54 protein-coding genes, 2 pseudogenes, 1 riboswitch and 1 other annotated feature (2 of these 58 cut by a window edge) are annotated in these 57,671 nt (G+C 37.1%); of the genes and pseudogenes, 40 read left to right on the top strand and 16 right to left on the bottom strand.

Features of this window, described 5'->3' with window-relative positions:
- Together argB and argD are read left to right on the top strand one after the other, a co-directional pair.
- Window positions 1-224, top strand: partial view of an acetylglutamate kinase gene (gene argB, locus AC1RNS_RS10935; RefSeq protein WP_492992562.1) — the end only. It extends 565 nt beyond the left edge of the window; only the last 224 of its 789 coding nucleotides appear in the window; its start codon lies off the left edge, out of view; it ends in the stop codon at window positions 222-224.
- A 36-nt stretch (window positions 225-260) separates the two neighbouring features.
- Window positions 261-1,391 (top strand): acetylornithine transaminase, encoded by a 1,131-nt coding sequence (argD, locus tag AC1RNS_RS10930; protein ID WP_492992561.1) that lies wholly within the window; start codon window positions 261-263, stop codon window positions 1,389-1,391.
- Between the two features lie 69 nt (window positions 1,392-1,460).
- Here argD and AC1RNS_RS10925 read toward each other — a convergent pair whose 3' ends face one another.
- Both AC1RNS_RS10925 and AC1RNS_RS10920 read right to left on the bottom strand, forming a co-directional pair.
- Window positions 1,461-2,342 carry an NAD-dependent epimerase/dehydratase family protein gene (locus tag AC1RNS_RS10925; protein ID WP_492992559.1) on the bottom strand — a complete coding sequence of 294 codons (882 nt, stop codon included), beginning with the start codon at window positions 2,340-2,342 and terminating at the stop codon, window positions 1,461-1,463.
- Between the two features lie 172 nt (window positions 2,343-2,514).
- Window positions 2,515-5,538, bottom strand: coding sequence for a transglycosylase domain-containing protein (locus tag AC1RNS_RS10920; RefSeq protein WP_492992558.1), 3,024 nt, complete (start codon window positions 5,536-5,538; stop codon window positions 2,515-2,517).
- 102 nt (window positions 5,539-5,640) lie between these two features.
- Window positions 5,641-5,844, top strand: a binding site (T-box leader).
- A 73-nt stretch (window positions 5,845-5,917) separates the two neighbouring features.
- Here AC1RNS_RS10920 and tyrS point away from each other — a divergent pair.
- Complete coding sequence (tyrS, locus tag AC1RNS_RS10915; protein ID WP_492992556.1) at window positions 5,918-7,186, top strand: tyrosine--tRNA ligase; 1,269 nt, start codon at window positions 5,918-5,920, stop codon at window positions 7,184-7,186.
- Between the two features lie 243 nt (window positions 7,187-7,429).
- On the opposite strand, the gene AC1RNS_RS10910 is transcribed toward tyrS, so the two are convergent.
- From AC1RNS_RS10910 to AC1RNS_RS10900, 3 genes are all read right to left on the bottom strand, one after another.
- Window positions 7,430-8,239, bottom strand: a complete 810-nt coding sequence (locus AC1RNS_RS10910; protein WP_492992555.1) for a cobalamin-binding protein — start codon at window positions 8,237-8,239, stop codon at window positions 7,430-7,432.
- Between the two features lie 377 nt (window positions 8,240-8,616).
- Window positions 8,617-9,822, bottom strand: coding sequence for an iron-containing alcohol dehydrogenase (locus tag AC1RNS_RS10905; protein WP_492992554.1), 1,206 nt, complete (start codon window positions 9,820-9,822; stop codon window positions 8,617-8,619).
- 447 nt (window positions 9,823-10,269) lie between these two features.
- On the bottom strand, window positions 10,270-10,566 hold the full coding sequence (locus AC1RNS_RS10900; protein ID WP_492992552.1) for a hypothetical protein: 297 nt from the start codon (window positions 10,564-10,566) through the stop codon (window positions 10,270-10,272).
- Window positions 10,567-10,729: 163 nt separating this feature from the next.
- Between AC1RNS_RS10900 and AC1RNS_RS10895 the strand changes: the two genes are divergently transcribed.
- The 10 genes and pseudogenes from AC1RNS_RS10895 (at window position 10,730) to AC1RNS_RS10850 (ending at window position 15,273) form a co-directional block, all read left to right on the top strand.
- Window positions 10,730-11,317 carry a TetR/AcrR family transcriptional regulator gene (locus AC1RNS_RS10895; RefSeq protein WP_492992551.1) on the top strand — a complete coding sequence of 196 codons (588 nt, stop codon included), beginning with the start codon at window positions 10,730-10,732 and terminating at the stop codon, window positions 11,315-11,317.
- A 2-nt stretch (window positions 11,318-11,319) separates the two neighbouring features.
- Entirely contained in the window at window positions 11,320-12,144 is an 825-nt protein-coding gene (locus AC1RNS_RS10890) for a CPBP family glutamic-type intramembrane protease (RefSeq protein WP_492992550.1), read from the top strand.
- Between the two features lie 366 nt (window positions 12,145-12,510).
- Entirely contained in the window at window positions 12,511-12,642 is a 132-nt protein-coding gene (locus AC1RNS_RS10885; RefSeq protein WP_492992549.1) for a hypothetical protein, read from the top strand.
- Complete coding sequence (locus AC1RNS_RS10880; RefSeq protein ID WP_492992548.1) at window positions 12,642-12,827, top strand: XkdX family protein; 186 nt, start codon at window positions 12,642-12,644, stop codon at window positions 12,825-12,827. The genes AC1RNS_RS10885 and AC1RNS_RS10880 overlap by 1 nt, the downstream gene beginning before the upstream one ends.
- 43 nt (window positions 12,828-12,870) lie before the next feature.
- Window positions 12,871-12,993 carry a hypothetical protein gene (locus tag AC1RNS_RS10875; RefSeq protein WP_492992546.1) on the top strand — a complete coding sequence of 41 codons (123 nt, stop codon included), beginning with the start codon at window positions 12,871-12,873 and terminating at the stop codon, window positions 12,991-12,993.
- Window positions 12,994-13,130: 137 nt separating this feature from the next.
- The gene (locus tag AC1RNS_RS10870) at window positions 13,131-13,343 is read left to right on the top strand and encodes a phage holin (protein ID WP_492992545.1); all 213 of its coding nucleotides are present in this window, start codon (window positions 13,131-13,133) and stop codon (window positions 13,341-13,343) included.
- A 328-nt stretch (window positions 13,344-13,671) separates the two neighbouring features.
- A pseudogene (locus AC1RNS_RS10865) lies at window positions 13,672-13,731 on the top strand (hypothetical protein); the annotation flags it as partial.
- A gap of 126 nt (window positions 13,732-13,857) precedes the next feature.
- Window positions 13,858-14,037, top strand: coding sequence for a hypothetical protein (locus AC1RNS_RS10860; protein ID WP_492992544.1), 180 nt, complete (start codon window positions 13,858-13,860; stop codon window positions 14,035-14,037).
- Window positions 14,038-14,431: 394 nt separating this feature from the next.
- Window positions 14,432-15,070 (top strand): hypothetical protein, encoded by a 639-nt coding sequence (locus tag AC1RNS_RS10855; RefSeq protein WP_492992542.1) that lies wholly within the window; start codon window positions 14,432-14,434, stop codon window positions 15,068-15,070.
- 29 nt (window positions 15,071-15,099) lie between these two features.
- Window positions 15,100-15,273 (top strand): hypothetical protein, encoded by a 174-nt coding sequence (locus tag AC1RNS_RS10850; protein WP_492992541.1) that lies wholly within the window; start codon window positions 15,100-15,102, stop codon window positions 15,271-15,273.
- A 430-nt stretch (window positions 15,274-15,703) separates the two neighbouring features.
- Here the strand turns inward: AC1RNS_RS10850 and AC1RNS_RS10845 are convergent.
- Window positions 15,704-16,816 (bottom strand): annotated as a pseudogene (locus AC1RNS_RS10845) (IS4 family transposase).
- 296 nt (window positions 16,817-17,112) lie between these two features.
- Window positions 17,113-17,715 (bottom strand): 30S ribosomal protein S4, encoded by a 603-nt coding sequence (gene rpsD, locus AC1RNS_RS10840; protein WP_492992539.1) that lies wholly within the window; start codon window positions 17,713-17,715, stop codon window positions 17,113-17,115.
- Window positions 17,716-18,182: 467 nt separating this feature from the next.
- Here rpsD and AC1RNS_RS10835 point away from each other — a divergent pair, with 467 nt between their 5' ends.
- A complete protein-coding gene (locus tag AC1RNS_RS10835; RefSeq protein ID WP_492992537.1) occupies window positions 18,183-20,069 on the top strand; it encodes a sensor domain-containing diguanylate cyclase in 1,887 nt (628 codons plus the stop codon).
- Window positions 20,070-20,312: 243 nt separating this feature from the next.
- Here AC1RNS_RS10835 and AC1RNS_RS10830 read toward each other — a convergent pair whose 3' ends face one another.
- Entirely contained in the window at window positions 20,313-20,792 is a 480-nt protein-coding gene (locus tag AC1RNS_RS10830) for a GAF domain-containing protein (protein WP_492992536.1), read from the bottom strand.
- A 24-nt stretch (window positions 20,793-20,816) separates the two neighbouring features.
- Complete coding sequence (hisJ, locus tag AC1RNS_RS10825) at window positions 20,817-21,611, bottom strand: histidinol-phosphatase HisJ (RefSeq protein WP_492992534.1); 795 nt, start codon at window positions 21,609-21,611, stop codon at window positions 20,817-20,819.
- Window positions 21,612-21,865: 254 nt separating this feature from the next.
- On the opposite strand from hisJ, the gene ezrA reads away from it, so the two are divergent.
- The 4 genes from ezrA (at window position 21,866) to AC1RNS_RS10805 (ending at window position 26,667) form a co-directional block, all read left to right on the top strand.
- Window positions 21,866-23,566 (top strand): septation ring formation regulator EzrA, encoded by a 1,701-nt coding sequence (gene ezrA / locus AC1RNS_RS10820; protein WP_492992533.1) that lies wholly within the window; start codon window positions 21,866-21,868, stop codon window positions 23,564-23,566.
- Between the two features lie 245 nt (window positions 23,567-23,811).
- The gene (locus tag AC1RNS_RS10815) at window positions 23,812-24,972 is read left to right on the top strand and encodes a cysteine desulfurase family protein (protein WP_492992531.1); all 1,161 of its coding nucleotides are present in this window, start codon (window positions 23,812-23,814) and stop codon (window positions 24,970-24,972) included.
- Window positions 24,969-26,177 (top strand): tRNA uracil 4-sulfurtransferase ThiI, encoded by a 1,209-nt coding sequence (gene thiI, locus AC1RNS_RS10810; RefSeq protein WP_492992530.1) that lies wholly within the window; start codon window positions 24,969-24,971, stop codon window positions 26,175-26,177. Before AC1RNS_RS10815 ends, thiI begins: the two co-directional genes overlap by 4 nt.
- A 274-nt stretch (window positions 26,178-26,451) precedes the next feature.
- On the top strand, window positions 26,452-26,667 hold the full coding sequence (locus AC1RNS_RS10805; protein WP_036118875.1) for an alpha/beta-type small acid-soluble spore protein: 216 nt from the start codon (window positions 26,452-26,454) through the stop codon (window positions 26,665-26,667).
- Window positions 26,668-26,736: 69 nt separating this feature from the next.
- On the opposite strand, the gene thiE is transcribed toward AC1RNS_RS10805, so the two are convergent.
- From thiE to thiM, 3 genes are read right to left on the bottom strand one after another with little or no spacing between them, the layout of a single operon-like run.
- Complete coding sequence (gene thiE, locus AC1RNS_RS10800) at window positions 26,737-27,384, bottom strand: thiamine phosphate synthase (protein WP_492992528.1); 648 nt, start codon at window positions 27,382-27,384, stop codon at window positions 26,737-26,739.
- A complete protein-coding gene (thiD, locus tag AC1RNS_RS10795) occupies window positions 27,374-28,198 on the bottom strand; it encodes a bifunctional hydroxymethylpyrimidine kinase/phosphomethylpyrimidine kinase (RefSeq protein ID WP_492992527.1) in 825 nt (274 codons plus the stop codon). Before thiD ends, thiE begins: the two co-directional genes overlap by 11 nt.
- Window positions 28,198-28,953, bottom strand: coding sequence for a hydroxyethylthiazole kinase (gene thiM / locus AC1RNS_RS10790; RefSeq protein ID WP_492992526.1), 756 nt, complete (start codon window positions 28,951-28,953; stop codon window positions 28,198-28,200). The genes thiD and thiM overlap by 1 nt, the downstream gene beginning before the upstream one ends.
- Before the next feature lie 90 nt (window positions 28,954-29,043).
- Window positions 29,044-29,142, bottom strand: a riboswitch (TPP riboswitch).
- Between the two features lie 357 nt (window positions 29,143-29,499).
- Here thiM and mbcS point away from each other — a divergent pair.
- From mbcS to AC1RNS_RS10765, 5 genes are all read left to right on the top strand, one after another.
- Entirely contained in the window at window positions 29,500-31,086 is a 1,587-nt protein-coding gene (gene mbcS, locus AC1RNS_RS10785; RefSeq protein WP_492992524.1) for an acyl-CoA synthetase MbcS, read from the top strand.
- 201 nt (window positions 31,087-31,287) lie between these two features.
- Window positions 31,288-32,301 (top strand): signal peptide peptidase SppA, encoded by a 1,014-nt coding sequence (gene sppA, locus AC1RNS_RS10780; RefSeq protein ID WP_492992523.1) that lies wholly within the window; start codon window positions 31,288-31,290, stop codon window positions 32,299-32,301.
- A 12-nt stretch (window positions 32,302-32,313) separates the two neighbouring features.
- Window positions 32,314-32,934: an RDD family protein gene (locus AC1RNS_RS10775; protein WP_492992521.1), complete on the top strand. Its 621-nt coding sequence runs from the start codon at window positions 32,314-32,316 to the stop codon at window positions 32,932-32,934.
- A 136-nt stretch (window positions 32,935-33,070) separates the two neighbouring features.
- Complete coding sequence (tpx, locus tag AC1RNS_RS10770; protein ID WP_492992519.1) at window positions 33,071-33,574, top strand: thiol peroxidase; 504 nt, start codon at window positions 33,071-33,073, stop codon at window positions 33,572-33,574.
- 90 nt (window positions 33,575-33,664) lie between these two features.
- The gene (locus tag AC1RNS_RS10765) at window positions 33,665-34,594 is read left to right on the top strand and encodes a class I SAM-dependent methyltransferase (RefSeq protein WP_492992518.1); all 930 of its coding nucleotides are present in this window, start codon (window positions 33,665-33,667) and stop codon (window positions 34,592-34,594) included.
- A gap of 37 nt (window positions 34,595-34,631) precedes the next feature.
- Here the strand turns inward: AC1RNS_RS10765 and AC1RNS_RS10760 are convergent, their stop codons facing one another.
- Window positions 34,632-35,084 (bottom strand): universal stress protein, encoded by a 453-nt coding sequence (locus AC1RNS_RS10760; protein ID WP_427547448.1) that lies wholly within the window; start codon window positions 35,082-35,084, stop codon window positions 34,632-34,634.
- Window positions 35,085-35,528: 444 nt separating this feature from the next.
- On the opposite strand from AC1RNS_RS10760, the gene ald reads away from it, so the two are divergent.
- A complete protein-coding gene (gene ald / locus AC1RNS_RS10755; RefSeq protein WP_492992517.1) occupies window positions 35,529-36,644 on the top strand; it encodes an alanine dehydrogenase in 1,116 nt (371 codons plus the stop codon).
- 77 nt (window positions 36,645-36,721) lie between these two features.
- Here ald and AC1RNS_RS10750 read toward each other — a convergent pair whose 3' ends face one another.
- Window positions 36,722-37,810, bottom strand: coding sequence for a M24 family metallopeptidase (locus AC1RNS_RS10750; RefSeq protein WP_492992516.1), 1,089 nt, complete (start codon window positions 37,808-37,810; stop codon window positions 36,722-36,724).
- A 344-nt stretch (window positions 37,811-38,154) separates the two neighbouring features.
- Here AC1RNS_RS10750 and AC1RNS_RS10745 point away from each other — a divergent pair, with 344 nt between their 5' ends.
- Window positions 38,155-38,838, top strand: a complete 684-nt coding sequence (locus tag AC1RNS_RS10745) for a metal-dependent hydrolase (protein ID WP_492992514.1) — start codon at window positions 38,155-38,157, stop codon at window positions 38,836-38,838.
- A 152-nt stretch (window positions 38,839-38,990) separates the two neighbouring features.
- Window positions 38,991-40,298, top strand: coding sequence for a DRTGG domain-containing protein (locus tag AC1RNS_RS10740; protein ID WP_492992513.1), 1,308 nt, complete (start codon window positions 38,991-38,993; stop codon window positions 40,296-40,298).
- A 53-nt stretch (window positions 40,299-40,351) separates the two neighbouring features.
- On the opposite strand, the gene AC1RNS_RS10735 is transcribed toward AC1RNS_RS10740, so the two are convergent.
- Window positions 40,352-40,657 carry a YtpI family protein gene (locus AC1RNS_RS10735; RefSeq protein WP_492992511.1) on the bottom strand — a complete coding sequence of 102 codons (306 nt, stop codon included), beginning with the start codon at window positions 40,655-40,657 and terminating at the stop codon, window positions 40,352-40,354.
- A gap of 90 nt (window positions 40,658-40,747) precedes the next feature.
- Between AC1RNS_RS10735 and AC1RNS_RS10730 the strand changes: the two genes are divergently transcribed.
- The 8 genes from AC1RNS_RS10730 to AC1RNS_RS10695 all read left to right on the top strand — a co-directional run bounded on the left by AC1RNS_RS10730 (window position 40,748) and on the right by AC1RNS_RS10695 (window position 51,126).
- Window positions 40,748-41,701, top strand: a complete 954-nt coding sequence (locus AC1RNS_RS10730) for a DHH family phosphoesterase (RefSeq protein WP_492992509.1) — start codon at window positions 40,748-40,750, stop codon at window positions 41,699-41,701.
- Between the two features lie 63 nt (window positions 41,702-41,764).
- The gene (dnaE, locus tag AC1RNS_RS10725) at window positions 41,765-44,848 is read left to right on the top strand and encodes a DNA polymerase III subunit alpha (RefSeq protein WP_492992507.1); all 3,084 of its coding nucleotides are present in this window, start codon (window positions 41,765-41,767) and stop codon (window positions 44,846-44,848) included.
- Window positions 44,849-44,978: 130 nt separating this feature from the next.
- A complete protein-coding gene (locus tag AC1RNS_RS10720) occupies window positions 44,979-45,620 on the top strand; it encodes a FadR/GntR family transcriptional regulator (RefSeq protein ID WP_492992506.1) in 642 nt (213 codons plus the stop codon).
- Window positions 45,621-45,641: 21 nt separating this feature from the next.
- The gene (gene accD / locus AC1RNS_RS10715; RefSeq protein WP_492992505.1) at window positions 45,642-46,499 is read left to right on the top strand and encodes an acetyl-CoA carboxylase, carboxyltransferase subunit beta; all 858 of its coding nucleotides are present in this window, start codon (window positions 45,642-45,644) and stop codon (window positions 46,497-46,499) included.
- Window positions 46,492-47,454 carry an acetyl-CoA carboxylase carboxyltransferase subunit alpha gene (locus tag AC1RNS_RS10710; RefSeq protein ID WP_492992503.1) on the top strand — a complete coding sequence of 321 codons (963 nt, stop codon included), beginning with the start codon at window positions 46,492-46,494 and terminating at the stop codon, window positions 47,452-47,454. The genes accD and AC1RNS_RS10710 overlap by 8 nt, the downstream gene beginning before the upstream one ends.
- 313 nt (window positions 47,455-47,767) lie before the next feature.
- Window positions 47,768-48,727: a 6-phosphofructokinase gene (gene pfkA, locus AC1RNS_RS10705; protein WP_492992502.1), complete on the top strand. Its 960-nt coding sequence runs from the start codon at window positions 47,768-47,770 to the stop codon at window positions 48,725-48,727.
- Window positions 48,728-48,756: 29 nt separating this feature from the next.
- The gene (gene pyk, locus AC1RNS_RS10700; RefSeq protein ID WP_492992500.1) at window positions 48,757-50,517 is read left to right on the top strand and encodes a pyruvate kinase; all 1,761 of its coding nucleotides are present in this window, start codon (window positions 48,757-48,759) and stop codon (window positions 50,515-50,517) included.
- 219 nt (window positions 50,518-50,736) lie between these two features.
- Window positions 50,737-51,126, top strand: a complete 390-nt coding sequence (locus tag AC1RNS_RS10695; protein ID WP_369593500.1) for an FxsA family protein — start codon at window positions 50,737-50,739, stop codon at window positions 51,124-51,126.
- Here AC1RNS_RS10695 and AC1RNS_RS10690 read toward each other — a convergent pair.
- Window positions 51,110-52,075 (bottom strand): AI-2E family transporter, encoded by a 966-nt coding sequence (locus AC1RNS_RS10690; RefSeq protein WP_492992498.1) that lies wholly within the window; start codon window positions 52,073-52,075, stop codon window positions 51,110-51,112. The genes AC1RNS_RS10695 and AC1RNS_RS10690 overlap by 17 nt on opposite strands.
- Before the next feature lie 253 nt (window positions 52,076-52,328).
- Between AC1RNS_RS10690 and citZ the strand changes: the two genes are divergently transcribed.
- The 6 genes from citZ to pnpS form a co-directional block, all read left to right on the top strand.
- On the top strand, window positions 52,329-53,444 hold the full coding sequence (gene citZ / locus AC1RNS_RS10685; protein WP_492992497.1) for a citrate synthase: 1,116 nt from the start codon (window positions 52,329-52,331) through the stop codon (window positions 53,442-53,444).
- Window positions 53,445-53,524: 80 nt separating this feature from the next.
- Window positions 53,525-54,787: an NADP-dependent isocitrate dehydrogenase gene (icd, locus tag AC1RNS_RS10680; protein ID WP_427546450.1), complete on the top strand. Its 1,263-nt coding sequence runs from the start codon at window positions 53,525-53,527 to the stop codon at window positions 54,785-54,787.
- 296 nt (window positions 54,788-55,083) lie between these two features.
- The gene (mdh, locus tag AC1RNS_RS10675; protein ID WP_427546453.1) at window positions 55,084-56,022 is read left to right on the top strand and encodes a malate dehydrogenase; all 939 of its coding nucleotides are present in this window, start codon (window positions 55,084-55,086) and stop codon (window positions 56,020-56,022) included.
- 229 nt (window positions 56,023-56,251) lie between these two features.
- On the top strand, window positions 56,252-56,692 hold the full coding sequence (locus AC1RNS_RS10670; protein WP_492992496.1) for a MaoC/PaaZ C-terminal domain-containing protein: 441 nt from the start codon (window positions 56,252-56,254) through the stop codon (window positions 56,690-56,692).
- Between the two features lie 53 nt (window positions 56,693-56,745).
- Window positions 56,746-57,462: a response regulator transcription factor gene (locus AC1RNS_RS10665; RefSeq protein WP_492992494.1), complete on the top strand. Its 717-nt coding sequence runs from the start codon at window positions 56,746-56,748 to the stop codon at window positions 57,460-57,462.
- Window positions 57,459-57,671 carry the start of a two-component system histidine kinase PnpS gene (gene pnpS, locus AC1RNS_RS10660; protein WP_492992492.1) on the top strand. Its footprint extends 1,323 nt past the window's final position, so 213 of the gene's 1,536 nt are visible here — the first part of the coding sequence; it begins with the start codon at window positions 57,459-57,461; the stop codon falls past the right edge of the window. The genes AC1RNS_RS10665 and pnpS overlap by 4 nt, the downstream gene beginning before the upstream one ends.

Raw genomic sequence — 57,671 nt, 5'->3', positions numbered from 1 at the left:
CAGATGTAAGTGGTGTTCGAATTCATGATGAATATCAATCACAAGCAACACCAGCCTTAATCCACCAATGGATTGAAGAGGGACATATTTATGGGGGAATGATTCCTAAAGTTCAAGGAGCCTTAGAATGCTTAAATGCAGGTATCCCATCTGTCCAAATTGTTGGCGAATCTTTAGTAGGGACAACCATTTTAGACGGTAAAAGAGTTTCTACCTCATTGTAGGGATTATTAAATTTAGTAAAATAGGGGCTGATGAGAATGAGTGCTTTATTTGGTAACTATGGCAAACGCCGTGCCCAAATAGTCAAGGGGCAAGGAACAGTTGTAGAAGATACTACTGGAAAAAAATATTTAGATTTTACTAGTGGAATAGCTGTCGTAAGTCTAGGTCACGCACACCCTGCGATTGTGAAAGCAATCCAGGAGCAAAGTGAAAAGCTATGGCATATTTCTAATTTATTTGATATACCCGGTCAAGAGAAGGTTGCGCAAAAACTAATAGCAGATTCACATTTTTCCTATGCATTTTTCTGTAATAGTGGTGCCGAAGCGAATGAAGCGGCTATTAAACTGGCACGTAAGCACACAGGGAAACATCATATGATTTCTTTTGAAAAATCCTTCCATGGAAGAACTTTTGGTGCAATGTCTGCAACAGGTCAGGGCAAGGTACATAATGGCTTTGGACCACTTGTTGGAAAATTTACAATTCTACCTTTTAACGATGTGGACGCTCTTGAAGCAGCCATTGATGATTCTGTGGCAGCTATAATGCTGGAAATGATTCAGGGTGAGGGAGGCGTAAACAGTGTTTCTGCGGAATTTGCAGCAGCGATAGCAAAAATTTGTGAGGATAAAGGTATTCTACTAATTGTTGATGAGGTTCAAACGGGAATTGGAAGAACAGGAACAAGATTTGCCTTTGAACAAACGATTTTAAAACCAAATATCGTAACATTAGCCAAAGGGTTGGGTGGCGGTTTCCCTATCGGTGGTATGCTTGGAACAGCAGAGTTATATGACACATTTGGTCCTGGAACTCATGGCACAACATTTGGTGGCAACCCTCTGGCGATGAGTGTGGCAGAGACTGTACTAGATCATGTGTTTGATGCCACATTTTTACAAAATGTACAGGAGCTATCTGCCTATTTTATAAGTCAGTTAAAGGTAAATCTGCCATCTACGTATACGGTACAGGGCCAAGGTTTATTGCTTGGTATTGGTTGCGGTGATAACGAAGTAGCGCAGTACATTGTGGCGGCAGAGGAAAAGGGCTTATTACTAGTGGGAGCAGGACCAAACGTTATTCGTCTATTACCACCATTGACAGTGACTAAAGAGGAAATTGATGAAGCGATTACTATTTTAAAAACAATATTGCTTTAATTTTTTTAAGTTGTATCATTGAGGAATCTGCTAGTTTTAATCTAGCAGATTCTTTGCATTGGTCGTAGTTTATTGTTGCTGTTTTACCAAAGTATTCACTAAGTCAGGGAGCCAATGATGGAGTTGGCTAAATGTGAAGCCAGCAGCTTCTGCCTTTGCATTTGACATATACCAATCTGCTGGAACGCCATATGGTGATTGTGAATGCTCGTCGCCGCCAATTAGCGATATTCTAGCATGTTTTCCACTGGCTTCTTCAATTAGCCCAATTAAATCCTTTAAAGAAATAGCACCCGTTGCTGTAGCATTATAAGGACCTTCAATTGGCGAAATACCAGCAAAATATAAAAATGCTGCGGCTTCCTCATCTGTGATGTAACTCATCTTCGCTTCGATATTTGGTAATGAAATAGGCTCTTCCTTGATAATTCGTTGCACATGAAAATGTAAACGTTGTGTATAATCATTCACGCCCATTACAATTGGAAAACGCACAGCGACAATAGGGAAGGTAGCCTCTTTGAAAAATAGTGCTTCAGCTTGTCGTTTGCCTTCATCGTAAGAAAAATCTTCGCGGCTCCCCATACGAACTTCATAATCATATGGATTAAAATCTTCTTCTGTTTTTACATTGCCATCTACTTCGTAGGTGGATAGAGTAGAGGTGAAAACGAGTTTTTTTGTTTTACCTTCTAAAATTTCACATAGTTTTTGAGCTTCATCTGGTGCATAACAAATATTGTCAAAAACAATATCCCATGAGGAACTTGCAAGAGCTTGTGATAATGCTTCGGCATCATCACGATTCACAATTAGTTGCTTTACCTGTGTCCCAAAAGGATTCCCACTTTGGCCGCGTGTTAATATAGTAACATTGTGTCCATTTTGAAGACATAGCTCAACAAGCTTTTTTCCAAAAAAACGTGTACCGCCTATTACTAATATGTTCATTTTTTTCCACCCCTTATTAGTAGTCCTCTTTATCATGACAAAAAAATAGACTTACTACAATGTAAAAGTGCTTGTAGTAAGTCTGTTTATTTAAAGATTTTTTATAGAAATCTTCAAAGCATGAGAAAAAATTTCGCTGGCGTTCTTAACCAAGTGCTTCGTTAATGCGTAATTATTGGGTTGGTGTCTCAGGAGGTGGAGTTGTATTACCATTCTCTCCTCCAGTAGAGCCATTGCCATTATTGCCAGAGCCATTGCCGTTATTTGAGCCGTTGCCATTATTTCCATTATTTCCGTTATTGCCACTGTTCGTGCCGTTGCCATTATTGCCGGAACCATTGCCATTATTAGTGCCATTCCCATTATTACCACCGGTTCCATCTCCAGAGCCATTGCCATTATCAGGTGGAGTAATTGGAGGAATTGTTTCTTGATCGTCTTCCTGATCAGGTTCTTCCTCACTTCCTCCAGTCGAAACGACATTCGATTGTGGGGAGGTTAAACCAGTGATATCTACTGCAACAACGGCATAGGCTTGTCCACTTGCTACTGTCATGCTTTGAGTTGATTCAAGCACTGAATTGACAAGAGTATGACCACCGTTTGTCACATTATATATTCGGTAACCAACAACATCATTGGAAGAGTCTGACCAAGATAGTGTGTTGCCATTAATCGATGCATTTACTGCTGCTGGCGGGCTGCCATCTGCAGGGAAGTCAACAGCTGATACAGATGAATTCGATAATGTCGAATTTTTAGGCAGTAGACTAGCAGGGTTACCACCAAGTCTTCCAAGCATGCGTTTGATAAATGCTTGATTAATACCTGCACCACCTGGTTTTACAAATTCTGATGGTGTATTAGGTAGCGCATTATAAGTTTTGCCTTTAATCGTTACAACACTTGAAGAAGCAAGGCTATCATCAGTTTGTGAAGGTAAAAATACTTTTGCGTTAAACAAATCGGATCGCACAAGTCCAGCACTAGAGCATGCTGCAGACGGTGCTAAGCCAGAAATACCACAGAATGAAGCAGACACTACATTTTTTGGCTGCTTAAATCTTGTTTTAGGGGCAATTAATTGTGGATCAACATCATAGACCGAATTCATGAATGTTCCCCATAGCTTGTTTATACGAACACTAGGCTGCAAGTACGTATTATTAAATGCATATAAAGTTCTTTGTTGATCATAGCCTAACCATACACCAAGTGACACATTTGGGTTATAGCCAACCAGCCATACATCTTTATACTCTTGCGTAGTACCTGTTTTTGCAGCGAAATCTGCAGAGAATTTTAGCGTGTTTCTTGCCATTGTACCTGTTCCCTTTGTTAAAACATCTCGTAGCATATCTGTAACGATATAAGAAGTTTCAGGACTGTAAACTTGTACAGGTTCAGCTTCGTGTTTATAAATAATATTACCCTCTTGATCCTCAATTCTATCTATCATGTAGGCATCAATGAACTGACCGCCATTTGCAAAGGTTGCAAAGGCATTCGTATTTTCCTCTACAGTTGTTCCTACTTCCAATGCACCAATTCCTGTTGAAAGGTTTGTATAATCATTAGGGGCTAATTTAGTAAAGCCCATTTTTGTTAAGTAATCAGCAGGACGTTTATTAATAATATCATTGTATAAACGTAATGCTGATAAGTTTTGTGAGTCTGCTAACGCTTCACGTGCAGGAATTAGGCCACGCTCATCACTTGTAATATAGTTGTTTGGACTCCATTTGCCGATAGAGAATTTTACGTCAACTAATGGGCTACCTGCGCCAATCACACCGTATTCAACAGCTGGTGCATAGACAAGTAATGGCTTCATTGTTGAACCGTTTGGACGGAATGCCTGTGTTGCATGGTTTACTTCAGTTGTTTTAAAGTCACGTCCACCCACAAAACTTAAAATACGCCCAGTAGTATTTTCAATTAAAATACTACCTACCTGTACTGGCATTTCGACATCTATTTCCTCACCTGTTACAGGATCTTTATCTTTTCCTGTATAGGTATGACCATAATATTTAAAGTTATCTGCTGCTTTTTGCATGGCATCGTACATATCTTTATTGATGGTTGAATAAATACGATATCCTTTAGAGCGGACATCACGATCTGCTAAGATCATATACTTATCTTTTAATTTTTCTTCATTCTTTAAGCGTTCAGGATCAATCCCATCTTCTGCTGCTAGTTTTTCAGCAATAATATCTTTTGCTCGACTTTCCAACTCATATGTTAACCATGGGTAGCGATCTTCTGGACGCATTTCTGGTGAACGGAAGTCAGCTGTGATGTCATAGTTTAGTGCTGTTTGATACTGAGTTTCATCGATGTAACCCGCATCCTTCATACGATAAAGCACGGTTTTCATACGATCAATGCCAGGTTGAAGTGCTTCTTCACTTTTAAGTACACCTTTATTTGTAAAAGGCGTATAGGCAAAAGGTGCTTGTGGAATACCAGCTATGTACGCCGCTTGTGGTAGCGTTAAATCTTTTGCTTTGACACCAAATATTCCTTCTGCTGCCGTCTCCACCCCTGCAATATTTCGCCCTGACGAATTACGACCATAAGGAATAATGTTTAAATAGGCTTCTAAAATTTCATCCTTTGTCATAAAGTGCTCTAATCGCATAGCAAGCAAAAGTTCTTTTGCTTTTCGTTCATAGGACACTTCATTTGTTAATACTTGGTTTTTGATAAGTTGTTGTGTTAATGTAGAGCCACCTGTCTGTGTTGCAGAGTTTGTAACGTCCTGAAGCAGTCCCCGAATAACTGCTTTTGGAACAATCCCATCATGCTCACGGAAGTATTCATCCTCTGTTGCGAGAACGGCGTTAATAACATCAGGTGACACGTTATTAAGAGATGTTTCACGACGGTCTAAATCAGTTCGCAATTTTCCAATATAAATATCATTGGCAAAATAAATCTCACTAGTTGAGTCGTAGTTAAAAATAAGCTCTCGCAAATCTTTCTTAGTGCGCAGCGGTTCTTCTTTTACGAGAGAAGCAAAATACCCGGCACCCACTGAACCGGCAAATACAGTGCCTACCAATGCAAAGACTAAAAATAGTAAAAATAAGTTCCAGGTAATACTACCTGAAATACGTAATCTCTTCATCCATTTTTGTTGAATTAATTCATCGATCTTTGCATTGATTTTCTCAATCCAATCTTTCAATGTATCGACCTCCTAAAATCTTGTCTATTATAGCACATATTGATTTGGCTCGAACATAGTTATTGACAATCAAAAAGAATCGTATAGAATAATGCTTATAGTTTTCTAGTGAAGAAGAGCTTGCAGTAGTATCTATATTCCCTGTTTAGAGAGCCAGCGGTTGGTGGAAGCTGGTCAAAGTGTAGAGACGAATTACGTGCTTGGAGCTTAGACGTGCGCGCCTGCGATAAAGGCGGTTGAATGAAGTGGAAGATGGATGACATCTTCAAGCTGGGTGGTACCGCGTTAGTTTATAACGTCCCTGCATGCAATATTTTGCGTGTAGGGACTTTTTTGTTTCTCCCTACACGGAATTATTAAACACTTAGGAGGAATAAAAATGACGAACGAATTATTACAAGACTTAGAATGGCGCGGATTGTTATACCAACAAACTGATGCTGAAGGTATGGCCAAATTATTAGATGAACAATCAGTTTCTTTATACTGTGGTGTTGATCCTACTGCGGATTCTATGCATATTGGACATATTGTGCCTCTTTTAACGCTACGTCGGTTCCAAAAAGCTGGCCACCGTCCAATTTTATTAGTTGGTGGTGCGACTGGAATGATTGGAGATCCATCTGGACGCTCTGAAGAACGCCAATTACAAACTGTTGAGCAAATTGATAAAAATGTTCAAGGTATCCGTGGCCAATTAGAACGTATTTTTGAATTTGCAGAGGATGGCAATGGTGCTCAGTTAGTGAATAACCGTGACTGGATTGGCGAAATGAACACGATTGAATTTTTACGTGATTATGGGAAACTAATTAATGTTAACTACATGCTTGCGAAAGATACGATTGCATCTCGTCTTGATACGGGTATTTCCTTCACTGAATTTGCATACACGCTAATTCAAGGTATTGATTACAATCATTTATACAACCATTACAACTGTCGTATTCAAGTAGGTGGTTCTGATCAGTGGGGAAATATTACAACAGGTTTAGAAGTTATTCGTAAAACGCATGAGGAAGAGACAAAAGCGTTTGGGATAACAATTCCATTAGTAACAAAAGCAGATGGTACGAAATTTGGTAAAACAGCAGGTGGTGCTGTTTGGTTAGATGGCAAGAAAACATCTCCGTACGAGTTCTACCAATTCTGGATTAATGCTGCAGATGCAGATGTTATAAAATACTTAAAAATCTTCACATTCCTTTCTCGTGAAGAAATAGAAGCATTGGCAGTATCTGTAGAAGAGGAACCACATTTACGTAAGGCACAAAAAGCACTAGCTGAAGAAATGACTCGCTTAATTCATGGTCAAGAAGCATTAGATCAAGCAATCCGCATTACAGCTGCATTATTCTCAGGAGATTTAAAAGCACTTTCTGCTGAGGAAATGAAGGATGCTTTTAAAGATGTTCCTTCTATTGAAATGGCGAAAGAAGATAAAAACATTGTGGACTTACTTGTGGAAGCGGCTATCTCACCTTCAAAACGTCAGGCTCGTGAGGATGTAACGAATGGAGCGATTAGTGTGAACGGTGAAAAGGTCACTGATTTAGATTATGTAATTGATAGTAAGGATCGTTTAGAGGACGCATTTAGCATTGTTCGTCGTGGTAAGAAAAAATACCATATGGTGAAGTTTGTATAATTAATAAATAGACACTCTTTAAAATAGAAGACACTGAAAAAGTCGATTTGCCACAGAACTGTGATGCAAATCGACTTTTTCTTAAATTTCTTCATCGATAGTAGAGGGTTTGGACTTATTATTTTTCTTAATTTCCTGTACACTCTTAAACGTTAAGTTCGTAAGTTCTAAAATAAGCTCATCACATAGCCGTTTGTAGGAAACCTAGTTTTCCCCTGTGCCCTCTAATAAAGATATTTTGCTTCAATTATTTAAGAAAATTGGAAGTTTTACATCTTCATACTTCTCAGGATGGAGCAATTTAGCGAGCTTTAATGCTCCCTCTAGTAGACGCGGTGATGGGCGACAATAAAGCCATTCCTCCATCACATGAAGCTGTTGCATTTGAACGGCTTTTAGCTCCTGCGCTCGAGGACGTTTCAATAGATTTGCTGGTTGTATACGCTCAAAGGCAACACCTACCCAAGCCATCATAATATAGTCAGGATTACGTTTTACTATATTTGTCCAATCAGTTTGTACATTTGCTAATGCCACATCCTGAAAACAATTTTGACCACCAGCAATGGCACTAATTTCAGTTAGCCAGTTCAATTTCCCAGCTGTAAAAATAGGGTTTGGCCACCATTCCCAATAGAGTGTAGGTCTCTTAGCTACTGTTTGAGCGATTGAACGTAAGTGTTCAATACATTGTAAATAACTCTCAGCTATGTTTTTAGCGCGATCCTCAACACCACATGCTTTGCCTAATGTATGAAGATCCTGTGCAATTTCCACTAAGGAATTAGAATTAAACACAATGTGTGGTATATTTCTAGCTTGTAATGCTTCAATATTCTTTTCCATACCAGGGACACTTAAGGATGCTAGTACAAGATCCGGCTGTAATGCCTCTAATGCGTCCATATTAATCGATAAATCTGGTCCGAGCTGAGGTAAGCCTTTCACTGCTAATGGCCAATCAGAAAAATCATCAACGCCAACAAGCTGATCCAGCAAGCCCAAATAAGCTACTAGCTCAGTATTACTAGGACAAATTGAAATTAAACGCATATGCCTATACCCCCATTGTTTTTAAGAAAAGTATAGCGAGTGTAGGCGTTACATACAATGAACAAATGCATTTACCTGAAATCAATCACGCCTCAACTTAAATAATGCGTTCGGATTTTTTCGAGCTCCCTCGAAATGTCCCTCTTCAAAATCCATGACATCCACCAGGAGATTTAGGCCAACACGATGTTGGACACTCAGGCGTTTTCACAGGATATGAAGATCTTAGCCTAAGTTCCTCTATTTCAGTGGGCGTTTGTCCAGCCACTCAATCCAGTAAAGAATTGTTGCTGTCGCTGCGCTTTCGCACAGTAAATATTTGGTTAATTAAGATAAAAAAGGTATGTCTGCAATAGACATACCTTTTAATCGTTTTATTATGAAAGTGCAACAGCTTCGAGTGACTCTTCTTTTTTCGTTACTGGACCCATCGCATTTGTAATAATTTGTTTAATATCTTCTAATGTTGCTTTACGTGGGTTTGTTGCAGCACAAACATCTAACATCGCATTTTTCGCTAAAGTTTCAATATCTTCATCCTTCGCACCTAATTCACGGAAGCCACTAGGGATATTTAAATCATTTGATAATTTTTCAATAGCTTCAATCGCCTTTTCGGCAGCATCACGTTTACTTAAGCCCTCTACATTTTCCCCTAATAACTCAGCAATCGTTGCAAAACGTTCAGTACGAGCTGTTAAGTTGAAGCGGCAAACATGCGGTAATAAAATGGCATTACATACACCGTGTGGAAGGTTATAGAAGCCACCTAATTGATGTGCAATGGCATGTACGTAACCAAGTGATGCATTGTTAAATGCCATACCAGCTAAAAATTGGGCATATACCATTTGCTCACGTGCTTCTAAATCTGCACCATTTGCATAGGCACGCGGCAAATATTCAGGTACTAACTGAAGTACCTTTTCAGCACATGCATCCGTAATTGGTGTAGCATTTGTCGACACAAATGATTCGATTGCGTGTGTTAAGGCATCTAAACCAGTTGCCGCGGTTAGAGCAGGAGGTAAGCCAATCATTAACTCTGGATCATTAATAGACAAAAGTGGTGTAACATGTTTGTCCACAATTGCCATCTTCACCTTACGAGCTGTATCCGTGATAATCGTAAAGCGAGTCATCTCACTAGCTGTACCAGCAGTCGTATTAATTGCGATTAATGGTACTAGTGGGTTTTGTGATTTGTCAACGCCTTCATAATCATGAATACGTCCACCATTCGAAGCAATAAGTCCGATACCTTTCGCTGCATCGTGTGCACTACCTCCTCCAAGAGAAACGATAGAATCACAGTTTTCTGCATGATACACTGCAATACCATCTTCAATGTTCTGATCTGTTGGATTTGGTTCTGCTTTCGGGAAAATTGCTACATCAATTCCAGCAGCTGTAATGATGTTAGCAATTTGTTCAGAGAGACCTAATTTGTGTAAGCCCTCATCTGTTACGATTAATGTCTTTTTCACTTCTAAATCATTTAAGCGTTTACCAACTTCTTGAATTGCTCCAGGTCCAAATAAGTTTGTTTTCGGCATTACAAATTGCTTTAGAACGTCTGACATATTTCCAACCCCTTTAAAAAAATTGTTATTGCTTGAATGATGGTGAACCATCTTTCGAAATTCATCGTATTCTATTTTTTATGAAAGTTCAACTCATATTTTTATTAAAATTAACCTCTTTTACCATGTTGTTATTTTACAAAAGAGATAGTTGGTTTTATTTGTGGTTAAACAATTGATTTGTTTAATGTTGTTGTTTTAACAATGTTTTTGAAATATTTTATTATAAAAGTAAAATATATTTTTTGAAAGTTTGTTCTAAAATTAAATTGATTTGCATAGTAAATAACTGATATTTTGTTTTAAGTGTATTGGTAGTGTTTATATTGTTTTTATTTGTACAATTACTATTTTAAAGTATATAAAATGTCATTGTTTTTTATAAGCTTTCAAAGTTGTAGTCAATGCAAGTAGTAAATATAGAACAATTGTATAGAGGAATAATCCTCACATATAGAAAATTGCTGTTGTATTTGTATGAATAGGGTGATTTATGCTATGAGCGTGGATATGGTATTCCTGTTGTTTAATGCCAAACCAAATACCTGTTGATAGCAGAATGAATAATATAGCAGCAAATGCCGTCTTTTTATGGAAAATGAGCTGCATAAGATTTTCTTTGAAAAAAGTAGAAAAAGCTGTGCATGGATGTTCAAAGCGTCTATTCCTATCCAAAGGCACGATGAAATAAATCATTAACCCACTAAAAATAAAGGTCAGTACAGCCAATTCATCAAACTTCATACTATCCTCCTTTTACTCCGAATATTTCCTACGCTTGACTACTTTAAAGCAAAAAAGTTCCATTAGTTTCTTATAATTAAAAAATCATATTTATTGCAGGGATTTTTAAATATTCATTGAATATTATTTCAATGAATATATTTTTAATGAAGGGGTGCTTACAATGTCATTACGACATGAACAGAAGGAGCAACGAAAGGCCGTTATTTTAACATCTGCACTGGATTTGTTTATACGGAAGGGATATGGGGAAACAAAAGTTGCCGATATTGCCAAAGCTGCTGATATGAGTATGGGATTGCTTTTTCATTATTTCGACTCTAAGGAAAAACTTTATGAAGAGCTTATTCGAATAGGCTGTGAACGACTTAAAATGGATTTTCACTTTACTGATGAATCACCATTGGACACGTTTAAGGTAGTTGTTGAGGAGTTATTTAATATGATTTGTACAAATCCATCTGCTGCAAAAATGTTTGTATTGATGGAAAATGCCCAGCATCTTGAACATTTGTCAGAGGATTTAAAGGAAATGCTTTCTGAAGCAGACAAATTAATAAAAAGGAGTATCCCTTTAATTGAAAAGGGACAATTGTTAGGTGAAATAAGGCAAGGGAACCCAGAAGCCCTTGCTGTGACATTTTGGTGTTCTATACAAGGAATCGCTCAATATATTGCGCTGCATCCAGATACACCTTGTCCTAATACAATGTGGATTCTTTCGATACTTGAAAACAAGGAGGTTGATTGAAGGTGAAAACATCCCGTAGAAACATAGTGATCTTTATTGTTGTTGTGTTCCTGTGTGGTTGGCTTGGTGTGTTAGTGGATAAATTGATTCCAGAGCAGCCTCAAGGAGATACTCTTGGTATGGGAATTTGGCTTATTTCTCCGCTGCTTGCAACCATATTGTTACGTTCTTTTGCAGGAGATGGCTGGCGGGATATAGGTTTATTGCCTAATTTCAAGGGCAATTTAAAATGGTATGTTATTGCTCTATTCATTTATCCTGCTGTTACATCTGTAGTGCTATTAATTAGCTATGTATTCGGCTGGATGGACTTTTCAGCCTTTAATTTAAACACTGTATTATCTGTGTTCATTGGTGGATTGCTTATTCAATTCATTAAAAACTTTTTCGAGGAGTCAGTATGGAGAGGTTATCTGACAAGTAAGCTTTCGAATTTAAAGTTGAATGATTTTTGGCTCTATCTAATTGTTGGTGGTGTTTGGGGAGCCTGGCATATCCCATATTTTCTTATGTTTTTATCAGAAAGTGATATTATCAGTGTGCTTCCTGTGAATAGATGGCTATTTACAATAGTAGGCATCATTACAATGATTTGTTGGACGGTGATGTACACAGAAATTTACTTAATGACAAGGAGTATTTGGCCGCTTGTCCTTATGCATATGACAGAGGATGCACTTGTAAATCCACTTATTCTTGATGGCTATATCAAAATTGCTCAGGGAAAAGAATTTCTTGTTTCTCCATCGGCAGGAATTTTAACAACTTGTCTATATCTCATAGTAGGATGGCTATTACGGATGAAACGAAAAAAAACTGAGGAGTGAGTATGGAGCAAAAAAACCGCTTCTTTAAAGGATTTAGATGCAGATGAAGCAATGAAACTTGTAAAAGATACGTTTTCTATCGAATTTTTAGAGAAATTTAAAGAAGATGAGAAACGCAAAACGGTTTTAGCTGCTATTGATGCTCAAATTGCTGAAATTAAAGGGAACTAATATGAAAGTGAGGTGTATTTTATACCTACTTTAACAACAATTGAACGTGTGCGCTTATTAGGAGCCGAATTTGAGGCTATTTCTTATGCCCGATTTATGTATTGTTGAATAATGCTCAGACGGAGAAGATTGCCTGATGATACATTTGGTGAGCTTGAATAAGTAGGTACCATACCCACAACAGAAGAACAAGTCATGTCTTTAGGTGAACAGTTAGCCCAAGAGAAAGTGAAAAATATTCAAAAGGACATTCTTATAAACAATCTAGGTACCCAGTTAACACAACTAAAACTCGATGTGATTTCAATGAAAGGTGGTGGAGACTGATGAATTTTTGGCAAATTGCTTTTGTCTCAAGATGGGTAACTGCAGAACAATTACATATTGCTGTAAAAACCGATACTAATCCTTTCGGTGAAATTACTCCGGAGCATTATAAAGAAATCACAAAGGGAGATTTTGAAACTCATGTAGAAGGTAAATTCACAAACGTTTGGGAATTTACCTTCTAGATTATTAGTGAGAGGGCTATTTTTTATTAAGTAGGTGAGAACATTGGATGGAAAAATGAATGAATTTCAACAAGCTGTATCTATTGCCGATCATGAGAGACGAATTGTTGAGCTTGAAAAGGATATGAAGAAAGTCAAACCAATTGTTTATGACTTCGAGTGTTAAACAAATAGAGAAATCAGTGGAGAAAATGGAAAAGAATAGCGACAAAATTAAAGGTTATTTTTTTGCCTCAGCAATAAGTGGCGTTGTAGGCATTGTATTTATTGCATTACAAAATTCGATTTTGGGAGGATGATATTATGAAAATCAATTGGAAAGTACGTTTAAAACACAAGCCATTTTTAGTGGCAGCATTTGCATTAATACTATTATTGGTGCAGCAAATTGGTACATTATTCGGCTACGATACGACCATCTATAACGAGCGAGTAACAGAGTTATTTAACACTGTTCTCGCTTTTTTAGTGCTAATTGGAGTGGTTATTGACCCAACGACAGCTCTCAGGCGTTAAAATACGACAAACCAAAGGATGATGTTAAATGAGCTCAAACGTAACAACAACATGCCGAGATCTTACTGAGTTATTACCTGCAGCACAAACAGCTTGCCGATTGCTATTCCAAGAGTGATTTAAAGCCGGAATTAAAAATATCTTTATCACAGAGGCTTACCGCAGCCAAGAACGCCAAAAATATTTATACGCTCAGGGTCGTACTAGATCTGGGCAGATTGTTACTTGGACGTTAGATAGCAATCACAAATCACGCATAGCTTGGGATATTGCTGTTGGTCCTCCACATTCTCTTTACGATGTAACTATACTTACTTGAGTAGGAGCCATTGCTCGAAAGCTAGGTATTACATGGGGCGGTGATTGGGTTGGTAGAATCGACCGACCACACTTTGAAGTTAAATCATCGTGGAAAATACCTGCAGGTTATAAGTTAGAGGGTAAATTAAACATTCCAAGCAACAGCAAAGGACAAGTTCAATTAATCGTAGAGGATAAAAAGGAGGAAATCAAAGTGACAAATTGGAATCCGGGTTCACCAGCTATGAAAACTGAAACAGAAAACTATATTGCACAGGCAGTTAAAGAAGGCATCATTCAGGAATCACATTTAAAGAATTTACAGAATGGTACAATGACGACTGACCGTATAATGGGCTTGTATATTACTATTCAACAAAGATGCAGTAAATAAAGATTAATGACCAAGAAAGCTTAATTGCCGTCTTGGTCTTTTTTTAAAATTCATCTCAATAATTTGACAGTTTAGTGAACAATTGCATCTGTTCAGAATAATGATATGAGAAAAAATATCAAGTGTTTTGGTGAAAAATCCACAAAATTCATTACTTTAGTATTGAGAGATAATAAAAATACCGCCACTTTATAGCGGTGTACTGGCGTGATTTGGCGTGATTTATTGTAAATTAAATGGTAACGCCAAAAAAAATGTTAATACCGCCAAAAAAAGTGGCGGTAAATTACCATTGAACTGTATTAAATGGTAATGATAGGATTAAGTAACTCGAGGGTAAGACATTATTTACGTAAATTAAAATACTTAAAATATAATTTGGGAGCGATATCTTATGAAATTTATTAAATCGGTTACTGTGTCTGTTTTATCTTTGGCTTTGGTAGGATCTAGCGTTGTACCTGCAATGGCAGAAGAAACAAAGGCAATACCACAAGAAGCCGCAGTTGACACAAACATTCAAGAAAATGCAAGTAATTATGTTGAGATGAACAATTTAATTAGTGTTATTGAACCTTACGTACAAGTTGGTGAAAATGGTAAACTAAGTTTGAAAGATGTACCTCAAGGATTGTATGAAGAATACAATTTACAGTCGTTGGAAAAACATTTTGATGTATTAAATGCTGGCGTTGACAAAAATACTATTTCTATTAATGAAGATTTATCTATTACAAAGACGGGTATCACTACTTTTGCTTCTTATGGTCAATGGGAGACTCATTGGTGGGGGTATGACCGAAAATTTACTAATAAGGAGGCTGGGGAATTCTCCGATTATTGCTATTCTATTGCAGGTGGTGCAGGGATGGCAACTGGAATAGGTGCATTTTTCCCACCAGTTGCAGCAGTTACTGGATTGTCAGCAGGTTATTTTTCTTTAATGGGTGCTAGAGCAAGTGCAAATAATAAAGGGAACGGCATTTATGTAGCTTGTTCTTGGGTTGCTGTGTTTGATATCGAACCTCTATAATCTAATTAATCTTAAGGGAGGTGTTCTATATGGCATTAACAATAATTTCGATACTATTAATGCTTGTAAGTATTAGTTACTTTGTTACCTATATAAGTAAGAAAAAAAATAATACTCAAAATAGTATTGGATATAAAGTGGTTTATGCCACAGCTCTTATTCTCTTATGCATTCCTATTGTTTTGCATTCTATAGATAAATAAAAATATATTTATTATTTTAACTACCTACCCCACTCAAGTAAACAGGGGAATAATTGTGACAACAAAAAGCCCAGGTACTCAATTAATTTTGAGCCTGGGCCTTTTGTTGTTATATATAACTATAATTAATAACCTTATTTAAAACGGAGCTAGAAAGTTGCTTTAAATAATCCCCTCATATACACTCACCAGATATAATATAAATGAATTATAAATTGCCCCCACCTTGGTATTACTACTTTTCTTAGATCCCCCAGTAAAAAACTTTAAATTATTATGTTTTTCCACTAACGTCGCGTGAATTTTAATTGAATTTTCTGTTTTCTATTTCTTCCGTTTTTAAAGAAAATGAAAGACACTTAAATAGAGATAGTAAACATCCATTTTTTTACTATAACCGTTGACTGGGGCAACTGACGGTTCAAAATCCTTAGGGTACTGTATTTCCTTCTATTTTCCGAAACCAAATACGTGCCGGTTTCCATAGTACTGCTTTTAAGTACCTAGTAATTTGTAGATACGTCCGTGAACTGTTTGTGTGAAGCTGTGCTAGCACGTTTAAGCAGTATACGATCATTGCAATGTACACCTGATTGTGCACAGCTTGCTCGCTTTGCCCGTAGAACTTTTTAATGTTCAGATGCTGTTTCATCCATTTGAAAAATTGCCCAGCGTGACTTATAAAGTTCAGCGACTTCATCTGCACTTTTTAATCAAAACGATTCGTCATCAGATATAGCTCTTTACCAGTTGGATCCAGTACTTCGATACGGCGAAATACATTTTCAGCATGATTTTGCGTGTTGCCAGAATCATTTCATCCGATAACACAGATGACTGTTCAGGTACTTCAAATGATTCAATCATCCGTGTTACGGCATTTTTTCGTAAGCGTGAGACAAAGAAAAATCCATCATCTGTCATGCGGTCAAAGCGCTCATAATCTAGGTAGCATCGGTCAAACACGTACATGCATTCCTTGTTATCAACGAGAATTTCAAGCTGACCACGATCATGTTCTTTCGCGTTCGTTAGCACCGCTTTATCAGGGTATGAACAACCTTTTTCTAGATAAATAAGGCGCAAATGCAACTTCACACCTGATTTTGTTTTTTGGAATTCAGCCCATCTATGGTTCTTTAAGTTCAATGGCAGTGTGCTGGAATCAATGATTTTCAGTGGTGTTGTGATTTTTCGACGCTGCTCAAAATCTGTTTTCTTATGGATTTGCATGACTAAGTTTAGAAAAATCTGTTGGAAAAACTCAGATGGCACTTGATTTAATCGACGACCTAGCTGCGAAAAGCTGATGGACTCTAAATACGTTGCTTTTTAAGTCGTCTGATAACAGCGTATCACTGATGGCACGTAGACTTTCGGTTTCAATGAGCTGGGCAAACAGTAATAATCTCAAGAATGAAGCGATGTGAAGCTTCTTTGTATAGGTATTTAATTGATGGGTTTCAACTAATTTTTCCATTTGTGTAGAAGAAATAGGTGAAAACCATTGTTCAAATGATATTTTTCGTGTAAACTTATCCATGCTTATGTCCTTTATTTTGGATTTGGATGGTTTACTACCGCCCAACCATTATAAAGGCTTTTTTTAAGCACGGATAATATTGCGGAAAATTCAGTTTTTTGAAATACGTTGAATTATTTTAAATGCGACGCTAGTGATGTTTTTCATTTGTATAATTTTATGTTCCCCAGCAAATCCCTCAAATTATTGAGTAAGTTTGAGTGAATTTGAGTAGTTGAAAATAATAAAAAACCGCCCAATACTTGATGTATAAGCATTGGCGGTTTGTTTTTGAGTATGTTTGAAACCCGAAAAAATTAACGAGAGTAGAACTCTACGATGAATGCTTCGTTGATTTCAGCTGATAATTCAGAACGTTCTGGAAGGCGAGTGAATGTACCTTCTTTTTTGTCTGCATCAAATGATAAGTAGTCTGGCACGAAGTTGTTTACTTCGATTGCTTCTGTTACTACAGCAAGGTTTTGAGATTTTTCACGAAGAGAAATCGATTGACCTGGTTTCACGCTGTATGATGGGATATCTACGCGTTTGCCATCTACTAAGATATGACCGTGGTTAACTAATTGACGAGCACCACGACGAGTACGAGATAAACCTAAACGGTAAACAAGGTTATCAAGGCGAGTTTCAAGAAGGATCATGAAGTTTTCACCATGTACACCTTTCATTTTACCAGCGCGGTCAAATAGAGTACGGAATTGACGTTCGTTCATGCCGTACATGTGACGAAGTTTTTGCTTCTCTTGAAGTTGTAAACCGTATTCAGATAATTTTTTACGTTGGTTAGGACCGTGTTGACCTGGTGCGTAAGGGCGTTTTTCGATTTCTTTACCTGTACCGCTTAGTGAGATACCAAGACGACGTGATAATTTCCAAGATGGACCTGTATAACGAGACATATTGTTGTCTCCTCCTTTAAATTTGGTTTTTTTGTTGTAAAACAAAAACCAGTAGTACCCATTCTTATATGCATTTTATTTTCATGTATTTTCGCCTATGCAGCCGTTAGGTTACACAATACACCATCTATTTGTTGTTATTTGAACTAAGAAGTTATACGACTCTCAATAGAGGAATAAAATACAGGTATAAGCTTATACCACTGCTGCGTTTATTTTACACAACCTATATTGTAACTGTTTATGTCATCGACGTCAATTATTAGATGGCCTAATTTTAGAAATGGTCAATAGTAGAAAATTCCTCTCTATACATTTTACACTATCTCGAAATAGTTAAAGTTACGGTGAGAAATGTAAAATGTAAAAGTAAAACAGAATTACATAGTCAAAATGACACAAATTATGTATAATATATTATAAGTTAATAGTAATTGATTTGGACGTTATATAGAAAAGGTGATTTCATGACAGACCATTTACAAACGCTAAAATATATAAAATCAGATGTTTTGAGCTTTTGGGTGAGTTCGAAGGAAGAACAAGCCGGTTTTAATGAGTATTTTTATTCATTAAAACAGTGTCTAAAGAAGCACTTGAAAATTGCTAATGCTGCTTTTCTCAGTTTCGAGGGGAATTCCTTAATACCTGTCGAAGAAATGGCTGCTTTGACGATTGAAACTAAACTAAATGCTGTGTCATGGCTAATGATTGAAGCTGGCTTTTATCAACAAAAAGTGGTGAAAATTCCTTATATATTAAAAGAAAAAGAAGCCTATACGATGATGACAGATATGGTGCTTTTTCAAGCAGATGGCAAAAATCCAATCGGGGTGTTACTCGTGGAGGCATCAGATGCTTGGACAGACTTTATGACCTCAGATTATGGGGAAGAATGTGTGGAAACGCTTACGAAGGTTTTACAGATGATTAGAGAAAATCTAGAAGTAAAGGTGAATGAAGATCAGTATAGAAAATTGTATAATATGACCGATCTATTCCATTCCACGATGGATATTGATTTAATTTTGGAAAATGTCTTGAAGAATATTAAGGATAATTTCCCGGAATTTAATGTAGAGCTCATATTATCGAATGATCAGGACCGACATACAACTATCGAGATTAAGCTATTTGATTATTTATCTGAAAGACCAGCAACGATTGAGGCTTTTGTCTCAGGAGAACTGACAACGGAACTTGCAGGCGATTTGAATTGTCGATTATTGAATGCTCCTATAAAAGGGAGGCAAGCAATTTATGGCATATTACAGGTAAGTGCACCTACAACGTATCTTTTTTCAACGACTGAAAAGGATTTTGTGCGTATGCTAGCGCAAGCATCAGGGAATGCACTCGAAAATGCAAAATTATATCATCAATCGCACCGCCTCGTAAGTGACTTACAACTCATCAATGAAACATCACATCGACTAAATATGAGGATTGACATTCATGAAATGTTACTTTTCCTACAAAAACAATTAATGAAATCTTTTCAGCCAATGGAAGTCTGTTTTGCTTTTAAAAATAATGAATCCTTTGAAGTGACTGGCGCTAGTACAGCATTATTTAATTCACAAGAGGGTCAAACCTATATAAAACATGTTGAACAACATTTTGAGCATACCAATGATCCACTATTTATTGCCGATTTCAGCAGATTAACCCCAATTCAAATTGAATATCGCTCAATTATGGCAATCCCAATTTTAATGGAAGAAAAAATAAATGGCTTTAGTATTGTGTTACACAAAGAGCCTTATTTCTTTTCATTTGACAGCTTTAAATTAATGCAATCCTTAATTCATCACTCATCTTTAGCAATTGCAAACTCAATTTTACGAAACCAGCTTCAGGAAATGGTAGATTTGGATCATTTGACAAAATTATATGCAAGAAGCTATTTAGATCAGTATGTTGAAAAATCACTTAAGAACGATAAATCAGGAATGTTCTTGCTTATTGATATTGATAATTTTAAGCGTGTTAATGATACGTACGGTCATCAAATTGGTGATAAGATTCTTATACAAATTGCGGTACAATTAAAAGAAACCATTGGTACTCGGGGTATTTGTGCACGCTGGGGTGGAGAAGAAATGTCTATATATGTGCCAAATATTAATGAAAAAGAAGCCATAGAATTGGCAGCAACAATCGTTGCAGTCATTCCAAAAGCAACAGACCCGCAAGTGACTATTTCAGCAGGTCTTATTACTTGGGATGAACAGTATCGCCCAGCGTTTCAATCTGTATTTTTACATGCTGATACAGCATTATATCAAGCAAAAAACAGTGGTAAAAATCGCTTCTGTATTCATGACCGCGAATCCATAAAAACCAATGTTTGATTGAATAACATAGCATTTATCTATATAAATGAATTGCCCTGAAATGACAATTGTTAAACCATTTCAGGGCAATTTTTATCTTGATTTCAGCAGATCTTTACTGTATTAAAAAGCGAAGCGTTAGGTACAGAATATTTCCTACCTCAAAAGGTAGTGAGACGAATGCGCTTTTTTCCTATTCAGCGGGTGCCAAGTGGAGCTTCTCGCTCGAAAAAATTTACGCTGGAGCGTCATTGATGTTTTTTATAAATGTAATAGTAGCGTATTTACGAATAGCTCTAATCCGTCTTGATCGTCTTGAGAAAATCGATTAACAACTGGACTGTCAATGTCAAGAACACCTATTACCTCACCGTTTTTTATCAAAGGGATAACGATTTCTGATTGGGATGCAGCATCACAGGCAATATGTCCTGGGAATTCATGTACATCTTTAACAACGATTGTTTCCTTTTGAGCTACAGCTGTTCCGCAAACACCGCGCCCAGTTGGTATTCTAACGCAGGCAGGTAAGCCTTGGAATGGACCTAACACTAACTCTTCTCCTTGTAAGATATAAAAGCCAACCCAGTTAATGTTTGTTAAAAATTGATTCAATAATGCAGAGGCATTGCTTAAATTCGCAATGTAATCTGTTTCTCCTGTAAGTAGGGCATCCAACTGTTTAGTCAATGAATGATACTGTTCAGCGATGGGTCCTTCATAACGAATTTTTGTAAACATAATAGCACCTCGTTTAAAAGTTAATTATTTTGGAAATATAACATGGTAGTGTTGATGTAAATCACTGGCACTGTGCGCATCTGAGCCAAAAACTGCAGGCAATCCTATAGATTTACTATAATCAATAAAGGCTAATGGTGGATAAGGTTCCTGACAATGTGCTTTACTTAAACCAGCACTATTGACATCTAGCTCATAGCCTTCTAGCTTCATACAATCTAAAACTTCCCGAATCCTCGCAGAATCATCAATTTTCACTTTATGTGCTAGCTGGAACTTGTGAACAAGTGATGGATGTCCAATACGTTTAGGTTTATACTTTCCTAAATCTGCTTGAATGGATTTTAGAACCGTATCATAGTATAAATGATAAACTTGTTCAACAGAGCCCACTTTTTTAGAAAAATTGATAAAGCTTTCTGGAGAATAGTCGATACATTCAAATGTATTTTGCCATGATAAAAAGTGAACAGATAAAATAGAGTCATTTAAATAGTGTCCATATGTATCCAAAAATTCACGTGTTTCTTGTTCGAAGCCTTGAATATAATCAACCTCTAATCCAATATGTATACGAATGTCTCGTACATATTGCTGTTGAAGGCTCTGTAAATCTTCGAGATAAGACATTAGAAATTCTGGATTCATACCACTATCTTGTTCTGGTGTAGGGTCAATAAAACTTGATGGTAAAGGTGCATGCTCCGTAAACGTAATATCAGTGAAGCAATTAGCAATTGCTTTTTCAATATATTGCTTAAATGTATCAGAAGTACCATGTGGACAATAAGGACTATGAATATGTCCGTCACGTTTCATAAAATTTCCACTTCCTTTGCTTTTGAAATCTACCGAGATAAAGCCCTGACGGATGTCAAGTTTCTTGAAGAGGAGCTTTTCGAGCAAGCTCGAAAAAATCCAGACGCAATTACGTGCTGGGGCGTAATTGATTATACTTGAATGTTGTCATACACTTTTCTGAAAAACCCTTAAATTTTAGTACAAAAGGCGAAAACATAGTATATAATAAATACAACTAGCCAATTCGTTTATTGTAGAATAGGAGGCTTACGATGGAGTATATCATCATTCCGGTTATCCTACTATTAATTTTAGCTATAGTGGGATTTATGATGCGACGAAAACATACAACAATCATTGCAAAGCTTGAAAATGAAAAATTACAAATACAAAACAACCCCATAAATGAAGAAATTTCAAAGGTTAAATCTTTAAACATGAACGGTGAAACAGAAGAAATGTTTGAACGATGGCGTAATAGCTGGGATGAAGTCATCGATGTACATATGACAAAAATTGATTCGCTGTTATTTGATGCAGAGGACCAAATTAATAGACTGCGCTTTAAAAAAGCAACATTCATTGAACGTGAGATAGAGGATTATATTCAAAAGTGTGAACAGGATAAAGATAAAATTTTAGAAGAATTAAATGAATTAATTGGCAGCGAAGAAAAAAATCGTATAGAAATTGAACAATTAAAAGAATATTATCGCTCTGCGCGTAAAACCTTGTTAGCCCATCAACATTCATTTGGTGTTGCCTTACCAGCATTAGAAAAAAGACTGGAGACATTTGTTCAAAAATTTGAGGAATTTGATGTCCTTACAAGCGAAGGGAATTATTTGCAGGCAAGAGAGATTGTAATCAGCCTAAACCATGAATCGCAACAAACATTTGACTATATCAATGATGTACCAACAATATTAACAGAGCTGCAAGTAAAGCTACCTGGAGCTGTACAGGAATTGCGAAGTGGTCAGCGAGAAATGGAGGACCAGTCCTATTATTTACAGCATTTAGAGTTAGCAGAGGCGTTGAATAAGTTCGATGAAGAATTTAAAACATTAAAAAATGAGCTGGCAGAGCTTAACTTGACAGATGTGAAGCCACGTGTTGCTGAAATAAATGAAGAAATTGATAAATTCTATGATTTGCTTGAAAAAGAGGTTATAGCTAAAAACTATGTTGACCAAAATTGTGATCGCTTACTAAGTTCAATTACCAATGTTATTACTTCTACAAGATTGGTTAGTGATGAAGCGACTTATGTGCAACAAAGCTATCATTTAAATGAAAAAGATGCAGAAATTCCAAAAGTAGCTTTAAAGCAATTAGAGGCATTACAGCGACGTTATGAGTTATTAGCAATCCGTGTGAAAGAGGAAAAGTCTGCTTACTCAAGCTTGCAGGAGGAATTAATTGAAATTAGTGATGAGCTTGAACGTATTCATGAGGAACAAGGGCATTTATCAAATACGATGAAAAAACTTCGTATTGATGAGAATAAGGCACGTACACAAGTAGAAAGCCTAAAGAAAGCATTGCAAGAGACAGATCGACTTTTAAATAAGGCCAATATTCCTGGTATACCAGATGAAATGGATGCACGTTTAGATGAGGCTGCAGAGCATATCTATGTAGTGATGCAAAGCTTACAAGAAGTACCTCTTAATATGGGAACAGTACATAATAATTTAACGGCTGCAACCCTTTGTGTGGAGGATGTAAAAGCAAAGGCACACGAATTGATTGAAAATGTCATGCTGATAGAACGAATTATTCAGTATGGTAATCGTCATCGTGCAACAAATCCTAAATTAAATGCTCGATTAAAAGAGGCGGAAGTAGCTTTCCATCAATTCCGATATTCTAAGGCGTTGGAAGAAGCTGGAACTGCGGTTGAAGAAATGGAGCCTGGAGCTTTAAAACGAATTCAAACAATGGTTACTGAGCAAACCATATCAAAATAATTATATGAAATGATTAAAAGCTATAGGCTGTCTAAAAGTTAACTTTTAGGCAGCCTTATTATATTGAATAAGCAATATGCGAGAAATACAGTGGTTATATGAATTAGAAGTCGTTCAATAAAGGGTGAGAAAGCAAACAAATAAACGACTAAATTAGAATAATTGTTAAAGTTAGTAGTCAATTGTTCAAGATTGCGTTATGATAAATACCGTTAAATCAACGTTTTGAAAGTGTGTGAATTTTAATGGAAGTAAATACAATCTATTTAGACAATAGTGCAACCACAAAGCCTTTAAAAGAGGTCATGCAAGCATTTATGGTAGTGAATGAGCAGTATTATGCCAATCCCGCTTCCATACATGCAATGGGTGTTGAAGCGAATGACTTATTAATGCGTGCACGTGAGCAAGTAGCAGATATTTTGCAGACAGAAGCAAAAAATGTGCTATTTACATCAGGTGGTACTGAATCCAATAATACAGCAATTTTTGGTTTAGCACGCAGCAATACACATAAAGGAAAGCATATAATAACGACTGAAATTGAACATCCCTCTGTTCTAGAGTCCGTTAAGCAACTTAAAATAGAGGGCTTTGAAGTGGAATATCTGGCAGTGGATCATCATGGAGTGATTTCATTAGATGAGCTTCGGGCAAAGATACGTAAGGATACTATTTTAGTAAGCATAATGCACGTCAATAATGAAATGGGTGCAATTCAGCCTATATTTGAAGCGGCTAAGATTATTCATGAAATGAGCAGAGCGGCTTTTCATGTGGATGCCGTTCAAAGTTTCGGAAAATTACCTTTAGCATTTAATTATGAAGATGGACCCGACTGCATTTCCATTTCTGGTCATAAAATTCATGGATTTAAGGGCTCAGGCGTGTTAGCATTTCGGACGCAATTGAAGTGGCAGCCATATGCACTTGGCGGTGGTCAGGAATATGGATTACGAAGTGGAACTGTTGCCGTTCCACAGGCTGTCGCTTTATCCAAAGCTGCTCGTATTGCAGTGGAATCTAGAGTTGATCAGGAAAAAAAATATCGTAAATGGCATGATGAAATATGTCTCCAGTTACGTGAATATGGTGATGCCGTGCATATTTTATCGACGCCTCAGGGAGCAGCACATATTTTATCCTTTAGCATTCGTGATTTAAAAGGTGAGGTTATTATTAATGCCATGCAAAAACGTCAGGTAATCGTTTCTACATCAAGCGCTTGTTCATCAAAGCAAACAAAAACAAGCCATGTGGTAGAAGCCCTAAAACTTGATGAGCATTTTAAAAAGGGTGTTATCCGTATTAGCTTTGGTGCCTATGTAACGGATGAGGATATAATGAAATTTAAATATGTATTAAAAGAAGTATTGATGGAACTTAAAGGAGAATATACACAATGATTTGGAAAGAAATTTTAATTCGTTATGGCGAGCTTTCAACAAAAGGGCGTAATAAGATGGATTTTATCCGTCGTTTGCGCGAAAATATTCGTCATGCTTTTGCTGATTTAGGACATTTACACATTCGTACAGAGCGTGATCGTATGTTTATCGCTATACAAAGTGAAGTTCAAATGAATGCTTTATTAGAAGGATTACCTAAAATTTTTGGCATCCAATCTTTTAGCCCAGTGGCAGCATGTGAAAAAGATATTGAAGCTATGAAAAAACTAGCCATTACAATTATGGATACATTTAAAAATGAGCAACTTACCTTTAAAGTAGAAGTGAAGCGCACAGATAAGTCATTTCCATTAGAATCACATGCTATTCAACGTGAAATTGGTGGCTATGTTTTACCAAATTACAAAAATCTATCGGTAAAAGTAAAAAAACCTGATATTGAGCTTCGTGTCGAAGTACGTCATGATGCAACTTATATGATGGCACAAGTGATTCCTGGTGCAGGAGGAATGCCGGTAGGTTCTAATGGGAAATCGCTTTTAATGCTTTCTGGCGGAATAGACAGTCCTGTCGCGGGCTATTTAATGATGAAGCGTGGTGTACGCTTAGAGGCCATTCATTTCTTTAGTCCACCATATACAAGTCAAAATTCACTGGAAAAAGTTAAGGTACTAGCAAATGAATTAACAAAGTTTGGCGCAAGTATTCGTTTACATGTTATTCCTTTTACTGAAATTCAAGTATTGATTAAAGAAAAGGTACCTTCTAATGTATCAATGACAACTACTCGTCGCATGATGTTAAAAGTTGCTGATAAGGTAAGAGAGGAAATAAATGCACTGGCCATTGTAACAGGTGAAAGCCTTGGACAAGTGGCGAGTCAAACACTTGAAAGTCTTACAGCTATAAATGCTGTAACCAATACACCAATTTTACGTCCCTTAATCTCAACTGACAAATTAGAAATTATCAATATTGCTGAGAAAATTGGCACATACGAAACATCTATTCAGCCATTTGAAGATTGCTGCACCATCTTTACACCTGCAAGCCCAAAAACAAAACCAAAGCTAGAGAAGGTTGAGCATTATGAAAGCTTCTCGGATTTTGATGAATTAATTGAACGAGCTGTGAAAAATCGAGAGGTCTATATTTTCCCGAAAAAAGAACAAGAAGCCGATAAATTTGCAGATCTTTTATAAATAGAAGAAGTTTGTCTTGATTCAACATCCACTGAATCAAGATAAAGCCCTAGCAGATGTCACGGATTTTGGAGAGGCGCTTTCCGAGCGAGCTCGAAAAAACCTGAACGTAATTACGCTGGAGCACAATTGATTGAAAGTCGTCTCAAAAGCATATTTTGAGGCGGTTTTTTTAGTTTTTTCTCTATTTCCTTTAGAGGTACAATTTACCTCTAAAAATTTTGTATTAAAAATCTAATATCGCACATTCTATATTCACAAGGAGGTGAGAGACATGACTTCAAACAACAACCGCAGTTCAAACAAACTTGCAGTACCTGGTGTACAACAAGCACTAGATCAAATGAAATACGAAATTGCACAAGAATTTGGTGTTCAATTAGGAGCTGAAGCTTCAGCTCGTGCTAACGGTTCCGTTGGTGGTGAAATCACTAAACGTCTTGTACAAATGGCAGAATCTCAATTAAAAGGTATGCCAAACAATCAATAATTGCTGAATAAGTAATTATTAAACTTAAAACCAGTGCCGTAAAAGGCACTGGTTTTAGTTTGCTTATATTTAGATCTTTTTATCCTCAATGAACAATGATTTGAATATTGCTACGGTATTGGAAATATCCTCACTTTCACAAATCGCAGAAATAACGGCGATGCCATCCGCACCAGCGTTAACAACTGATTGTCCATTTGAACAATTTATGCCTCCAATTGCAACAATGGGGAGCTCAGGATTTTCAATGCGAACATCCTGCAAAAATTTTGTTCCACTTGGCGGATTCGCATCACTTTTAGAAGTGGTTGCAAAAATCGGACCAATTCCTACATAATCTGCCCCATATTGTAGAGCAGTTTGCAATTCAGCTTGAGAATGAACTGAAACACCAAGTATCATCTTTCCAATTTTTTCTCGAATTTTAGATACAGGGAAATCCTCTTGACCAATATGAATTCCATCTGCTTCGAGTTTTACTGCAAGCTCTACATCATCGTTGATAATAAACGGCACATTATACCGCTGACAAAGATTTTGACATTGACGAGCAAAATTTTCATATTCTTGTCCTGTTAATGCACGAGGCCCCTTTTCTCGTAGTTGAAACATGGTAGTTCCATGCTGTAAAGCTTTTTCAAGAACATGTAATGGCTCCTGATGTACAACATTTTCTGTGCCCATTATAAAATATAGCTGTAAATCTTCACGATTCATGAATAGTCACCTCACATGACTCTCTATAGGTTTGATAGGCAAAATGATTTGTCGGCCCATGCCCATTACCCAGAGCTAAATCATACGTTATTGCTAATTGAATAAATCTTTTTGCTTCGATAATCGCCTCTTTTATAGGAAGACCGCTGCCCATAAAAGCAGTTAAGGCTGCTGAAAATGTACAGCCAGTACCATGTGTATTTTTTGTTGTAATACGAGGAGTTTGCATAGAAAACGACGATCCATCTTTAAGAAATATATAATCAATGGCGAAACCCATATCTGTTAAATGACCTCCTTTTAAAATGACACATTGTACTCCTGTTTGTAGTAAGAGATAGGCTACTTCTTTCATATCAGTTAAAGTTCTAATTTCTCTACCAGTAAGCGTTTCAGCTTCAGGAATATTCGGAGTTACAATGGTTGCAATTGGCAGTAAAAGCTTCATGATGGCATCAATTGCATCTTGTTGTAATAAACTTTCACCACCTTTCGCAATCATCACAGGATCTACAATAAGCGGAATCTTTGCATCAGCCATTATTTGTGCGATAGTTTGAATGATGTCTGAAGAAAACAGCATGCCTGTTTTCACTGCACTAATTGAAAAATCTTCTAATAGTGCTTGTAGCTGTTGCTCAACAAAGCTTGCGTCAATGGGCATGACACCTGAGACACCAAGCGTATTTTGAGCAGTCAATGCTGTAATGACGGAAGTTCCAAAAACCTTTAATTCCTGAAAGGTTTTTAAATCAGCCTGTATACCTGCACCGCCGCCACTATCAGAGCCAGCAATTGTCGTAACAACTTGCATTATTGTTCACCAGCCTTTGAAAGACGGTATAGTTCATTCAATACAGAAATTTGAAAATCACCGATGTATTGCGTAGTAGAACCAGCTTGTTCAGCTATTTTTTTATAAAGTTGTAGTACATTTATTAATTGGTTATAGGGTTGATGACCAGTCACGTAAGCAGCACAACAAATGGCACTTAATAAGCAGCCAGTCCCAGTGACCTCTGTCATATGAGAATTCCCGCCTATAATCCATTGCTGTTGATTTCCATCAGTTATAAAATCCTTTTCACCTGTGACAATCACTATACAATGATAAAGCTGAGCAATTCTCATCGCTTCATGCACCAAGGATATTGAACCTGTTCCACTGTCTACACCCTTTTGCTGCCATTCTACATTGGCAATGGCGGCAAGTTCTCCAATATTGCAGCGAATTACTGCAAATTCAATCTCTTTTAACAGATGTTGTACGGTTTGTTTTCGATAGGTTGTAGCTCCAGCACCAACAGGATCTAATACTACAGGTATGCCAAGTGCATTGGCCTTTTTCCCAGCAAGTAACATGGATTCTTTCGATTTGTCATTAAGTGTACCGATATTAATCAATAAGCTTGAGGCAATTGCAACCATTTCCTCGACCTCGTCACAGCCATCAGCCATAACTGGCGAGGCACCGATTGCTAATAGGCCGTTTGCCTGAAAATTTGCCACCACATAATTTGTAATGCAATGAATTAGTGGATTTTTTTTACGGATAGTTTGAAAAATCATTCTAAGTCCTCCTTTGTTGGATGGACGTAAGCGTGCAAAAAAGGCTCTTTTTTGTGTAAAAAAAACACGCAAAAGAGCCTTTCATCAGTGAATTAGATGTGAATTGCTCCCTACGTCAGTATTAACTAACAGGTTCAAAGGGTCAGGTTTTACCTTCTCAACTCCAAATGAGTCCCCCTGCAATCTTGCTTTTAGTTGACCAAAATGTACCATATTTTTCTTTCCTGTTCAATAGAAGTTTTTACCTTCATCCAGCAAATGTCTTCTGTATCGAAAGTATAGCGGCAGATACAAATGTTTTCTGTATCGAAAGTAAAAAACATCTGCAGGCCCGGGCACACTTCAAAATCTGGACACATTGTTTATCTGTATCGAAGGAAAAGCGACAGCTACAATTACGCAAAGGTGAAATTGATTGATGAACGTGACTGTTGCCATACAGCAGAGTATGATAGTTGTCATGACTTTTCTAAAATAGAGTGTGAACCATTGAAAATGATAAAAATGGAGTTTTATAATGAATCATAGTAAAAGGGAGGCATTTCCATGAAAAGACAAGATTTAATTGCACCAGAATTGTATAATATTACAGAGGAAATTGAAAAATATGCACAGGATGTAACCAAGAATGCACTAATTATTTATGATGAAAATAATGATGTACAATTTATTACATACGCACATCTACTTGCAAAGGCAAATCAGGCTGCACATGTTTTTACAAACCAAGGATTAACAAAAGGTGATGTATTAATCGTGATGGTGCCTAGATCAGTAGAAGCCTATATTGTCTATATTGCTGCACTGAAAGTAGGTTTAACGATTATTCCTAGTTCGGAAATGCTAAGAACGAAGGATATTGAATATCGCATACACCATGCTAATGCAAAGGGTATAGTTGCTTATGAGCCATATATTGAGCAATTTGATAACGTGAAAAACTTACAGGGCTTGCAGCAATTCGTAATAGGAAATGCACATGAACCTTGGCAGTCATTACTTCAAAAAATGCAAGATCAACCAACAAATTACATAAGTTCTACTCCAACGAAAAGTACAGATAATGCATTTTTAGCTTATACAAGTGGTACAACAGGCAATCCTAAGGCAGCAGTACATACACATAGCTGGGGATATGCACATTTACGAACAACAGCACCGAATTGGTTAGGCGTACAGGAAAATGACATCGTTTGGGCTACAGCAGCTCCAGGCTGGCAAAAATGGATTTGGAGTCCGTTCCTCGCAACATTAGGAAGTGGTGCAACCGCATTTGTGTACAAAGGTAAATTTGATGCGACAACATATCTTACACTTCTTGAAAAATTCAATATTAATATCCTGTGCTGTACACCAACTGAATACCGATTTATGGCTGCATTAGAAAACTTACAGGATTTTAATTTAGAGAGTGTTCGTCAGGCTGTCTCAGCAGGAGAACCTTTAAATAGTGATGTAATAAAAGTATTTTCGAATGTTTTCCATTTACAGGTAAGAGATGGTTATGGGCAAACTGAAAATACATTATTAGTCGGAACAATGGTAGGTATGGAGGCTAGAATCGGCTCAATGGGTAAACCAACTCCAGGGAATACAATTGATATTATTGATGATTTAGGAAATCCTGTTTCAGTAGGAGAAGTAGGTGATATTGCAGTACATCGTGAAACACCTGCGTTATTTAAAAAATATTTACATGATCCTGAGCGCACTAGCTTACAATTTAGAGGTGATTGGTATATCACTGGTGATCGAGCATATAAAGATGTAGATGGTTATTTTTGGTTTGAGGGGCGAGGAGACGATGTTATTATTTCATCTGGCTATACAATAGGACCATTTGAAGTAGAAGATGCTTTGATGAAACATGCAGCAGTAAAAGAAGCGGCAGTTGTAGCAAGTCCAGATGAAGTTCGGGGAAATATTGTGAAGGCATTTGTGGTGCTTAATGAAGGAGAGATAGGAAATGCTAGTCTTATCAAGCAGCTTCAAAATCATGTAAAAACTTTAACAGCTCCCTATAAATATCCTCGTGCCATTGAATTTATAACGGAATTGCCAAAGACTTCATCAGGTAAAATCCGTCGTATTGAACTACGTCAACAAGAAAAAAATAAATGTACTATTAAATAGTTTACAGCTTTACATTTTGTCGAAAGTAAATATTTCCTAGGAAATAATGACGAAAATCAAAGTTCATGTATTTTTATTGAGCTTTGATTTTTTTTATGATATTCGGTAATGTTAATGAGCATAACCTTTTGTATAGTATTGCAAAAAAAATGAAACATATTAGAAAGTTATTCGTATAACGTGTAGAGGAGGCGGAAAGACATGAATGTAAAAAGGTGGACTGCTTTAATTATTGCAGGTGTATTACTTGTATTTTCATTAGGTATAAACACTGTTTTTGCAATTTTTAAATCAGATTTCTTTGGTAATTTTGATAGCTTAATGGCTGGTGATAATTTATCAGTAATGGAGACAGTTATTGAAAACGGTAGTATAAATAAGCGGATAGCCTATTTAAAGGTTGATGGGGCGATACAAGATATTGGTTCAAGTTCGTTATGGCAACCAGTAGCATATGATCATCAATTCTTTTTAGACCAATTAGATAATATTTTAAATGATGATTCAATACAAGGTGTTGTTTTAAGTGTTAATTCACCAGGTGGTGGTGTTAAAGAATCAGCAGAAATTTATAAAAAACTTTTAAAAATTAAAGAAGAGCGACAAATTCCAATTTATGTTTCAATGGATTCTATGGCTGCCTCAGGAGGTTATTACATTTCAGCACCAGCCGATAAGATATTTGCACAACGGGATACAATAACGGGTTCAATAGGTGTCATTATGCAATCAATTAATTATCAGGCTTTGGCAGAAAAAGTTGGTATTAAGTATGAAACGTTTAAATCCGGTGAGCATAAGGACATGCTAAGTCCTATGCGTGAAGTAACGGCAGACGAGCGTGCCATGATGCAGGATATGATTAATGAAACGTATGAGGAATTCGTGAATATTGTTGAAAAAGGGCGTAATATGTCTGAGGCAGATGTGAAAAAAGTTGCTGATGGTCGAATACTAAGTGGTACAAAGGCACTTGAATCAGGCTTAATCGATGAAATTGGTGATGAGGAAGCAACGATTACTGCATTACGTGAAGACTTTGGTTTACAAGATGCTGAACTATTTGAGTATTCATATGAAATGGGTGGCTGGCAATCATATGTCGGAATGAAGATTGGATCTGTGTTTGGTCCATCTACTGAGGAAAAAATGCTGATGAAAATTATGACAGATTATAAAGCACCGAAAATGATGTACTTATACGGCGAATACTAAGGAGGGAGTACAATGACAAACCATGAAATTGTTATGCAAGGTTCACCCTCTCTCAGCAATACGCTACTAATTGATCCAGAAGAAACGAACACGAGTAAAAACTATGCTAAAAAAACAGCAGGATTTTGGATACGTTTTTGGGCATTTTTATTAGATGGATTTATCATTACAGCAGTTGGTGGTATTTTTGTAAACCCTATTTTTTATCTAATGGATTGGTCATTATCTGAAACAGTATGGTATGCACCGATTTCAATAATCACTGCCATCTTCTATTATAGTTATTTTGTCCTGATGACTAAGTTTTTTGGGCAAACATTGGGGAAAATGGTATTTGGATTGCGTGTGGTTTCATTAAAGCATGATAAGCTCACTTGGTCTGATGTGATATTTCGTGATTGGATTGGGCGAATTATTTGTAATATTTTTATGCCGCTATATATTCTTGTAGTTATTTTACCTGACAATAAAGGTTTACATGATTTCTTTGCAGATACAACCGTAGTGCATGAAAATACGTTTATTGAAAAGGAATTAACACAAACATCACTTCCAATCAGAGAGGAAAGCTTTACAACTGAACCTCTCATAGAAAAAGACATAGACATTATGGAAGAAAAAAAAGAGGAATAGTAATTTGAGCTGTCTCTAGAAAATGAGGCAGCTCTTATTTTGTGGTACCTGAATTGAATTACGGAGTTGTCTTAGTTGCAAACAATTCCCTTCATTTAGTAATATTATGTACATATGATGATTAGGAGGCGTTTATATGGCACAAGTAACATTTAAAAATGGTCCAGTAACACTTGTAGGTAACGAAGTAAAGGTTGGAGATCAAGCACCAGATTTCACAGTATTAGCGAACGACCTATCACCTGTTACATTAAAAGAATCAGAGGGGAAAATTCGTTTATTTAGTGTTGTACCATCATTAGATACTGGTGTGTGTGATGCCCAAACACGTCGTTTTAACGAGGAAGCGGCGAACTTAGGTGACAATGTTGTGATTTACACAGTATCTGTTGATCTTCCATTTGCTCAAAAACGTTGGTGTGGTGCTGCAGGTATTGATGCTGTTCAAACAGTTTCAGATCACCGTGACCTTTCATTTGGTGAAGCATATGGGGTATACATCCAAGAATTACGTCTTCTAGCGCGTGCAGTTTTTGTGGTGGATGCTAATGACAAAGTGACATATGTGGAATATGTACCAGAGGCAACAAACCATCCAAATTATGAAGCGGCGATTGAGGCTGTCAAAGCACTAGCATAAAATGCTGCTTTTAGGCTAAGATATTACTAGACAAAGGGGGCTGTGACAAGGTTTTGTCACGGCTCTTTTCTGCGTGAAAGGAAGTTGGCTATGGAAAATATTGAGAAGTTATTTGGTATGCTTAATGAACATGCTGAGAAAATAGAAAAAGAACAAGATATTACTTTGCTTGAAGGGGTGCTAGATGGGTTAGAGGCGTGGCTAGATGGAGCAGTTGATTTTTCGCAAGAAAGTGCAACAAAGGAAGATGTGCGAAAAGCAATTCAAATTGCTATTTTAAAGGGTATGCGAAAAGGCTCTCAGCCTAATCATCAAATGACACCGGATACACTGGGTTTATTAGTTGGCTATTTTGTAGAGCAGATTTTTGCAGATCGTCTAGCAGCAGAAAAAATAGTTATGTTGGATCCAGCGGTTGGTACAGGGAATTTACTACTAACGGTTATGAATTTATTAGATGGAAAAATAGAAGCTACTGGTGTCGAGATTGATGAACTGCTTATTCGTTTAGCTGCAGCAACAGCTGATTTGACAGAGCAACCGGTGTCTTTATACCGTCAAGATGCTTTAGAAGATTTATTAGTAAACCCAGTGGATGCTATTGTTTGTGATTTACCAGTCGGCTACTATCCGAACGAGGAAGTAGCATTGAATTATGAATTGTGTCCTTCAGAAGGAATGAGTTTTGCCCATCACTTGTTTATTGAGCAATCCATTAACTACACGAAGGATGGGGGCTATTTATTCTTCCTTGCACCATCACATCTTTTTGATTCTGAGCAATCTAAGCAATTGCATAAATATATCCAGAAGCATGCTTGGATTCAAGCAATTATTCAGCTGCCCGATACAATGTTTGCCAATAGAGCACTTGAGAAAAGCATTGTTATCCTGCAAAAGCAGGCTCAAGACTTTAAGGCTCCTAAAGAGGTATTGCTGGCAAAGGTTCCAAATATGCAAAATAAACAAGCCCTAGCAATGTTCTTTGAAAAAGTGAAAATGTGGAGAGACGGTAAATAATTAAAAAGGTATCCAATATTGGATACCTTTTTATGTACTAATTATTTTCAGGTGTACGGATAACAAGTACGTCACATTTTGCTGAGCGTACGATTGCTTCAGATACTGAACCGATTAGGAAGCGTTCTACTGCATTTAGACCAGTTGCACCACAGATGATTAAATCTGCGTCTACGATGTTAGAAAGCTCTTTCGTAATGATATTTTTTGGTGAGCCATATTCAATTACAAGGTTAATGTTTGTTAAGCCTTCATCTTCAGCTTGTTTTTTGTAACCATTTAATAGTTCCTCAGAGAATGCTTGAGCACGCTCAGCAATTGAACGATCATAAGCTTCGATTGCAGCAAATGAACGTGTGTCAATAACATTTACTAGGTTTAACACAGCACCTTCGTTACGTTTTGCCACGTCAATTGATTTACGGAAAGCGTATTCTGCCTCCTTAGAACCGTCTACTGCAACTACAATGCTTTTATAATGATTAGCCATTTGAATTACCTCCCTGATTTATATATTCTGATTATACCAAATGATTTTCTAAAGGAAATACTTTCCGAAAGAAAAAATGTGAAAAAGTGAAGGTTTTTATTGTGAAAATGCAATAATATCAATTTTCCTCATATAATATTGTTCAAAGAACAGTACTTCTGCTATAGAAATCCTCCATAAAAACGAAGATTACATTTCGTTATAGGTGTGTTGGTGAGTTTGCATTTTTTTGAATAATAATTATGTGCTTCTTTAAAGTATATTGTAAATAATTTGAAAATTTTGTATTTTGGAAATGTTGTTAATTTTAGTTGTAATCGCTTTATTTAAAGCATTTTTTGATTATGTTTGGTAATATGGAAATGCAAGGGGTGCATCAATACGGAAAATCGTATTTAACAAAAATGATGCTAATTTCTTAGGCAATGGAAGGGGATAGGGAAGATGAAGATTGGTATTCCAAAAGAGATTAAAAACAATGAAAATCGTGTAGCAATGACACCAGCTGGGGTTGTTACATTAACACATGCTGGTCATGAAGTGTTCATTGAAACAGGTGCAGGCTTAGGATCAAGCTTTACAGATGCAGACTACCAAGCAGCAGGTGCTCACATTGTTGAAACGGCAAAAGAGGCATGGTCACAAGAAATGATCATGAAGGTAAAGGAACCTGTTGCATCAGAATATGATTACTTCAATGAGGGTCAAATCCTATTCACTTATTTGCATTTAGCACCAGAGATTGAATTAACGCAGGCTCTTTTAAATAAAAAAGTTGTTGGTATCGCTTATGAAACAGTACAATTAGCAAATGGTTCTTTACCTCTATTAACACCAATGAGTGAGGTTGCAGGTAAAATGGCAACACAAATCGGTGCACAGTTCCTTGAGAGAAACCACGCAGGTAAAGGAATTTTACTAGGCGGAGTATCTGGTGTACCCCGCGGTAAAGTAACTGTTATTGGTGGTGGTATTGCTGGAACAAATGCAGCAAAAATAGCTGTTGGTATGGGTGCCGATGTAACAGTAATTGATTTAAGCCCAGAGCGTTTACGACAATTAGAAGATTTATTTGGTCGGGATGTTCAAACTTTAATGTCTAATCCATATAATATTGCAGAATCAGTGAAAAACTCAGATTTAGTAGTTGGAGCTGTTTTAATTCCTGGAGCTAAGGCACCAAAGCTTGTTTCTGAGGAAATGATTAAGTCTATGCAGCCAGGCTCAGTAGTTGTGGATATTGCCATTGATCAAGGTGGAATTTTTGCAACATCTGATCGTGTGACGACACATGATGACCCAACATATGTTAAACATGGTGTTGTGCATTATGCTGTAGCAAACATGCCAGGTGCAGTTCCTCGTACTTCAACGATTGCTTTAACAAATAATACAATTCCTTATGCACTGCAAATTGCGAATAAGGGATATAAACAAGCATGCCTTGATAACCCTGCACTGAAAAAAGGGGTAAATACGTTAGATGGACAACTTGTTTACAAGGCGGTAGCTGATTCTCAAGGTCTACCATTTGTTGATGTGGATGAATTAATTCAATAATTGATATAGCAAAAGGAAGCAACTATGAGAAAACTCATTGTGCTTCCTTTTTTGATTTAAATGTAGTTAGTAATCAATTAAAGCACAATTAATTCCTTTTGGAACTTTGTCAGCACTTCTACTCCGTCTTTTGTAACAACCACGTCATCTTCAATGCGGACACCTGTTACATCAGATTTGTAGATACCTGGTTCAATTGTAAAGACCATTCCTTCTTCCATAATCAGTTCATTTGCACCTGTCACTGAAGGGAATTCATGTACGGAAATGCCAAGGCCATGACCTAGTCGATGTGTGAAATACTCTCCAAAACCAGCATCAGTAATCGTGTCACGGGCAATTTTATCTAACTCCATTGCACGGACACCTGGCTTTACAGCGGCAATAGCATTTGTATTGGCAGCTAAGACAGTATTATAAATTTCCTTTTGCGCTTCACTTGGTTCACCAAAGGCAACTGTACGTGTAATATCAGAGCAATAACCATCGTAATTAACACCAAGATCAAATAATACCATATCGCCTTTTTCAATTTTGCGAGAACCTGGTATACCGTGTGGAGAGGCTGTTTTTGGTCCACTCAATACCGTTGTTTCAAAGGACATTTTACAGCCTTTTTCTTGAATAGCACTTTCAATAGCTGTTAAAATTTCCATTTCTGTTTTTCCTTCAGCGATTTCCTTACAGCCAACTTCAATTGCATAGTCTGCTAGTTCAGCAGCTTTACGTAATTTTTCTAACTCATTTTCATCTTTAATAACACGCATAGTATTAATTTTTTCATCAAGACGGACAAAATTCGCTTCCAAAAATGATTGTTGCAGCGCTTCTAAACGCTCTACATTGAGGTGAGCTTTTTCAATGGCAAATGCTGATGGATTCGCATTTCGTTCTTTTATAGCTTGGGCAAGAACTTCCATGGAGTTTTCCGTATCTTGGTGACCAATCACCTCATATGACCAGCCAGCAGCCTTCGCATCTGGAATCTCCATTTGAGGACAAATTAAAAAAGGATCTGCGTTTTTGAAAACCATCACGCCTAGTAATCGCTCATGTGGATTACTTTTAAAGCCAGAAACGTAAAAAACATTATCTGGTGTTGTTACGAAAGCGGCATCAATTTGGTTTTGTTGTAAATAGTTTTGAATTTCTTCAACCTTTGACATAGATATATCCTCCTCTTGTTGCTGAAAAGATTTTTTACTGCTGAAGCTTTCTTGATGAGGCTTCGACTTTTGAGCGAGTCATCACCTTTATTCAAATCAGCCTCGATGCTTTTTATAGCTAATGAAATGAATAATTGTCTCTTAAACGTAAAGTTTGTTACATAAGACAATATTATTCTCCCTATAAGCATATCAAAAAAAGGGAAAATGCGCATGAATAGCGAATAAAAATTAAAGAGAGCATATTGTTTAATGGTAATCGCAATGTTTTACTAATTACCAGCTAACCAATTTGACCTTTTCGATACATTTATTCGTAACAATAGTGCAAGGAGGAATTATAAATGGAAATAAGCTATCATGGACATTCCGTTGTTAAAATCCAAACTCATGGGAAAACAATATTGATTGATCCTTTCATTAATGGGAATGGACAAACAGATTTAAAGGTTGCGGAAGAGGCACCAGATATTATTATATTGACTCATGGACATAATGATCACGTTGGTGATACGGTCGAGCTTGCAAAGAAGAAAGACGCACTTGTTATTGCACCAAATGAGCTAGCCAATTGGATTTCTTGGCAAGGAGTGAAAGCGCATCCAATGCATATTGGGGGTGCTAGGGAATTTGATTTTGGAAAAGTGAAATTCACGCAGGCATTCCATGGTTCTTCTTATATAACTGAAAGTAATGAAATTATTTATATGGGCATGCCAGCTGGAGTTTTATTATTTATTGAAGGATTAACCATCTATCATGCAGGAGATACAGCGCTGTTTAGTGATATGAAATTAATTGGTGAACGTCATCCGATTGATATTGCCTTTATACCAATTGGGGATAATTTCACTATGGGACCAGAAGATGCTGCATGTGCAGTTGCATTTTTAAAGCCGAAAATTGTTGTACCAATTCATTACAATACATTTCCTCCAATCGAGCAGGATCCACAAATTTTTGCGGAGCTAGTGCAGAATTCAGAGGTTCAAATTTTAAAAGCGGGTGAAAAAGTAAACTGTTCCTAATCTGTGACACTGCTGTACTATATAAATTGACACCACGTGCATAGTTGAAACGATGGGAAAAGTTAAACAAATTCATCACTTTATATTAAATATTTTTCTAAAATATATGGTACACTAAGAGCAGAAATGATGCTTGAGGAATAGGTGATATTTTGTCTACAAAACATGAGAAAATTTTACAATACATCGAATCACTACCCGTGGGCGATAAAATTTCAGTACGTCAAATTGCAAAAGAAATGCAAGTTAGCGAAGGAACGGCTTACCGTGCTATTAAGGAAGCGGAGAATCGCCGTTTAGTTAGCTCTATTGAACGGGTTGGAACAATTCGTATTGAAAAGAAAAAGAAAGAAAATATTGAACGCTTAACATTTGCTGAAATTGTAAATATTGTTGATGGCCAGGTTTTAGGTGGGAAATCAGGACTACATAAAACGTTGACAAAATTTGTGATTGGGGCGATGCAATTAGAGGATATGATGCGTTATACAGATGCAGGAAGCTTGCTCATCGTTGGTAACCGTATTAAAGCCCATGAGAATGCGCTACGAGCTGGTGCGGCTGTTTTAATAACTGGTGGTTTTGATACAACGGAGGATAATAAGCAACTTGCAGATTCATTAGATCTGCCAATCATTTCAACAAGCTACGATACGTTTACAGTAGCGACGATGATTAACAGAGCAATTTATGACCAATTAATCAAAAAGGATATTTTATTTATCGAGGATATTTATGTCCCAATGACAGATACAGCGGTCCTAAAAAATGATGAAACAATTCATCATTTCCAAAAGCTGAACGAACGAACTACACACGGTGCTTTTCCAGTGGTGACAGCTAATAATAAGCTTGTCGGGATGATTACTGTGAAAGACGTAATTGGTCGAGAAGAAACCGAGCTTATTGAAAAGGTAATGACTAAAAATCCAATTGCTGGGTCAATGAAAATGAGTGTTGCGTCTGCAGGACACCGTATGATTTGGGAAGGCATTGATTTGTTACCGATCGTTAATGATGATACGATTTTACAAGGTGTAATCAGCCGTCAAGATGTGCTTAAGGCACTTCAGCTTGCACAAAGACAGCCTCAGCATGGGGAAACGATTGATGATTTAGTAAAAAATGAAATGAAGGTACTTGGAGATGAAGATTTAATCGTAGAGTTTAAAGTAACACCTCAAATGACAAACCAATATGGGGCAATTTCTTACGGAGCATTTACTACTTTATTAGCAGAAGTTGGTTCATTTGCATTAAAACGCCGTAAGCGAGGCGATGCCGTTGCCGAAAACATGACGATTTATTTCATCAAACCTGTGCAAATGGAAAGTACACTTACTGTAAAACCTCGAATTTTAGACATGAGTCGTAAATTTGTGAAAATGGACTTTGAGGTGTTTAATCAGCAAATGCTAGTTGGGAAGGCAATGATGATGTTCCAGCTCTTGGAACGCTAAGCTGGCAAAAGGGATGGCCTAGTGAGAATATTAGGCCATCCCTTATTTTTTGCTTATCGATTAATACGGTACTCCTCTTCAACAAATTGACCGTAGTGTCGTACCTTTTTGATATTTTCAATAATAACAAAGATGCCTAAAACGACAAGAATTGCTACAATAATAAATGTGTATAATCCAGGGAATAAATAAGCTTGGTTTAAACCAAAAACAAGTATAAAGGCACCAAAACTTACATTCGCTTTGCTTTTGTACCAATTTTTCGCAATCGGTAATGGAGAGCGGAATTGTTTTGTTTTAAAATAAAAATAAAAAACAAATGATATGATTATGGTAAACACAAAAATTAAATTGAGCATAGTAAACCTCCTAGCATAACTAGACATTATTGTAACGATTATTGATGAAAAATGCTAACGGTTATTACTATCATTTTGGGGGAAATTATATTGAAACGACAAATCATCGACACAATTGCTTTATATGAGACAATTATTATTCATCGCCATGTACGTCCTGATCCAGATGCTTATGGTTCTCAACAAGGTTTAAAAGAATTAATTTTAGCCAACTATCCAGGAAAAAAAGTTTTTGCTGTAGGTGAGCATGATGATTCTTTAACATTTATGGCACAGCCTGATCAAGTTACTGATGATGTTTATGATAATGCTCTAGTAATTGTTACGGATACTGCAAATACTGAACGTGTCGACGACCAACGCTATACAAAGGGCAAGATGGTCATAAAAATCGATCATCATCCAAATGATGATGCATATGGTGATCTATTGTGGGTGGACACGACAGCTAGCTCTTGTAGTGAAATGATTTATGAGCTTTTTGAGGAAGGTCGCAATGTAGCCAACTGGTCGCTATCTACGGCTACTGCTAGATTGTTATTTGCTGGTATTGTGGGTGATACAGGAAGATTTCAATTTCCAAGTACAACAGCGAAAACATTTAAAATTGCTGCAGAACTCATTACATATGATTTTGATCGAAATCAGATTTTTGATGGTATGTATGAAATGGAACAAAAATTATTAAATTTACAGGGCTATATTTATCAAAATTTTGAAATGAATGAGCATGGGGCCGCGCATATAAAATTGACGAAGGAATTGCTAACAAAATTCGATGCTGTTCCGTCAGAGGCTTCTCTTTTAGTAGGCTGCCTTGGTAGTGTAAAAGGTATTTGTGCATGGGTTGTGTTTATAGAGGAGGGAGAACAAATTAGAGTACGTTTGCGCTCGAAAGGCCCTATTATTAATACGCTAGCGAAGGAATTCAATGGTGGAGGACACCCATTAGCTTCAGGTGCAACTGCTCATTCATGGGAGGAAGCGGATTGTGTGATAAATCGTTTACAGGCAATTTGTCAAACGTATCGCTTAAATAACTAACAATATTCTATAGGTATTATCATAATCAAAAACGAAGTAATACCAAGAAAGGAAGGGATTCATTTGACACATGTATATACGAAGATGCATACGAGCGCGGATTTATTGAATAGCACGATTCGGCTTGAACAATTGATCCCTTTTTTAAAAGAGCAAAAAACGCAGGCCTGTGCAATCGTCAATTCGAAATTGTACGGGCTTTTGCCTTTTTGTAAGGCGTTACAGCAAGCGAATATTCATGCTGTAATTGGTCTTTCTGTAAACATACAATGGCAGGAGCTACAAATTCCTTTAGTTTTATATGCAAAGACACAAGAAGGCTATCAGCATTTATTAAAGATTAGTAGTGCCGTTTCAATAAGAGAAGATGAGGTTTTGCCGTGGAAATGGCTAGAAGGGTATGCAGCAGGCTGTATAGCATTGCTTTCCTCTAATGATATAGCGGAAATTGGAAATTGGACAGAGGTGGCAAGCGCTCTAAAAGCATTGTTTGGTCAGTATTTATTTATGGGGATTGCTAGACCGGCAGGGATGATTGCAGAAAAAGAACAGGATTATGTTATATGGTGTAAGAACGAAAGCATCCCATTAGTGGCTTCACAGAGTTGTTATTTTTTACGACCAGAAGACCATTTTGCTTTCGAGGTGGCAAGAGCGATTGATACAGGTGAAAAGTGCACTGATATAGAGGAATCCGCCCATTTGCATGGTTATTTTGTGCCAACGGTGGATGAATGGAGCAGCTGGTTTGTTGATTGTCCTGAATGGCTTGAAGCGAGTGCAGCAATGTTAGCTGGCTGTACAGCAAAAATCCCTAATATGCCTGTGCAAATGCCTAAATTTCCAGTGCCAGTAGGAGAAACAGCTGAAAAATTACTGGTTAAGGAGGCATTTTCAGGTTTAGCGTTGCGTTTCAATCAAAATGAAATTCCGCATGTTTATAAAGAGCGACTACAATATGAGCTTGAAATTATCTGTTCAATGGGCTTTGCGGATTATTTTTTAATTGTTGCAGATTTTATGCGTTATGCCAAAGAGAATCATATTTTAACTGGCCCAGGTCGAGGTTCGTCAGCGGGGTCACTTGCAGCCTATAGTCTTTCTATAACACAAGTAGATCCTCTTGCTTACGGATTACTATTCGAGCGTTTTTTAAATCCAGAACGTATCTCTTTACCAGATATTGATATAGATTTTGTTGATAATAAAAGACAAAAAGTCATTCAATATGTGACACATAAATATGGCAAGGCAAATGTCGCACAGATCATCACATTTGGTACATTATCAGCAAAAGCTGTAGCCCGGGATGTGGCTCGGGTTTTAGGCTTTGAAGCTGAAACATTAGAAAAGATTTCGAAATGGATTCCCAATAAACCTGGGATAACGCTACAAAAAGCGGTGGCTGAATCACATGGCTTACAAGGCTGGTTAGCAGAGGATGAAAAACATCGTCGGTGGTTAGAAGTAGCTTTAAAATTAGAAGGATTGCCAAGGAATTCCTCTACGCACGCGGCAGGTGTTGTATTAGCACCATCCCCCTTGGTCAATACAATGCCTATAGAGAAGGGGCATGATGATATTTATTGTACCCAATGGCCCATGGGCGATGTAGAAGCGTGTGGTCTTGTAAAAATGGACTTTTTAGGCTTGCGTAACTTAACAATTTTAGAGCAGATACGCTGGTCCATTTATAAAGTTGGAGGACCATGGATAGAGTTTGAGCGAATTCCTATGCAGGATGAAAAAACATTCCAGCTTCTTCAGAGGGGAGATACATTAGGCATTTTCCAATTAGAATCTGAGGGTATGAAGCAAGCATTGCGAGATATTCAGCCGACGCATTTTTTAGATATAGTAGCGGTCAATGCATTATATCGGCCAGGTCCAATGGATTTTATCCCAATCTATGCAAGACGTAAATCAGGACAGGAACTAGTGATTATGCCGCATCCAGTATTAGAGCCAATTTTACGAGAAACATTTGGCGTTATCGTTTATCAGGAACAGATAATGCAAATTGCTTCTAAAATGGCAGGCTTTACGATGGGACAGGCAGATTTACTGCGTCGAGCGGTCAGCAAGAAAAATCGCCAAGTATTAGAAGAGCAACGAGCGGTATTTGTGAATGGAGCGATGAAGCAAGGCTACGATATCCATATAGCAGAAGAGGTGTATGCACTGATTGTGCGCTTTGCGGATTATGGCTTCCCTAAAAGCCATGCAGTTGCATATAGTGTTATCTCTTATCAAATGGCCTATTTAAAGGCGCATTACCCAAAAAGCTTTTATGCAGCGCTATTGTCAAATGCAACAGGAAATGCGGACAAGATTCAGCAGCTTGTGAATGAAGCCAAAGAACAAGGTATAGCTTTCTATCCACCTTCATTAAAACATAGTACTAAATATTTCGCTGTTGAAAAGGATGGCATTCGTTATAGCTTATCAGGTATTAAAGGTGTTCCTCATACCTTTATTGAGACAGTGAAGGCCATACGACAATCGAATGCTGAGACATTAAATAATTTATTTGATTTAGCGGTTGCTTTAAGTGCCCAGCATTTTAAACCGAAAGTAATAGAAGCTTTGATATTTGCAGGAGCGTTCGATTATTTGGGTAGAGATCGTGCAGTTCTTATTAAGACGGTAGAAGCAGCTTTGAAGCATGCAGAGCTAATGAGACCTACAGAAGATATAGATTGGGCATCAGCAACTGCCTTTAGCTTTGGTAAGCCCAAATATATGGAAGCTCAAGAAATGACACAAAAAGAAAAACTGATGCATGAGAAGGATAGTTTAGGGTTCTATATATCCGCACATCCTGTAACAGAAGAGCGAGTTTTCTGGCGGGAAGTCAATGTTACATGTAGGGAGTTAAAACATACACGAGATGGAACTTATGTCAAAATGATTGGCTTGATTGAAGAGGTAAAAAAAATTCGAACAAAAAAAGGGGAGCAAATGGCTTTTGTTCAACTTCAAGATGAATATGGCTTAGTGTCCATAACCTTATTTCCACAAGTATTTCAGCTTGTGCAAGAGTTTTTACAGGAGGATGAAATACTTTATATTGAGGGCACAGTGGAAAGACGTTTTGGAAAGCCACAGGTGAAAGTAAAACACGCACAAACGACGAAAAAAATATAAAAGGAAACAAGAATTTAGAAACTGCATAAATTTTTATGCAGTTTTTTCTTTACATTTCATCAGTTATTTTGTAAGCTAGTAACAACGTTAAAAGTGGTCTGACCACTTTTTGATAAGGGGAGTTAGTCGTATGGATAAAAAAACCGAACAAAAGAAAGTGTTTTTAGAAATCGTCCAACAATTACGTCAACTCATTAAAATAGAAAAAATACAAGCTGGTGAGAAGCTACCTTCTGAACGAGTTCTGTCAGAGCGTCTAGGTGTCGGGCGATCCTCTGTAAGAGAGGCATTGCGAAGTTTAGAATTGCTCGGTCTGATTGAAACAAGACATGGTGGTGGTACTTTTCTAGCATCCACTCATAAACATCAGCTCGTAGAAATACTGTCGATGTTTATATTAGAAGATGAAAAATCAAAAAAGGATGTCGAATTAACACGACAAATTCATGAAAAGGAAGCTATTCGCGTAATAAGTTGTACAGAGATTCTTCGCACACTACCTGTGTGGGACAGTTTTTTTGTGAAACTAGAAATTGAAGGTGCCGTTAATTGTCAAGATATTTTACGAGAGCTAATAATTACGGCAGGAAATCGACTTTCTTTAAAAATCTGGTTTCAATTAGCAGCCTATGATGGTGACCGTTTAAATCGAAACTCAACAGAAGAAGAAAAGTTAATCATTCAAACGATGGTGAAATCAATGCAGCTCGGCTACGAAAAAGAAGCATTAAAAGCTTATGAACAGTGGATGAATACTGAACAAAGCATTTAGACAACAAAGGGGGAGTCAAACATGGCAATACGCAGCTTATTTAGTGGTAATAAAAAAAAGAAAGAGAGTGGACAAGAAAAGGCATTTCCAGAAGGATTGATGACAAAATGTCCTGAATGCCGCCATATTCAATTAACGAAGGAATTAGAGAAAAATCATAAAGTATGTACAAAATGCAGTTATCACTTCAAAATGACTGCACAGGAACGTGTAGATTATTTCTTAGATGAAGGCTCGTTTGTTTCTATGGATGATCATTTACAAACAAGTAATCCACTGAATTTCCCAGCGTATGTGGAGAAAATTTCTGTGGATCAACAAAAAACGGGCTTAAATGAGGCTGTATTGACAGGAGTAGGCACGTTAGACGGAGAAGAAATTGTCATAGCAATTATGGATTCTCATTTCCGTATGGGCTCCATGGGCTCGGTTGTTGGAGAAAAAATTACACGTGCTGTTGAAAAGGCAACTGAATTACGTGTACCGTTTATTATCTTTACAGCTAGCGGTGGGGCGCGCATGCAGGAAGGCGTTCTATCATTAATGCAGATGGCAAAAACGAGTGTGGCATTAAAACGACATAGTGACCAAGGTTTATTGTTTATTTCGATATTGACGCACCCAACAACAGGTGGTGTTTCAGCAAGCTTTGCCTCTGTTGGAGATATTAATATAGCAGAACCTCAAGCATTAATTGGCTTTGCTGGTCGTCGTGTTATTGAAGAAACGGTTAGAGAAAAATTACCAAATGATTTCCAAACAGCGGAATTTTTACTTGAGCATGGTCAGCTTGATGCCATCTTTCCACGTAAGGATTTGCGAGATCAAGTAGCAGTACTTGTAAAAATGCATACGAAAGGCGGCGTACAGCATGTCTAAAAATTTAGCTTTTGAAGAACCAGTAATACAATTACGTGAAAAAATAAATGAATTAAAATCAATAGCTGCTGAAGCAGATGTAGATATGACAGGTGAAATTGAAAAGCTTGAAACTCGTCTGACTCAGCTGGAGCAATCCATATATGCCAATATGAAGCCATGGGATCGTGTGCAGGTAGCTAGACATCCAGAAAGACCAACGACATTACAATATATAGAAGCAATGTGTGAAAATTTTATAGAATTGCATGGGGATCGAACGTTTGGTGACGATGCCGCCATTCTTGGAGGTATTGCGCTTTTTGAAGGACAACCAGTCACAATTATTGGACATCAACGTGGAAAATCTACGAAAGAAAATATTCGTCGTAATTTCGGTATGCCACACCCAGAAGGCTATCGAAAAGCATTACGATTAATGAAGCAGGCTGAGAAATTTAAACGCCCAATTATATGCTTTATTGATACCAAAGGTGCATATCCAGGTAAGGCAGCTGAGGAACGTGGCCAAAGTGAAGCAATTGCTAGAAATCTTATTGAGATGGCAGGCTTACAAGTACCAGTAATCAGCATTGTTATTGGTGAAGGTGGTAGCGGTGGTGCACTTGCACTAGGGGTAGCTAATCGCGTCTTTATGTTGGAGAACTCAACTTATTCTGTTATTTCTCCTGAGGGAGCAGCATCCATCTTATGGCGTGATGGAAGCCTTGCAAAACAAGCTGCAGAGGCAATGCGTATAACAGCGCCTGATTTAAAGGAGCTAGGAGTCATTGATGGCATCATCCCAGAAATTGCAGGTGGTGCACATCGCAATGTAGCGAAACAAGCGCTTTATCTAAAAGAATGTATAAGTGACACACTGAAAGCATTGAATTCTTTAAATGGTGAACAATTAGTAGAAGATCGTTACGAGAAATTTAAGAAAATTGGTCAATATACAGAAACAGAAGTATAAAAGATAAGAAAATATTTCGTGATTTAAGTTTTAAATCAAAATTGTTAGTTGAAAAATCTGCTCGTAAAGAGATTAATTTTGTCTTTTAGTTGAAGAAAAGCTTTTATGTTATAAGAAGATAGTAGCGCAAAAATAACGCCAGACTTCTTGAAAAAATGTTAGATTTCGGATGTTTTTGAATGGAAAGAGTGTGTGAAAGCGCATTCTTTTCATTTTTTATGTAAAAGTTATGTTTTTATAGTCTTAGAACCCTTACATAGTTTGTTTTTTCATGTTAATGTGAATAATAATAGTAACTGCAGGAGGTTCGACAATGAAAAAAATTGCCGTATTAACAAGTGGTGGAGACGCGCCAGGAATGAACGCAGCTATTCGTGCAGTCGTTCGTAAGGCAGCATTTCATGGAATCGATGTTGTCGGAATTAAGCATGGCTATGAAGGCTTAGTAAAAGGTTACATGGAGAATCTTGATCTAGGTTCAGTAGGTGGCATAATTCAACGAGGTGGTACACAGTTAAATTCAGCGAGATGTCCTGAATTTAAAGAAGAAGCAGTCCAACAGCGTGGTATTGACAACTTGCGAGCAGCAGGAATTGAAGGATTAGTCGTTATTGGTGGAGATGGTTCCTACAGAGGTGCTATGGATTTAGTGAAGAAAGGCTTTCCAGTTGTTGGTGTGCCAGGAACAATTGATAATGATGTACCAGGCACAGAATATACAATAGGATTTGATACGGCACTTAATACAGTTGTAGAATCTATTGATAAAATTCGTGATACAGCGACCTCTCATGAAAACTCCTTTATAGTGGAGGTAATGGGAAGAGATGCTGGAGATATTGCTTTATGGGCAGGACTTGCAGCAGGTGCTGAAACAGTTTTAATTCCAGAAGAAGATTATAATTTAGATGATATTGTGGCACGCTTAGATCGAGGAGCAGCACGTGGCAAAAAGCATAGCATTATTATTGTTGCTGAGGGAGTCATGACAGGCAGTGATTTGGCAAAATTATTAAAGGAAAAAACAGGAAAAGAGACACGTGTTTCTGTTCTTGGCCATATTCAACGAGGTGGTTCTCCTACTGCACGTGATCGTGTTTTGGCAAGTCAATTCGGTGCTCATGCAGTTGAATTACTAATGGAAGGAAAGTCTGGCAGAGCGGTAGGAATCCGCAATCATCAAGTAATTGACTATGATATGCCTGAGGCTTTCGAAAAAAATCATGAGGCAGATGTAAGTTTATATACGTTAATGAAAGAACTATCAATATAATTTGGTATAAAAACGGAGTGGGGCAGAAAATGAGAAAAACTAAAATCGTATGTACAATTGGTCCGGCAAGTGAGTCGCCAGAAACGTTAGAAAAACTGATTGAGGCAGGTATGAATGTTGCCCGCTTAAATTTTTCACATGGTTCGCATGAGGAGCATGAGGTACGGATTAATTTAATTCGAGAAGTTGCACAAAAATTAGGAAAGCCAGTTGGGATATTACTTGATACTAAAGGTCCTGAAATTCGTACACATAATATGCAAAACGGGGAGCTACATTTAACAGCAGGTCAAGTAATTGATATTTCAATGACTGAGATTGAGGGTACAGAGACTAGCTTCTCTGTCACATATGAACGATTGATTGAGGATGTTGAACAAAACTCCATTATTTTGCTAGATGATGGCCTCATTCAGTTACGTGTTTTAGCAACAGACATGGAAAAAGGTCTTATTCATACAATTGTTGAAAATGCTGGTGTTTTAAAAAATAAAAAAGGTGTAAATGTACCTGGCGTTTCTGTCCAGCTTCCTGGTATCACAGAGAAGGATGCACAAGATATTTTATTCGGTATTGAGCAAGATGTAGATTTTATTGCAGCTTCGTTCGTGCGTCGTGCGAAAGATGTGCTAGAAATTCGAGAGCTACTTGAACAAAATGGCGGCAGTCATATTCAAATCATCCCGAAAATAGAGAACCAAGAGGGTGTAGACAATATTGATGAAATCATCTTAGTGTCAGATGGATTAATGGTAGCTCGTGGTGATCTAGGGGTTGAAATTCCAGCTGAAGAAGTACCATTAGTACAAAAGAAATTAATTTTAAAATGTAATCAAGTAGGGAAACCAGTAATTACAGCTACACAAATGCTAGATTCAATGCAGCGTAACCCGCGTCCAACACGAGCAGAGGCAAGTGATGTAGCGAATGCTATTATTGATGGCACAGATGCAATTATGTTATCTGGAGAAACAGCGGCAGGTCTATATCCAGTGGAATCTGTACAAACAATGAATAAAATTGCACAGCGTACAGAAAATTCTTTAGACTATAAGGCAATTGTTTCTACACGTAGTAGAGAAAAAGAGGCAAATATGACGGAGGCTATATCTCAGGCTGTAGCGTATACGTCGATTAACTTAGGGGTAAAGGCAGTTTTAGCACCGACTGAAAGTGGTAATACAGCTAGAATGATTGCAAAATATCGTCCAGGAGTACCAGTTGTTGCTGTAACGGGGTCCTCAAATACAGCTCATACATTAACACTAGTTTGGGGTGTATATCCAGTTGTTTGTCAACGTGTGACAACTACAGATGAAATTTTAGAGCTAGCTGTTGATGAAAGCTTAAAGCATGGCTATGTAACACATGGTGATGCAGTTGTTATTACTGCAGGTGTACCAGTTGGTGAAGCAGGTACAACTAACTTAATGAAAGTTCACATTATTGGAGATTTACTAGCTCGTGGCCAAGGAATTGGAAAAGCTTCAGTAGTAGGAAAAACAGTTGTTGCAAAAAATGCAGCAGAGGCACTAGCCTACGATACAGATGGTTGTATTATAGTAACAGTTGGGTCCGATCGCGATATGATGCCAGCGCTTGAAAACTGCCTTGGTTTGATTACTGAGGAAGGTGGACTTACAAGCCATGCAGCTGTTGTAGGTCTAAGCCTAGGTATCCCTGTTATTGTCGGGGTAAAAGAAGCTACAACATTGATTCGTCATGGTCAAGAAATCACAATGGATGCAGAAACGGGCGTTATTTATAAAGGACATGCCAGCGTTCTTTAAGAAAGATAAAGAAGCTCTAGTGCGAACGGCAGTACTAGAGCTTTTTCTAAACATTAACTCCTTTTTATACATAAACGGTTTTCTTCTTTCATTCGTATCCCTGCTTGAATATAACTGATTGATCTCTCTGCATGTGTTTCATTTATTTTTTTTAATGAAACAAAATAGGCTATAATAACGTATAAGAGGTATAGCTTTTTTGATAGAAGGGAGAAAAATATGAGAAAAGTTTTTCTTGGTTTCATTGTCTATGCATTAGCCGAATTGGCGTTATTAATAGTAATTGGTCAAAATATTGGTGTTTTCAATACATTATTGCTCATTGTTGCAACAAGTATTATAGGTATTTATGTAGTGAAAAATAAAGGTATGAATTCTGTGCAAAACGTTAAAAATACGATAGCACGAGGAGAGGCTCCAGGCCCTGCCTTAATTGATACCGTGTTAACATTCAGCGGTGGTGTATTACTAGCTCTGCCAGGATTTTTAACGGATTTGATTGGTTTGTTACTACTCATGCCTTTTTCTCGTAAAATGTTCCAACCAATTTTTTATTATTGGATGCGTAAAAAAATGAAAAAAGGGAACTTTATTATCGTTCAAAAATAGCATTTTCCTTTAACTTAACTGCTAAAAATAAAAAAAATGGGCTCAGTAAAATACCATAAAAACCAAATAATAAAATGGAGGCAGCACTGATGAAAAAGGTGTGGAAGGTACGTAATTGGAGCGTATTTGACCAAAGCATAGATTCAGCTAGCTGCCTTGTTAATTGGACGAATAAATATAATACTAAAATTGCGACACATAAAAAGGTATTGCCAGTGAAGTAAAAATATATGCTCATGGGTACAAGAAATACACCAATGCCAAAGAACGGAAGTACATCTGCGAAGGCTACTATAAAGGCTTTGATGATAGCTTGTTCAAATTGAAGCAGCATAAATCCTGCACATAGTATGAGCAATGTGATTGTGAAAAGCTGAAATTCCACGAAAAGAAAATAATGAAACAACTGCATTACTTTAGAAAAATGTGACTGCCACTCATTGCGATATTTTTTTGGCGCATATTGGAAAAACCAATAACGGGATTTCCGAGTTTCCAATAGGGCGAAATAGTATGCAACAAGGAATATAAATACTTCAATAACATGCTTCATAATTAATTGAACAATATTCGCTATATAAACTAAAATCGAATCAAAAATAGACAACGATTTTTCCTTTAAAACTTGGATAAACATGGATTCATATTCATCAAAAAGTGGGAAATTTTGTAGTGTATCTCGGATCTCAGGAAAGATATGAATTACGCTGTTGATGGATATAATAGCGAGAAAAAAGATACAAGAAAGTATCAAAATTTCCACAATAATTGCTGCAAGCCAATAGGCGATCCTACAATAGGTATGAAGAAATTTTATGATAGGATACGTTGAAAAAGACAAAAAAATTGCAAGTGATACAGGTAATACGAACCAAAGTATTACTAAATAGAATATAAAAAATAAAATACTCGTAGTTCTTTCGTATGAAAAATGCTTAATATTCCTCATTTTTACAAATTCACCCCATTTCAAAAGTTAAATTAATGTCAAAATATACAAAAAAACCTCTTTAGAGCACATATATAATCGCTCGGGCGCCTTTTTCTTTATTTGGCGGATTTTCATTCACAAAGCTGTCAAAAATGATTATAATAGCAATGTAAGCGATTTACTTAATGGTTCATATGAGCAAAAAACGTAAATGTGACATACAAAATACATTTACAACCAAAAAAATAAGTATGAGGGAGCGATAATTATTATGTCAGCAACTAAAGGTTTGGAAGGTATCGTAGCAGCGGAATCTAAAATCAGTTCAATTATCGATGACACACTTACATATGTTGGTTACAACATTGATGATTTAGCAGAGAACGCGTCGTTTGAAGAAGTAGTTTATTTATTATGGCACACTCGTTTACCGAAAGCGGACGAGCTAGCTGAATTAAAACAACAATTAGCAGACAACATGACAATTCCGCAAGCAATTGTAGAGCAATTCAAAACATACCCACTTTCAACTGTACATCCAATGGCTGCACTACGTACTGCAGTATCTTTACTTGGTGTATTCGATGAAGAGGCAGATGTTATGGATCCAGAAGCTAACTACCGCAAAGCTATCCGTTTACAAGCTAAAATTGCTACAGTAGTTACTGCATTTGCACGTGTTCGTAAAGGTTTAGAGCCAGTTGCGCCAAAACCAGAATTAGGATATGCAGCAAACTTCTTATACATGCTTAAAGGTGAAGAACCAGCAGCAATCGAAGTTGAAGCATTTGACAAAGCATTAGTATTACATGCTGACCATGAATTAAATGCATCTACATTCACAGCACGTGTATGTGTAGCTACATTATCGGATGTATATTCTGGTGTTACAGCAGCTATTGGAGCATTAAAAGGACCACTTCATGGTGGTGCAAATGAGCAAGTTATGAAAATGTTAACTGAAATTGGCTCACTTGAAAAAGTTGAATCTTACATTCAAAATAAATTAGACAACAAAGAAAAAATCATGGGCTTCGGTCACCGTGTATACCGTAAAGGTGACCCACGTGCACCACACTTACGTGTAATGTCACAAAAATTAACTGAACTAACTGGTAAACCAGAGTTATATGAAATGTCAGTTAAAATCCATGACATGATCGTAGAACAAAAGAAATTACCTGCAAACGTAGACTTCTTCTCTGCGTCAGTGTATGATTCTTTAGGTATTGATCATGACCTATTCACACCAATTTTCGCAGTATCACGTACTTCTGGTTGGGTAGCTCATATTTTAGAGCAATATGCTAACAACCGCCTGATCCGTCCACGTGCAGAGTATGTTGGACCAGGCATGCAAAAATATGTTCCAATCAGCGAGCGCTAATTTGGAAAATATGCTAGAATATTTGGGACTGTGTTACTGATAACACAGTCCTATGATTATGAATTTAGGAGGCAACAGCAATGTCAAACAAAATTGTAGTTGAAAATGGCGTACTTAATGTACCAAACAATCCAGTGATTCCTTTCATCGAAGGTGATGGAATTGGTCCAGATATTTGGGCTGCAGCATCACGTGTAATCGACGCAGCAGTAGAAAAAGCTTACAACGGTGAAAAGAAAATCGAATGGTTAGAAGTTTTAGCTGGTGAAAAAGCATTCAACCAAACTGGTGAATGGTTACCACAAGAAACTTTAGACAAAATTAACGAATACTTAATCGCAATTAAAGGTCCTCTTACTACGCCAATCGGTGGTGGTATCCGCTCTCTAAACGTAGCATTACGTCAACAGCTTGACCTATATGTGTGCTTACGTCCAGTACGTCACTTTGACGGAGTACCTTCTCCAGTTAAACGCCCAGAAGACGTTGATATGGTTATCTTCCGCGAAAACACAGAAGACATCTACGCTGGTATCGAATTCGAATCTGGTTCTGAACAAGCTCAAAAAATCATCAACTTCTTACAATCTGAATTTGGTGTAAAACAAATTCGTTTCCCAGAAACTTCAGGTATCGGTGTGAAGCCAGTATCTAAAGAAGGTACTGAGCGTTTAGTGCGTTCTGCTATCGAATATGCAATTAAACATAACCGTCCGTCTGTGACATTAGTTCATAAAGGAAACATCATGAAATTCACTGAAGGTGGTTTCAAAAAATGGGGTTATGAATTAGCTGAAACTGAATTTGCTGATCAAACATTCACATGGAACCAATATGACGCTATCAAAGCTGAACAAGGTGAAGAAGCAGCGAACAAAGCTCAAGCTGACGCTTTAGCTTCTGGTAAAATCTTAGTAAAAGATTCTATCGCTGATATCTTCTTACAACAAATTTTAACTCGTCCAAAAGAGTTTGATGTAGTAGCTACAATGAACTTAAATGGTGACTATATTTCTGATGCATTAGCTGCACAAGTTGGTGGTATCGGTATCGCTCCAGGTGCGAACATTAACTACGTAACTGGTCACGCGATCTTCGAAGCTACTCACGGTACAGCTCCAAAATATGCTGGTTTAGATAAAGTAAACCCATCTTCAGTATTGCTTTCAGGTGTATTAATGCTTGAACACTTAGGATGGCAAGAAGCAGCTGACATGATCAATACATCTGTAGAGAAAACAATCTCTTCTAAAGTTGTAACTTATGACTTCGCTCGTTTAATGGACGGCGCTACAGAAGTGAAATGTTCTGAGTTCGCAGATGAGTTAATCAAAAACCTATAATTCCTATTGTAATATAGAAATTAAAGGTAAAGCGGATGCTTTATTCTGTCGATATAATTAGGGTAAAATGTATTTAGTTTAACTTCTTTCAGCAAAACTGAAAGAAGTTAAAGCCTCTGGCAGCTGTCACGAAATCGAAAAGGATTTCTTTGTGCAAGCACAAAGCCGATTCCGGACGCAATTATGCCGAGGCATAATTGATTAAAGCATTATGATGAACTTGATTAATCGAGGGAGGAGATATATTCTCCTCCCTTTTTTAAATATATAACCTAATTTTAAAGGAGCGTATTCAAATGTCTCTGAAACGTAAAAAAATCTCAGTAATCGGTAGTGGTTTTACAGGTGCTACAGCAGCATTTTTAGCAGCTCAGAAAGAACTTGGCGACGTCGTATTAGTAGATATTCCACAAGCAGAAAACCCAACAAAAGGTAAAGCTCTAGATATGTGGGAAGCGGCACCAGTGCAAGGTTATGATTCATATGTGAAGGGTACTTCTAACTATGCAGATATAGCAGATTCTGATGTAGTCCTTATCACTGCTGGTGTTGCTCGTAAACCAGGGATGAGTCGTGATGATCTTGTTCAAATTAATCAAGGTGTAATGAAGGCTGTTTCTAAAGAAATTGCTGCACATTCACCAAATGCAACGATTATCGTACTCACAAACCCAGTAGATGCTATGACTTACACAGTTTACAAAGAAACTGGTTTCCCAAAAAATCGTGTTATTGGTCAATCCGGCGTACTTGATACAGCTCGCTTCTGTGCGTTTGTTGCAGAAGAACTTAATATCTCAGTTAAAGACATTACTGGCTTTGTTTTAGGTGGTCACGGTGATACAATGGTACCACTTACTCGCTATTCATTTGCTGGTGGAATTCCATTAGAAACATTAATACCTGCTGATCGTCTTGAAGAGATTGTTAATCGTACTCGTAATGGTGGTGCAGAAATCGTTAATTTGCTTGGTAATGGCTCAGCATACTATGCTCCAGCAGCCGCACTTGTTGAAATGGCTGAAGCAATTATTAAGGATCAAAAACGTATCTTACCATCTATTGCATATTTAGAAGGTGAATATGGCTATAATGATTTGTATTTAGGCGTTCCAACTTTACTTGGTGCAAATGGCATCGAAAAAATCTTTGAGCTTGACTTAACAGACAAAGAAAAAGCAGCTTTAGATAATTCGGCAGAAGCAGTCCGCAATGTTATGAAAATTTTAGCTTAATAAAAAGCTTATGAAATCGAGTGGGAATCATTCCTACTCGATTTTTTGTTTAGTAATAGTTCTATTAAAGCATATATGACAGATATCTTTTTAAACCATATTTCTTTAAATTAACTGTACTAATGCATCGTATGCATATCAATAAAATGGTTATTCTGCTTTTCGTTGTACTTTTAGAATAAAATTGATACTATGAAGGTAGTATGATAGAAAAGGGGTTGGCGTATCTTTGCTTCAAAAAAACAGTAAGCTTGGTCTCACAATAGATGAAATTACAGTTGGTGAGAAGATTCATATTACTGAAAAAATAGAGGATAAGGATTTACTGCTTTATTTAGGTCTTACGAATGATAGTAATCCGCTTTATATTCAACATGATTATGCTGCGATGACACCTTTTCAAAAGCCAATCGTACCAACAATTATGTTAAATGGTATCATTACATCAGCTGTGTCGAAGTACATTCCTGGACCAGGTGCACGAATTATTGAGCAGCATTTAAAATATTTAGGACCTCTCTATCATTATGAATTATTTGATACGCTTTTAGAGGTAACGGAAATAAATAAATTCCAAAATATAATAACTGTATCAATCCATTCCTATAATGAGCAAAAACAGCTTGTGATTGAAGGAACCTTATTGGTGACACCACCACTTGCGCTATAGACGTCTTGAGATTTGAAATGGGGGTTTCAAATCACTAACGGAGGCATTATTACATGACAAAAACGATTTTAGTTGTAGAAGATGAATTTTCTATTGCGACACTATTGAAATATAATTTAGAACAGGCAGGTTATGTTGTAGAAACAGCTGTCGATGGTCAAGAAGGACTGGATAAAGCAATTGACTTGCAACCAGATTTAATTCTCTTGGACTTAATGCTTCCAAGGCTTGATGGTATGGAGGTATGTAAACAAATACGTCAACAACGTATGAACACACCTATAATTATGTTAACCGCAAAGGACGATGAATTCGATAAGGTTCTTGGTCTGGAGCTGGGCGCAGATGATTATATGACGAAGCCATTTAGCCCGCGTGAGGTTTTGGCACGAGTAAAGGCTGTATTAAGACGTTTCACACAAAATGTTGTATTAGATGATAAAGATGAACCTCAAGAGAAAATGTATGAGTTTGGACAATTACGTGTCTTTCCTGAGCGTTTTGAAGTATTTTTACAGGATGAAGCATTGGAATTCACACCGAAAGAATTTGAGCTATTGATTTATTTGCTTGAAAATAAAAATCGTGTTTTAACACGTGATCAGCTATTAAGTGCTGTATGGAAATATGATTTTGCTGGTGATACACGAATTGTGGATGTACACATCAGTCACCTTCGAGATAAAATTGAGGAAAATAGCCGAAAACCAATGTTTATTAAAACAATTCGCGGTCTTGGCTATAAATTTGAGGAGCCGAAGACAACATGAAATCAATGAGCAATCGCTTATTCTTGACATTCATGCTTTTACTCGGAACAATACTAGCTGTCCTAATGATTGTAATAGGTCAGCTTTTTCCTGTTTATATAGAGCAGTATAATGAACAGGCGAGCCTGCAGATGCAAGAATCAATCAATCAAATCTTGGATGATCGAAAGATTGAACTCTCAAAGGAAGATAGAGAGTCCTTAAATACA

Source organism: Lysinibacillus sp. GW821-FHT14F06, from assembly GCF_058803665.1.
The sequence above is the reverse complement of the archived record's forward strand: the minus strand, read 5'-3'. Positions and strand labels throughout refer to the sequence as shown.

What these genes read in the sequence shown, in the direction of transcription:
- AC1RNS_RS10880 (WP_492992548.1), top strand. Translation starts at nt 12,642, where the DNA reads ATGAATTTTTGGCAAATTGCTTTTGTCTCAAGATGGGTAACTGCAGAA.
- AC1RNS_RS10850 (WP_492992541.1), top strand. Translation starts at nt 15,100, where the DNA reads ATGGCATTAACAATAATTTCGATACTATTAATGCTTGTAAGTATTAGT.
- ezrA (WP_492992533.1), top strand. Translation starts at nt 21,866, where the DNA reads ATGGAGTATATCATCATTCCGGTTATCCTACTATTAATTTTAGCTATA.
- pfkA (WP_492992502.1), top strand. Translation starts at nt 47,768, where the DNA reads ATGAAAAAAATTGCCGTATTAACAAGTGGTGGAGACGCGCCAGGAATG.
- AC1RNS_RS10870 (WP_492992545.1), top strand. Translation starts at nt 13,131, where the DNA reads ATGAAAATCAATTGGAAAGTACGTTTAAAACACAAGCCATTTTTAGTG.
- AC1RNS_RS10735 (WP_492992511.1), bottom strand. Translation starts at nt 40,657, where the DNA reads ATGCTCAATTTAATTTTTGTGTTTACCATAATCATATCATTTGTTTTT.
- accD (WP_492992505.1), top strand. Translation starts at nt 45,642, where the DNA reads ATGGCAATACGCAGCTTATTTAGTGGTAATAAAAAAAAGAAAGAGAGT.
- AC1RNS_RS10835 (WP_492992537.1), top strand. Translation starts at nt 18,183, where the DNA reads ATGACAGACCATTTACAAACGCTAAAATATATAAAATCAGATGTTTTG.
- AC1RNS_RS10895 (WP_492992551.1), top strand. Translation starts at nt 10,730, where the DNA reads ATGTCATTACGACATGAACAGAAGGAGCAACGAAAGGCCGTTATTTTA.
- sppA (WP_492992523.1), top strand. Translation starts at nt 31,288, where the DNA reads ATGAATGTAAAAAGGTGGACTGCTTTAATTATTGCAGGTGTATTACTT.
- hisJ (WP_492992534.1), bottom strand. Translation starts at nt 21,611, where the DNA reads ATGAAACGTGACGGACATATTCATAGTCCTTATTGTCCACATGGTACT.
- AC1RNS_RS10710 (WP_492992503.1), top strand. Translation starts at nt 46,492, where the DNA reads ATGTCTAAAAATTTAGCTTTTGAAGAACCAGTAATACAATTACGTGAA.
- thiM (WP_492992526.1), bottom strand. Translation starts at nt 28,953, where the DNA reads ATGATTTTTCAAACTATCCGTAAAAAAAATCCACTAATTCATTGCATT.
- tyrS (WP_492992556.1), top strand. Translation starts at nt 5,918, where the DNA reads ATGACGAACGAATTATTACAAGACTTAGAATGGCGCGGATTGTTATAC.
- AC1RNS_RS10925 (WP_492992559.1), bottom strand. Translation starts at nt 2,342, where the DNA reads ATGAACATATTAGTAATAGGCGGTACACGTTTTTTTGGAAAAAAGCTT.
- pyk (WP_492992500.1), top strand. Translation starts at nt 48,757, where the DNA reads ATGAGAAAAACTAAAATCGTATGTACAATTGGTCCGGCAAGTGAGTCG.
- AC1RNS_RS10910 (WP_492992555.1), bottom strand. Translation starts at nt 8,239, where the DNA reads ATGCGTTTAATTTCAATTTGTCCTAGTAATACTGAGCTAGTAGCTTAT.
- AC1RNS_RS10760 (WP_427547448.1), bottom strand. Translation starts at nt 35,084, where the DNA reads ATGGCTAATCATTATAAAAGCATTGTAGTTGCAGTAGACGGTTCTAAG.
- thiI (WP_492992530.1), top strand. Translation starts at nt 24,969, where the DNA reads ATGATTTGGAAAGAAATTTTAATTCGTTATGGCGAGCTTTCAACAAAA.
- AC1RNS_RS10765 (WP_492992518.1), top strand. Translation starts at nt 33,665, where the DNA reads ATGGAAAATATTGAGAAGTTATTTGGTATGCTTAATGAACATGCTGAG.
- argD (WP_492992561.1), top strand. Translation starts at nt 261, where the DNA reads ATGAGTGCTTTATTTGGTAACTATGGCAAACGCCGTGCCCAAATAGTC.
- mdh (WP_427546453.1), top strand. Translation starts at nt 55,084, where the DNA reads ATGTCTCTGAAACGTAAAAAAATCTCAGTAATCGGTAGTGGTTTTACA.
- AC1RNS_RS10815 (WP_492992531.1), top strand. Translation starts at nt 23,812, where the DNA reads ATGGAAGTAAATACAATCTATTTAGACAATAGTGCAACCACAAAGCCT.
- AC1RNS_RS10775 (WP_492992521.1), top strand. Translation starts at nt 32,314, where the DNA reads ATGACAAACCATGAAATTGTTATGCAAGGTTCACCCTCTCTCAGCAAT.
- thiE (WP_492992528.1), bottom strand. Translation starts at nt 27,384, where the DNA reads ATGAATCGTGAAGATTTACAGCTATATTTTATAATGGGCACAGAAAAT.
- AC1RNS_RS10805 (WP_036118875.1), top strand. Translation starts at nt 26,452, where the DNA reads ATGACTTCAAACAACAACCGCAGTTCAAACAAACTTGCAGTACCTGGT.
- icd (WP_427546450.1), top strand. Translation starts at nt 53,525, where the DNA reads ATGTCAAACAAAATTGTAGTTGAAAATGGCGTACTTAATGTACCAAAC.
- AC1RNS_RS10900 (WP_492992552.1), bottom strand. Translation starts at nt 10,566, where the DNA reads ATGAAGTTTGATGAATTGGCTGTACTGACCTTTATTTTTAGTGGGTTA.
- mbcS (WP_492992524.1), top strand. Translation starts at nt 29,500, where the DNA reads ATGAAAAGACAAGATTTAATTGCACCAGAATTGTATAATATTACAGAG.
- thiD (WP_492992527.1), bottom strand. Translation starts at nt 28,198, where the DNA reads ATGCAAGTTGTTACGACAATTGCTGGCTCTGATAGTGGCGGCGGTGCA.
- AC1RNS_RS10905 (WP_492992554.1), bottom strand. Translation starts at nt 9,822, where the DNA reads ATGTCAGACGTTCTAAAGCAATTTGTAATGCCGAAAACAAACTTATTT.
- AC1RNS_RS10830 (WP_492992536.1), bottom strand. Translation starts at nt 20,792, where the DNA reads ATGTTTACAAAAATTCGTTATGAAGGACCCATCGCTGAACAGTATCAT.
- ald (WP_492992517.1), top strand. Translation starts at nt 35,529, where the DNA reads ATGAAGATTGGTATTCCAAAAGAGATTAAAAACAATGAAAATCGTGTA.
- AC1RNS_RS10885 (WP_492992549.1), top strand. Translation starts at nt 12,511, where the DNA reads ATGTCTTTAGGTGAACAGTTAGCCCAAGAGAAAGTGAAAAATATTCAA.
- AC1RNS_RS10695 (WP_369593500.1), top strand. Translation starts at nt 50,737, where the DNA reads ATGAGAAAAGTTTTTCTTGGTTTCATTGTCTATGCATTAGCCGAATTG.
- AC1RNS_RS10750 (WP_492992516.1), bottom strand. Translation starts at nt 37,810, where the DNA reads ATGTCAAAGGTTGAAGAAATTCAAAACTATTTACAACAAAACCAAATT.
- citZ (WP_492992497.1), top strand. Translation starts at nt 52,329, where the DNA reads ATGTCAGCAACTAAAGGTTTGGAAGGTATCGTAGCAGCGGAATCTAAA.
- AC1RNS_RS10665 (WP_492992494.1), top strand. Translation starts at nt 56,746, where the DNA reads ATGACAAAAACGATTTTAGTTGTAGAAGATGAATTTTCTATTGCGACA.
- AC1RNS_RS10855 (WP_492992542.1), top strand. Translation starts at nt 14,432, where the DNA reads ATGAAATTTATTAAATCGGTTACTGTGTCTGTTTTATCTTTGGCTTTG.
- AC1RNS_RS10745 (WP_492992514.1), top strand. Translation starts at nt 38,155, where the DNA reads ATGGAAATAAGCTATCATGGACATTCCGTTGTTAAAATCCAAACTCAT.
- tpx (WP_492992519.1), top strand. Translation starts at nt 33,071, where the DNA reads ATGGCACAAGTAACATTTAAAAATGGTCCAGTAACACTTGTAGGTAAC.
- rpsD (WP_492992539.1), bottom strand. Translation starts at nt 17,715, where the DNA reads ATGTCTCGTTATACAGGTCCATCTTGGAAATTATCACGTCGTCTTGGT.
- AC1RNS_RS10690 (WP_492992498.1), bottom strand. Translation starts at nt 52,075, where the DNA reads ATGAGGAATATTAAGCATTTTTCATACGAAAGAACTACGAGTATTTTA.
- AC1RNS_RS10720 (WP_492992506.1), top strand. Translation starts at nt 44,979, where the DNA reads ATGGATAAAAAAACCGAACAAAAGAAAGTGTTTTTAGAAATCGTCCAA.